At 59.9% G+C, this 54,736-nt stretch carries 62 protein-coding genes, 2 tRNA genes and 1 pseudogene (2 of these 65 running past the window's edge); 42 read left to right on the top strand and 23 right to left on the bottom strand.

What is annotated here, in order from left to right; genetic code table 11:
• The 4 genes from ACZ5PA_RS02595 to mcm form a co-directional block, all read left to right on the top strand.
• Positions 1-310, top strand: the 3' portion of a protein-coding gene (locus ACZ5PA_RS02595; protein ID WP_464930733.1) for a diphthamide synthesis protein. It extends 617 nt beyond the left edge of the window; only the last 310 of its 927 coding nucleotides appear in the window; the start codon falls outside the window, past its left edge; it ends in the stop codon at positions 308-310.
• A 38-nt stretch (positions 311-348) separates the two neighbouring features.
• On the top strand, positions 349-1,920 hold the full coding sequence (locus tag ACZ5PA_RS02590) for a helicase HerA domain-containing protein (protein WP_464930732.1): 1,572 nt from the start codon (positions 349-351) through the stop codon (positions 1,918-1,920).
• A gap of 34 nt (positions 1,921-1,954) precedes the next feature.
• On the top strand, positions 1,955-2,860 hold the full coding sequence (locus tag ACZ5PA_RS02585) for a 2-hydroxyacid dehydrogenase (RefSeq protein WP_464930731.1): 906 nt from the start codon (positions 1,955-1,957) through the stop codon (positions 2,858-2,860).
• Positions 2,861-2,947: 87 nt separating this feature from the next.
• Positions 2,948-4,990, top strand: coding sequence for a minichromosome maintenance protein MCM (mcm, locus tag ACZ5PA_RS02580; RefSeq protein WP_464930730.1), 2,043 nt, complete (start codon positions 2,948-2,950; stop codon positions 4,988-4,990).
• Here mcm and ACZ5PA_RS02575 read toward each other — a convergent pair.
• A complete protein-coding gene (locus ACZ5PA_RS02575) occupies positions 4,987-5,493 on the bottom strand; it encodes a replication initiation protein (RefSeq protein ID WP_464930729.1) in 507 nt (168 codons plus the stop codon). The two genes, mcm and ACZ5PA_RS02575, sit on opposite strands and share 4 nt — an antisense overlap.
• Before the next feature lie 71 nt (positions 5,494-5,564).
• Here ACZ5PA_RS02575 and ACZ5PA_RS02570 point away from each other — a divergent pair, with 71 nt between their 5' ends.
• From ACZ5PA_RS02570 to ACZ5PA_RS02560, 3 genes are read left to right on the top strand one after another with little or no spacing between them, the layout of a single operon-like run.
• Entirely contained in the window at positions 5,565-5,996 is a 432-nt protein-coding gene (locus ACZ5PA_RS02570; RefSeq protein WP_464930728.1) for a CBS domain-containing protein, read from the top strand.
• Positions 5,997-6,035: 39 nt separating this feature from the next.
• Entirely contained in the window at positions 6,036-6,260 is a 225-nt protein-coding gene (locus ACZ5PA_RS02565; RefSeq protein WP_464930727.1) for a TFIIB-type zinc ribbon-containing protein, read from the top strand.
• 19 nt (positions 6,261-6,279) lie between these two features.
• Positions 6,280-8,400: a DEAD/DEAH box helicase gene (locus tag ACZ5PA_RS02560; protein ID WP_464930726.1), complete on the top strand. Its 2,121-nt coding sequence runs from the start codon at positions 6,280-6,282 to the stop codon at positions 8,398-8,400.
• Here the strand turns inward: ACZ5PA_RS02560 and ACZ5PA_RS02555 are convergent.
• From ACZ5PA_RS02555 to ACZ5PA_RS02535, 5 genes are read right to left on the bottom strand one after another with little or no spacing between them, the layout of a single operon-like run.
• On the bottom strand, positions 8,395-8,652 hold the full coding sequence (locus ACZ5PA_RS02555; protein ID WP_464930725.1) for a winged helix-turn-helix domain-containing protein: 258 nt from the start codon (positions 8,650-8,652) through the stop codon (positions 8,395-8,397). The genes ACZ5PA_RS02560 and ACZ5PA_RS02555 overlap by 6 nt on opposite strands.
• Entirely contained in the window at positions 8,630-9,166 is a 537-nt protein-coding gene (locus ACZ5PA_RS02550; protein ID WP_464930724.1) for a hypothetical protein, read from the bottom strand. The genes ACZ5PA_RS02555 and ACZ5PA_RS02550 overlap by 23 nt, the downstream gene beginning before the upstream one ends.
• Positions 9,167-9,181: 15 nt before the next feature.
• Entirely contained in the window at positions 9,182-9,742 is a 561-nt protein-coding gene (locus ACZ5PA_RS02545; protein ID WP_464930723.1) for a hypothetical protein, read from the bottom strand.
• Between the two features lie 34 nt (positions 9,743-9,776).
• Complete coding sequence (locus tag ACZ5PA_RS02540; RefSeq protein ID WP_464930722.1) at positions 9,777-9,986, bottom strand: hypothetical protein; 210 nt, start codon at positions 9,984-9,986, stop codon at positions 9,777-9,779.
• A gap of 45 nt (positions 9,987-10,031) precedes the next feature.
• On the bottom strand, positions 10,032-10,886 hold the full coding sequence (locus ACZ5PA_RS02535) for a prephenate dehydratase (RefSeq protein ID WP_464930721.1): 855 nt from the start codon (positions 10,884-10,886) through the stop codon (positions 10,032-10,034).
• Positions 10,887-11,000: 114 nt separating this feature from the next.
• Between ACZ5PA_RS02535 and ACZ5PA_RS02530 the strand changes: the two genes are divergently transcribed.
• The 7 genes from ACZ5PA_RS02530 (at position 11,001) to ACZ5PA_RS02500 (ending at position 16,050) form a co-directional block, all read left to right on the top strand.
• Positions 11,001-11,537 (top strand): hypothetical protein, encoded by a 537-nt coding sequence (locus ACZ5PA_RS02530; protein ID WP_464930720.1) that lies wholly within the window; start codon positions 11,001-11,003, stop codon positions 11,535-11,537.
• 31 nt (positions 11,538-11,568) lie between these two features.
• Entirely contained in the window at positions 11,569-11,727 is a 159-nt protein-coding gene (locus ACZ5PA_RS02525) for a hypothetical protein (protein WP_464930719.1), read from the top strand.
• A 22-nt stretch (positions 11,728-11,749) separates the two neighbouring features.
• Positions 11,750-14,074: an STT3 domain-containing protein gene (locus tag ACZ5PA_RS02520; protein ID WP_464930718.1), complete on the top strand. Its 2,325-nt coding sequence runs from the start codon at positions 11,750-11,752 to the stop codon at positions 14,072-14,074.
• 29 nt (positions 14,075-14,103) lie between these two features.
• The gene (locus tag ACZ5PA_RS02515; protein WP_464930717.1) at positions 14,104-14,901 is read left to right on the top strand and encodes a translation initiation factor IF-2 subunit alpha; all 798 of its coding nucleotides are present in this window, start codon (positions 14,104-14,106) and stop codon (positions 14,899-14,901) included.
• Complete coding sequence (locus ACZ5PA_RS02510) at positions 14,898-15,107, top strand: RNA-protein complex protein Nop10 (protein ID WP_464930716.1); 210 nt, start codon at positions 14,898-14,900, stop codon at positions 15,105-15,107. Before ACZ5PA_RS02515 ends, ACZ5PA_RS02510 begins: the two co-directional genes overlap by 4 nt.
• 70 nt (positions 15,108-15,177) lie before the next feature.
• Entirely contained in the window at positions 15,178-15,393 is a 216-nt protein-coding gene (locus tag ACZ5PA_RS02505; protein ID WP_464930715.1) for an ATP-binding cassette domain-containing protein, read from the top strand.
• 72 nt (positions 15,394-15,465) lie between these two features.
• Complete coding sequence (locus ACZ5PA_RS02500; protein WP_464930714.1) at positions 15,466-16,050, top strand: GH116 family glycosyl hydrolase; 585 nt, start codon at positions 15,466-15,468, stop codon at positions 16,048-16,050.
• Positions 16,051-16,412: 362 nt separating this feature from the next.
• Here the strand turns inward: ACZ5PA_RS02500 and nagA are convergent, their stop codons facing one another.
• The 3 genes from nagA to ACZ5PA_RS02485 form a co-directional block, all read right to left on the bottom strand.
• Positions 16,413-17,522 carry an N-acetylglucosamine-6-phosphate deacetylase gene (nagA, locus tag ACZ5PA_RS02495; protein ID WP_464930713.1) on the bottom strand — a complete coding sequence of 370 codons (1,110 nt, stop codon included), beginning with the start codon at positions 17,520-17,522 and terminating at the stop codon, positions 16,413-16,415.
• Positions 17,523-17,607: 85 nt separating this feature from the next.
• Positions 17,608-20,472: an alpha-mannosidase gene (locus ACZ5PA_RS02490; RefSeq protein WP_464930712.1), complete on the bottom strand. Its 2,865-nt coding sequence runs from the start codon at positions 20,470-20,472 to the stop codon at positions 17,608-17,610.
• A gap of 42 nt (positions 20,473-20,514) precedes the next feature.
• A complete protein-coding gene (locus tag ACZ5PA_RS02485; protein ID WP_464931266.1) occupies positions 20,515-21,369 on the bottom strand; it encodes an NAD(P)-dependent oxidoreductase in 855 nt (284 codons plus the stop codon).
• 42 nt (positions 21,370-21,411) lie between these two features.
• Here ACZ5PA_RS02485 and ACZ5PA_RS02480 point away from each other — a divergent pair, with 42 nt between their 5' ends.
• Positions 21,412-22,122, top strand: coding sequence for an HAD family hydrolase (locus ACZ5PA_RS02480; RefSeq protein ID WP_464930711.1), 711 nt, complete (start codon positions 21,412-21,414; stop codon positions 22,120-22,122).
• Here the strand turns inward: ACZ5PA_RS02480 and ACZ5PA_RS02475 are convergent.
• The 6 genes and pseudogenes from ACZ5PA_RS02475 to ACZ5PA_RS02450 all read right to left on the bottom strand — a co-directional run.
• On the bottom strand, positions 22,119-22,940 hold the full coding sequence (locus ACZ5PA_RS02475) for an SPL family radical SAM protein (protein ID WP_464930710.1): 822 nt from the start codon (positions 22,938-22,940) through the stop codon (positions 22,119-22,121). The genes ACZ5PA_RS02480 and ACZ5PA_RS02475 overlap by 4 nt on opposite strands.
• Entirely contained in the window at positions 22,937-24,085 is a 1,149-nt protein-coding gene (locus tag ACZ5PA_RS02470) for an ATPase domain-containing protein (protein WP_464930709.1), read from the bottom strand. The genes ACZ5PA_RS02475 and ACZ5PA_RS02470 overlap by 4 nt, the downstream gene beginning before the upstream one ends.
• 21 nt (positions 24,086-24,106) lie before the next feature.
• Entirely contained in the window at positions 24,107-25,315 is a 1,209-nt protein-coding gene (locus ACZ5PA_RS02465) for an Nre family DNA repair protein (RefSeq protein WP_464930708.1), read from the bottom strand.
• A gap of 17 nt (positions 25,316-25,332) precedes the next feature.
• On the bottom strand, positions 25,333-25,683 hold the full coding sequence (locus tag ACZ5PA_RS02460) for a nucleotidyltransferase domain-containing protein (RefSeq protein WP_464930707.1): 351 nt from the start codon (positions 25,681-25,683) through the stop codon (positions 25,333-25,335).
• Positions 25,684-25,880: 197 nt separating this feature from the next.
• The gene (locus ACZ5PA_RS02455; RefSeq protein WP_464930706.1) at positions 25,881-27,086 is read right to left on the bottom strand and encodes an RAD55 family ATPase; all 1,206 of its coding nucleotides are present in this window, start codon (positions 27,084-27,086) and stop codon (positions 25,881-25,883) included.
• A 9-nt stretch (positions 27,087-27,095) separates the two neighbouring features.
• Positions 27,096-27,390: pseudogene (locus tag ACZ5PA_RS02450) on the bottom strand (hypothetical protein); the annotation flags it as partial.
• A gap of 26 nt (positions 27,391-27,416) precedes the next feature.
• On the opposite strand from ACZ5PA_RS02450, the gene ACZ5PA_RS02445 reads away from it, so the two are divergent.
• The 8 genes from ACZ5PA_RS02445 (at position 27,417) to ACZ5PA_RS02410 (ending at position 33,687) form a co-directional block, all read left to right on the top strand.
• Positions 27,417-27,563 carry a hypothetical protein gene (locus ACZ5PA_RS02445; protein ID WP_464930705.1) on the top strand — a complete coding sequence of 49 codons (147 nt, stop codon included), beginning with the start codon at positions 27,417-27,419 and terminating at the stop codon, positions 27,561-27,563.
• Between the two features lie 19 nt (positions 27,564-27,582).
• Positions 27,583-27,729, top strand: a complete 147-nt coding sequence (locus tag ACZ5PA_RS02440) for a hypothetical protein (protein WP_464930704.1) — start codon at positions 27,583-27,585, stop codon at positions 27,727-27,729.
• A gap of 102 nt (positions 27,730-27,831) precedes the next feature.
• The gene (locus ACZ5PA_RS02435; protein ID WP_464930703.1) at positions 27,832-27,984 is read left to right on the top strand and encodes a hypothetical protein; all 153 of its coding nucleotides are present in this window, start codon (positions 27,832-27,834) and stop codon (positions 27,982-27,984) included.
• A gap of 106 nt (positions 27,985-28,090) precedes the next feature.
• Positions 28,091-29,083, top strand: a complete 993-nt coding sequence (locus tag ACZ5PA_RS02430) for a Fis family transcriptional regulator (protein WP_464930702.1) — start codon at positions 28,091-28,093, stop codon at positions 29,081-29,083.
• A gap of 268 nt (positions 29,084-29,351) precedes the next feature.
• Positions 29,352-32,030 carry an alanine--tRNA ligase gene (gene alaS / locus ACZ5PA_RS02425; RefSeq protein ID WP_464930701.1) on the top strand — a complete coding sequence of 893 codons (2,679 nt, stop codon included), beginning with the start codon at positions 29,352-29,354 and terminating at the stop codon, positions 32,028-32,030.
• Positions 32,030-32,410, top strand: a complete 381-nt coding sequence (locus ACZ5PA_RS02420; protein WP_464930700.1) for a nascent polypeptide-associated complex protein — start codon at positions 32,030-32,032, stop codon at positions 32,408-32,410. The genes alaS and ACZ5PA_RS02420 overlap by 1 nt, the downstream gene beginning before the upstream one ends.
• 22 nt (positions 32,411-32,432) lie before the next feature.
• Positions 32,433-32,972: a 50S ribosomal protein L16 gene (locus ACZ5PA_RS02415; protein WP_464930699.1), complete on the top strand. Its 540-nt coding sequence runs from the start codon at positions 32,433-32,435 to the stop codon at positions 32,970-32,972.
• Complete coding sequence (locus ACZ5PA_RS02410) at positions 32,947-33,687, top strand: DUF2192 domain-containing protein (protein WP_464930698.1); 741 nt, start codon at positions 32,947-32,949, stop codon at positions 33,685-33,687. The genes ACZ5PA_RS02415 and ACZ5PA_RS02410 overlap by 26 nt, the downstream gene beginning before the upstream one ends.
• Here ACZ5PA_RS02410 and ACZ5PA_RS02405 read toward each other — a convergent pair.
• Positions 33,653-34,270 (bottom strand): alpha/beta hydrolase family protein, encoded by a 618-nt coding sequence (locus tag ACZ5PA_RS02405; protein WP_464930697.1) that lies wholly within the window; start codon positions 34,268-34,270, stop codon positions 33,653-33,655. The genes ACZ5PA_RS02410 and ACZ5PA_RS02405 overlap by 35 nt on opposite strands.
• A 431-nt stretch (positions 34,271-34,701) precedes the next feature.
• Here ACZ5PA_RS02405 and ACZ5PA_RS02400 point away from each other — a divergent pair, with 431 nt between their 5' ends.
• Positions 34,702-35,505, top strand: coding sequence for a proteasome assembly chaperone family protein (locus ACZ5PA_RS02400; RefSeq protein WP_464930696.1), 804 nt, complete (start codon positions 34,702-34,704; stop codon positions 35,503-35,505).
• Positions 35,506-35,663: 158 nt separating this feature from the next.
• Here ACZ5PA_RS02400 and ACZ5PA_RS02395 read toward each other — a convergent pair whose 3' ends face one another.
• Positions 35,664-35,855, bottom strand: a complete 192-nt coding sequence (locus tag ACZ5PA_RS02395; RefSeq protein WP_464931281.1) for a hypothetical protein — start codon at positions 35,853-35,855, stop codon at positions 35,664-35,666.
• Between ACZ5PA_RS02395 and ACZ5PA_RS02390 the strand changes: the two genes are divergently transcribed.
• The 5 genes from ACZ5PA_RS02390 to ACZ5PA_RS02370 are packed head-to-tail and all read left to right on the top strand — an operon-like array spanning position 35,854 to position 40,325.
• The gene (locus ACZ5PA_RS02390) at positions 35,854-37,065 is read left to right on the top strand and encodes an amino acid ABC transporter substrate-binding protein (protein ID WP_464931265.1); all 1,212 of its coding nucleotides are present in this window, start codon (positions 35,854-35,856) and stop codon (positions 37,063-37,065) included. The two genes, ACZ5PA_RS02395 and ACZ5PA_RS02390, sit on opposite strands and share 2 nt — an antisense overlap.
• Positions 37,065-37,943, top strand: coding sequence for a branched-chain amino acid ABC transporter permease (locus ACZ5PA_RS02385; RefSeq protein WP_464930695.1), 879 nt, complete (start codon positions 37,065-37,067; stop codon positions 37,941-37,943). The genes ACZ5PA_RS02390 and ACZ5PA_RS02385 overlap by 1 nt, the downstream gene beginning before the upstream one ends.
• Positions 37,940-38,905, top strand: coding sequence for a branched-chain amino acid ABC transporter permease (locus tag ACZ5PA_RS02380; protein ID WP_464930694.1), 966 nt, complete (start codon positions 37,940-37,942; stop codon positions 38,903-38,905). The genes ACZ5PA_RS02385 and ACZ5PA_RS02380 overlap by 4 nt, the downstream gene beginning before the upstream one ends.
• Positions 38,902-39,630, top strand: coding sequence for an ABC transporter ATP-binding protein (locus ACZ5PA_RS02375; RefSeq protein WP_464930693.1), 729 nt, complete (start codon positions 38,902-38,904; stop codon positions 39,628-39,630). Before ACZ5PA_RS02380 ends, ACZ5PA_RS02375 begins: the two co-directional genes overlap by 4 nt.
• Complete coding sequence (locus ACZ5PA_RS02370; protein WP_464930692.1) at positions 39,621-40,325, top strand: ABC transporter ATP-binding protein; 705 nt, start codon at positions 39,621-39,623, stop codon at positions 40,323-40,325. Before ACZ5PA_RS02375 ends, ACZ5PA_RS02370 begins: the two co-directional genes overlap by 10 nt.
• A 4-nt stretch (positions 40,326-40,329) precedes the next feature.
• On the opposite strand, the gene ACZ5PA_RS02365 is transcribed toward ACZ5PA_RS02370, so the two are convergent.
• Positions 40,330-40,827, bottom strand: coding sequence for a 50S ribosomal protein L5 (locus ACZ5PA_RS02365; protein WP_464931264.1), 498 nt, complete (start codon positions 40,825-40,827; stop codon positions 40,330-40,332).
• 156 nt (positions 40,828-40,983) lie between these two features.
• Between ACZ5PA_RS02365 and ACZ5PA_RS02360 the strand changes: the two genes are divergently transcribed.
• Genes ACZ5PA_RS02360 through ACZ5PA_RS02345 form a run of 4 tightly spaced genes read left to right on the top strand, consistent with a single transcriptional unit; the run spans position 40,984 to position 42,449 of the window.
• A complete protein-coding gene (locus ACZ5PA_RS02360) occupies positions 40,984-41,232 on the top strand; it encodes a hypothetical protein (protein WP_464930691.1) in 249 nt (82 codons plus the stop codon).
• The gene (locus ACZ5PA_RS02355; RefSeq protein WP_464930690.1) at positions 41,199-41,357 is read left to right on the top strand and encodes a hypothetical protein; all 159 of its coding nucleotides are present in this window, start codon (positions 41,199-41,201) and stop codon (positions 41,355-41,357) included. Before ACZ5PA_RS02360 ends, ACZ5PA_RS02355 begins: the two co-directional genes overlap by 34 nt.
• Entirely contained in the window at positions 41,344-41,565 is a 222-nt protein-coding gene (locus ACZ5PA_RS02350) for a hypothetical protein (RefSeq protein ID WP_464930689.1), read from the top strand. The genes ACZ5PA_RS02355 and ACZ5PA_RS02350 overlap by 14 nt, the downstream gene beginning before the upstream one ends.
• Entirely contained in the window at positions 41,562-42,449 is an 888-nt protein-coding gene (locus ACZ5PA_RS02345; RefSeq protein WP_464930688.1) for an asparagine synthase-related protein, read from the top strand. Before ACZ5PA_RS02350 ends, ACZ5PA_RS02345 begins: the two co-directional genes overlap by 4 nt.
• On the opposite strand, the gene ACZ5PA_RS02340 is transcribed toward ACZ5PA_RS02345, so the two are convergent.
• Positions 42,431-43,324 carry an ArsR family transcriptional regulator gene (locus ACZ5PA_RS02340; protein WP_464930687.1) on the bottom strand — a complete coding sequence of 298 codons (894 nt, stop codon included), beginning with the start codon at positions 43,322-43,324 and terminating at the stop codon, positions 42,431-42,433. The two genes, ACZ5PA_RS02345 and ACZ5PA_RS02340, sit on opposite strands and share 19 nt — an antisense overlap.
• 103 nt (positions 43,325-43,427) lie before the next feature.
• On the opposite strand from ACZ5PA_RS02340, the gene purB reads away from it, so the two are divergent.
• Complete coding sequence (gene purB, locus ACZ5PA_RS02335; RefSeq protein WP_464930686.1) at positions 43,428-44,645, top strand: adenylosuccinate lyase; 1,218 nt, start codon at positions 43,428-43,430, stop codon at positions 44,643-44,645.
• Positions 44,646-44,655: 10 nt separating this feature from the next.
• On the opposite strand, the gene ACZ5PA_RS02330 is transcribed toward purB, so the two are convergent.
• The gene (locus ACZ5PA_RS02330; protein WP_464930685.1) at positions 44,656-45,657 is read right to left on the bottom strand and encodes an adenylosuccinate synthetase; all 1,002 of its coding nucleotides are present in this window, start codon (positions 45,655-45,657) and stop codon (positions 44,656-44,658) included.
• Positions 45,658-45,709: 52 nt separating this feature from the next.
• On the opposite strand from ACZ5PA_RS02330, the gene ACZ5PA_RS02325 reads away from it, so the two are divergent.
• From ACZ5PA_RS02325 to ACZ5PA_RS02310, 4 genes are all read left to right on the top strand, one after another.
• Complete coding sequence (locus tag ACZ5PA_RS02325) at positions 45,710-46,489, top strand: XdhC family protein (RefSeq protein WP_464930684.1); 780 nt, start codon at positions 45,710-45,712, stop codon at positions 46,487-46,489.
• A 122-nt stretch (positions 46,490-46,611) separates the two neighbouring features.
• A tRNA-Arg gene (locus ACZ5PA_RS02320) sits at positions 46,612-46,709 on the top strand.
• Between the two features lie 282 nt (positions 46,710-46,991).
• Positions 46,992-47,846 carry a ketopantoate reductase family protein gene (locus ACZ5PA_RS02315; protein WP_464930683.1) on the top strand — a complete coding sequence of 285 codons (855 nt, stop codon included), beginning with the start codon at positions 46,992-46,994 and terminating at the stop codon, positions 47,844-47,846.
• A 45-nt stretch (positions 47,847-47,891) separates the two neighbouring features.
• Positions 47,892-49,685 (top strand): APC family permease, encoded by a 1,794-nt coding sequence (locus ACZ5PA_RS02310; protein ID WP_464930682.1) that lies wholly within the window; start codon positions 47,892-47,894, stop codon positions 49,683-49,685.
• On the opposite strand, the gene ACZ5PA_RS02305 is transcribed toward ACZ5PA_RS02310, so the two are convergent.
• Entirely contained in the window at positions 49,663-50,565 is a 903-nt protein-coding gene (locus ACZ5PA_RS02305; RefSeq protein ID WP_464930681.1) for an MBL fold metallo-hydrolase, read from the bottom strand. The two genes, ACZ5PA_RS02310 and ACZ5PA_RS02305, sit on opposite strands and share 23 nt — an antisense overlap.
• A gap of 145 nt (positions 50,566-50,710) precedes the next feature.
• Between ACZ5PA_RS02305 and ACZ5PA_RS02300 the strand changes: the two genes are divergently transcribed.
• Together ACZ5PA_RS02300 and ACZ5PA_RS02295 are read left to right on the top strand one after the other, a co-directional pair.
• Positions 50,711-50,815: transfer RNA gene (locus ACZ5PA_RS02300), tRNA-Ser, on the top strand.
• A gap of 486 nt (positions 50,816-51,301) precedes the next feature.
• The gene (locus ACZ5PA_RS02295; protein ID WP_464930680.1) at positions 51,302-51,685 is read left to right on the top strand and encodes a PaRep2b protein; all 384 of its coding nucleotides are present in this window, start codon (positions 51,302-51,304) and stop codon (positions 51,683-51,685) included.
• A 163-nt stretch (positions 51,686-51,848) separates the two neighbouring features.
• Here ACZ5PA_RS02295 and ACZ5PA_RS02290 read toward each other — a convergent pair whose 3' ends face one another.
• Entirely contained in the window at positions 51,849-52,283 is a 435-nt protein-coding gene (locus ACZ5PA_RS02290; protein ID WP_464930679.1) for a CoA-binding protein, read from the bottom strand.
• Positions 52,284-52,322: 39 nt separating this feature from the next.
• Positions 52,323-52,697: a DsrE family protein gene (locus tag ACZ5PA_RS02285; protein ID WP_464930678.1), complete on the bottom strand. Its 375-nt coding sequence runs from the start codon at positions 52,695-52,697 to the stop codon at positions 52,323-52,325.
• A gap of 393 nt (positions 52,698-53,090) precedes the next feature.
• On the opposite strand from ACZ5PA_RS02285, the gene ACZ5PA_RS02280 reads away from it, so the two are divergent.
• Both ACZ5PA_RS02280 and ACZ5PA_RS02275 read left to right on the top strand, forming a co-directional pair.
• Positions 53,091-53,924, top strand: a complete 834-nt coding sequence (locus tag ACZ5PA_RS02280; protein WP_464930677.1) for a DMT family transporter — start codon at positions 53,091-53,093, stop codon at positions 53,922-53,924.
• Between the two features lie 62 nt (positions 53,925-53,986).
• Positions 53,987-54,736, top strand: the 5' portion of a protein-coding gene (locus tag ACZ5PA_RS02275) for a CofH family radical SAM protein (protein ID WP_464930676.1). Its footprint extends 330 nt past the window's final position; only the first 750 of its 1,080 coding nucleotides appear in the window; it begins with the start codon at positions 53,987-53,989; its stop codon lies off the right edge, out of view.

The following is a 54,736-nucleotide window of genomic DNA, read 5'->3' as shown; positions in this document are numbered from 1 at the left end:
CAGAAGGCTCATGGGGCTGAAGGCCAGGGCCTATATGTCCAAGAGGGAGAAGGTGGCCGTCGTGGTGTCGAGGAAGCCGGGGCAGATGCAGAAGGAGGAGGCCGCGAGGGCGGCCGCCCAGATGAACGGGGTGTTGGTCGTGGTCGACGAGGCGTCGCCCGAGCTCTTGGACGACCTAGGCGTCGACCTCATAATCAACACGGCGTGTCCGCGCATAGGCCTCGACGATCAGGACAGGATCAAGACGCCCATAATGAACCTCCACGAGCTGGAGGGGTTCACCCCCCAAAACGTCATCCGGCTCCTATAATATCCGACGCGGTAAAATAAGGCGAGGCCGCCAGTAGCGTGGACCCAGTGGGAGTAGTCGTGAAGGTGCCCTCCACGAGCTATTTCGTATTCCGGACCTTCATGGGGGTTGAGGTCGAGAGCGGCTCCCTCTTGATAGCGGGCTCGGACGAGAGGGTCCTCGCAAAGGCCGTCGCCATCAGGAGGAAAAACGCCGTGATGGACCCCCGGCTCATAGCCCAGCTCGACGACGCCGAGTCTGTAAAGTACATAAAGGAGAACCTCGGCGCGGAGTCTATCCTCTACTACACGGAGGCCAAGGCCGTGGTCATGGGCGCGTTGAAGGGCGAGAGGTTGGGCAGGCCCTCGAGGCCTCTTAAGCCGTTGGACTACGTCTACAAGGCGCCGCCCGAGCTCGTGTCGAGGCTCTTGGCGCCGCGGGGCGAGGGCCCCCACATAGAGCTGGGGACCGTCTGGGGGTACGACATACCGGCCCTCGTCGACGCGACCCGCCTCGTGACGCAACACTGTGCAGTGCTCGCCAGCACGGGCGCGGGGAAATCTTGGCTGGCTGGCGTCGTCATAGAGCGGCTGGTCTCGGCCGCGGACGTGGCCGTGGTAGTACTCGACCCGCACGGGGAGTACTCGGCCATGCAGGTGCCCAGATCCGAGGAGGGGAAGGCGATCTCGGAGCTGGTCGACGTATACGTGGTGGGCAAAGTCGACGTCTCGTCCCAAGACAAGGCCTTCGAGGCGAAGTTCGGGACGCCCAGGCGGTACGAGAGGGTGGCCCTCAACCCGCGCTCCTTGCCCTTGCGCGTGTTAGAGCGGCTTCTGGAGAGCACATATGGCCTCACGGACGCCCAGAGGAGGATATTAGAGGAGGGGTGGCAACGCGCGACCGCCTACGGCGATAGGCAACCTCTCACGGAGCTCGAGGAGCTCATAGAGGAGGTAGTGGAGGGGGGCAAGGCGGCGGCTCCCGGCGGCTACGCCGGGGAGATGGCCGTGGGAGGCCTCGTGGGAAGGTTGAGGGCCTTGTTCAAGGGAAGCCCCGTCTTTCTGGAACGCTACGGCGAGACCTTCAACGGAGAGCCGGTCAAGCTCTTCGACCCAGCCAAGTTGCTCACGACGAGGGGCGTCAAGGTGTTGGACCTCTCGGGCCTAGACCTCTTCGACCAGAGGATATTCGTAGCGGCGGCTCTGGACGGCATGTACAAAATCGCGTTGAGGCGGTTGAATATCCCCACGCTTATAGTCGTCGAGGAGGCCCACAACTTCGTCCCGGCTAGGGAATCGCCCGTGAGCAAGCCGTACTTGGTGAAGATAGCGAGGGAGGGCCGGAAGTTCGGGCTAGGGCTGTGCCTGATATCGCAGAGGCCCACAAAACTGGACCCGGACGCCCTCTCGCAGTGCATGACCCAGATATTCAAGCGCATCATCAACCCGGTCGACTTGAAATACGTGGCCGCCGTGGCGGAGCACTTGGACGACCCCTATCAGCTCAGAGGCCTCGACGAAGAGGCGGCCTTGATCACCGGCGTCTCCGTCTCGTTGCCGTTGTTGGTGAAAGTCGGCGATCGTTGGACCCAACACGGAGGCGTCAGCGCGAGGCTCAACGCCAAGTCTTAGCGCGTTGTTTTAAATTATGGACAAGTAGTGGACTATGAAGGTCTACGTGTCGGTGGATCTGCCCCAAGACCTAATTGAAAGGCTCTCTCGCGCCGCGGAGATAGTGGGCAAGGACCGCATGGCTGAGGCGGAGGCTGCTCTTTGTTTCAGGATAACTACAGATGAGATAAGATCTATGCCGAATTTGAAATTCATACAAGTAATTACCGCAGGCTTGGACCATCTGCCTTGGGAGGCCATACCTCCCCACGTAGTCGTTGCCGGCAACGCCGGCTCTAACGCCGATGCGGTCGCCGAATTCGCCGTGGCCATGGCCTTGGCCGCCTACAAGAGGGTCTTACACTACAACGAGCGGATGAAGAGGGGGGACTACTCGAGGGATATCGGAATCCCCATGGTGGCGGGCTCCAAGGCCGCCGTGTTGGGCCTCGGGGAGATCGGGACGCGGGCCGCCAAGATCCTCGCAGCCATGGGGGCCGAGGTCTACGGCTTCTCGCGCCGGGAGAGGGAGGGCCCGTGGAGGTTCACCAAGGATCTCGGCGAAGCCCTATCGGGCGCCAAGATAGCCATTTCGGCGTTGCCGTTGAACAAACACACTAAGGGTTTGATTAAATACGAGCACCTCGCCGCCATGGACCCCGAGGGGGTTTTCGTCAACGTGGGGAGGGCCGAGGTCGTCGATAAGGCCGCCGTGGCCAGAATACTCAAGGAGAGGCCCCGCTTCGTCTTCGCCTCGGACGTCTGGTGGGGCAGAAATGACTTCGCCAAGGACTCCGACATAATAGCGTTGCCTAACGTCGTCGCTACGCCTTGGGTGGCGGGCGGGTACGGCAACGAGGCCGTGTGGCGCAAAATGCTCGAGGAGGCCGTCGAGAACCTCTTGAGGTGGCTCCGGGGAGAAAGGCCGAGGAACATAGCCGATAGGAGCGACTACGTCTAAGCCCCTCGCCGCTTAATACTTGGGGATTACTCTCCCCCCTCCGCCCGCGTCTACGGATCTCTTAAATTGACGACGAGGCCTACTTACGTGGCCATCGAGCTAGCGCAGGATACTGTGAAGAACAAGGTGAGGGACTTGGTGCTCTCCAACGAGAAGATCTTGGACGAAGTGGTCAACATCATAGTACAACACAAGAGGAGCCTCGAGGTGGATTTCAGCGACGTGTTGGTCCACGACAAGGAGCTCGCCGACCTCCTAGTCGAGAGGCCCAAGCAAGTGTTGCCGCTTGCCGATGCGGTTATTGCCGAGATAGTGGAGGAGAAAGACCCCGAGACCGCCAAGCGCCTCAGGCGCTTCTATTTCCGCGTGAGGGGCTCCCCCTATGCCATCCCTCTGAGGAAGCTGAGGTCCGAATACGTGGGCAGGCTCATCAAGGTGGAGGGCATAGTCACGAGGCAGACTCCTCCCAAACACTTCCTCCACAAGGCGTTATACCGCTGTACTCAATGCGGCTACGAGCTGGAGCTAGCGCAAGAGCTGGAGCGACGCGTGGAGCCGCCGCCTAGGTGTCCGCGTTGTGGCGCCGCGAAGTCCTTCGTCTTGGTCACGGAGCTCTCCCAGTACATAGACTGGCAGAAGCTGGTAGTCCAAGAGAGGCCTGAGGAGTTGCCGCCCGGCCAACTCCCCCGCTCGGTGGAGGTGATACTCCTCGACGACTTGGTGGACTCCGTGAAGCCCGGCGATATAGTCTCGATAACGGGCGTGTTGGATCTGGCTCTGAGCGAGTTGAAAAAGGGCAAGCCGCCGGTCCTCAGCTCCTTCCTCTCTGCTGTCCACGTGGAGTCCACGAACAAGGAGCTGGTCGAGGACATCACTAAGGAGGACGAGAAGAGGATACTCGAGATCTCGAGAAGGCCGGACGTGCGCGAGCTCATCGTGAGGTCCATAGCGCCATCCATATACGGCCATGAGGAGATAAAAGAGGCCGTCGCGTGCCTCCTATTCGGCGGGAACGAGATAGTGTACCCAGACGGCGTGAGGGTGAGGGGGGATATCCACGTGTTGTTGATAGGCGATCCGGGCACCGCCAAGTCCCAACTACTCAAATTCGTCGCCAAGGTGGCCCCCAGGGCGGTCTACACCACCGGCAAGGGCTCCTCCGCGGCGGGCCTCACGGCGGCCGTGGTCAGGGACAAGCTAACCGGCGATTTCTACTTAGAGGCCGGAGCGCTGGTGTTGGCCGACAAGGGCGTGGCCGTGATAGACGAAATAGATAAAATGGACGTCAAGGACAGAGTCGCCATACACGAGGCCATGGAGCAACAGACCGTGTCTATAAGCAAGGCGGGCATAGTGGCCACGCTGAACGCAAGGGCGGCGGTCTTAGCCGCGGCCAATCCCGCCTTCGGCAGATATCTTCCCAACCGCACCGTCGCCGAGAACATAGACTTGCCCGTCTCGTTACTCAGCCGTTTCGACTTGATATTCGTGATAAGGGATGAGCCGCAAGAGGACTTCGACAAGGCCGTGGCCACTCACATATTGGACCTCCAGACTGGCGCGTTCCCCGAGTCCTTCAAGGACGTGATAAAGCCGGACCTCTTGAGGAAATACATAATCTACGCTAGGAGGCATGTGAGGCCCCAACTCGGCGAGGAGGCTAAGGAGAGGATTAGGCAGTTCTATCTAGAGATGAGGCGCCACTATCAAGGGCCAGGTAGCGCCATAGCCATAACCGCCAGGCAACTCGAGGCCTTGATCCGCCTCACCATAGCAGAGGCCAAGATGAGGCTATCGCCCATAGCTACCGCCGAGGACGCAGAGAGGGCCATAAGGCTGTACCTAGCCTTTTTGAAATCCGTGGGCATAGACATAGAGTCCGGCGCTATAGACATAGATGCTGTGGTGACGGGCGTGCCCGCCTCCAGGAGGGAGGCCTATATAAAAGTCGTGGAGCTCCTCAAGAAGCTCGAGGAGGCCGAGAAAGGGCCTGTCAAGATAGACTACTTGAAGGCGGAGGCGGAGAAGATGGGCGTGCCGCCGGCGGAGGTCCAGAGGATAATCGACCTATTGATAAGAAACGGGGAGGCCTACACGCCGAGGCCCGGCTACATAAAACACATATCTTAAGGGGCGAGTATCTCGTTCAGAAGCGCCTTTATCTCGCTCTGGAGCGCTTGGGCTATGGCTCTCTCCTCCGGCGTCAGCCTACCCAAGAAGTCCTCGTCGTCTATCAGCTCGGGCGAGGCGGCCAAGGCGCGCGCGATCTTCTCGATCCTCTTAATCAAGAAATCCCTCGCGTTGTGTATAAGGGCGCCCAACGTCTTGGAATCGCCATCTCTCTTAAGTTGGGCCACCGTGACTCTGAGCCTCGCGTAGAAATCCTCGGGGAGCTTCGCCGGCAATTGCTCTCGCTCCTCGATGAACTTGAGGCTGGCCACGTCCTGCGGCTTGAGGAGCGACTGCTCGTCCAACGCGGCCGCGCCCATCTCCACCAGCCTCAACGCGGTGTAGACCGGCAACGCGGCGGTCGACCCAGCCTTGTAGGGGCCCAGGCCGAGGAACTGCGGCAAGTCCTTGGTTATAGTCACCCTTATTTGGCGCGACTCCGCCACTCCGGCCACCGCGGGCATGCGCCCATCATGTAGCTCGGTTTTAACGTTAATTTCAAAAAAGTTTATATTGTGCCTCCAAAGGCGTCTACATGAACGCCGAGACTCTGGCCAGGAAACCGCCGATTACGGTGAACACGAAGACGACGCTGAAGGAAGTGGCCAAGACTTTAGCCGAGAAGAAGATAGGCATAGTGGTGGTCGTAGACGAGAGGAGCCCCGACGTGCCCCTCGGCGTTATATCCGAGAGGGATATAGTTAGAGCAATCGCCACGGGCGTAGACCTCAACATCCCGGCGGAGAAGTACATGACCACGCCGGTGATAACCGTCGAGGCCTCGGAGCCCTTGTGGAAAGTGGCAGAGGTCATGAGGACCCACAACATAAGACACGTGGTAGTGACCAAGAACGGGAAGCTCTACGGGGTAATATCTATAAGGGACCTCATAGGCGAAGAGGGCGTCCTCAGAGGCTTAATGGAATACGGGGAGAAGATAGAAGAGAGGGGCCCCGCCGCCGATTAAGTTAACTCAAGCCCTTTTTAGGCGGGATGCGTTGGGTCTTTGTGGTTCGAAACCACCTATAGATGTCCGCGTTGCAGCACTAGGCTGATATATAGCGAGGACGAGGCCTCCGTGGCACTCCGTTGTCGGTATTGTGGGTTGCGCGTCTGGGCCGAGATCTCGACCGCCCGGAGGCTCGTCGAGGATCGCGCCTTCAATTGGCGAGCCCTCATGGACGCGTTGTTCTTGGCGTACGCCTCCAGGCTCGCCATGGTCGAAAATTAATTAGTAGCCCGGGTCCCCAGTGGACGTCTCGTCGCTGCCCATACCTCCTGAGCTTAAAGAAGCCTTGAGGAGACGCGGCGTCGAGAAGCTCTACCCGCCGCAAGAGGCCGCCGTGAGGGCCGGCATACTGGACGGCGAAAACGTGCTCATGACCACGGCGACTGCCTCTGGCAAGACCCTCCTCGCCGAGGTGGCCGCAGTGAAGACGGCCTTGGAGGGCAAAATGGCGGTCTTCACAGTACCGCTCAAGGCGCTCGCCTACGAGAAACAGCTCCACTTCTCGTACTACAGCGATCTAGTCGACGTGGCGGTGTCGACCGGCGAGTACGACTCAGACGACGCGTGGCTCCATAAATACGACGTGGTGATAACCACTTACGAGAAGCTGGACAGCCTCCTCAGACATAGGCCGAGTTGGCTCAACAGAGTGGGACTCATAGTCCTGGACGAGGTGCACTACGTGGGGGACCCCAAGAGGGGGCCTGTGCTCGAGTCCATCGTCGCCAAGGCTAAGTACTTGGGCCTCAAGGCGCAGACCATAGCCTTGAGCGCCACGATCGGCAACCCTGAGGCGTTGGCCAAATGGCTGGGCGCGAGGCTGGTCAAGTCGGACTGGCGCCCTGTGCCGTTGGTCGAGGGGGTCTACCACGACGGCGAGATAACATACGCCGACGGCTCCCGTAAGTCCGTGAAGCATAAAGCCGATCCCGAAGTGGCGTTGGCCCTCGACACGTTGGAGGGCGGAGGACAAGCGCTGGTCTTCGTGAACAGCAGATCGGCGACTGTGTCGACCGCCAAGAAGATAGCCGAGGCTGTGGCGGCAGGCGGGCGGAGGCTGATAGACGCGTCGGCGGCCTCGGAGCTAGCCAGGAGGATAGAGGAGGAGGCGGCCAGCAAGACTATAGGCAGAGAGCTCGCCGAGGTCGTGGCCAGAGGCGTCGCGTTCCACAACGCGGGGCTGGAGCTAGAGCTCAGGAGGATCGTCGAGGAGGGCTTCAGGAAAGGCGTCATAAAGGCCGTGGTCTCCACGACCACGCTCGCGGCCGGCGTCAATCTGCCGGCTCGTAGGGTAGTCATAGCCGATGTGCGCAGATACGACTCGCTTTTCGGAGTCGAGGAGATACCCGTGATGGAGTACAGACAAATGGCCGGCAGAGCCGGAAGGCCCGGCCTCGACCCATACGGCGAGGCGATAGCCGTGGCCTCCAGCAAGAGGGAGGCCGAGTACATAATGGAGAGGTACATAAAAGGGTCTGTGGAGCCCGTAAAGTCCCAGCTCTTCTCCGAGGCGAACTTACGCTCCCATTTATTAGGCGTAGTGGGGAGCGGCTACGCCAACACCGACGACGAGATAGTGGACTACTTGTCCACGACCTTGGCCTACGTGCAACTGGGCCCCGCGGCTATGTCCATAGCGAGGGGCAAAGCCGAGAGGGCCTTGGACCAGCTCGTGGCTTGGGGCTTCTTGGAAAAATACGACAACGTCTACTACGCGACCGAGCTGGGGAGGCTCGTGTCCAAGCTATACGTCGATCCGGAGACCGCCGCGACCTATATAGATCTAATAAAGTCCATGAGGAAGGAGTCGCCGCTGGCTTATATCTACGTCATCGCGTCGTCGCCGGAGGTGCCCAAGATCTGGAGGGGCCGCCTCGACAAGAAGACAGTAGCGGCGATACTCGAGGCCTTTCCCCATTTACCCCTCGACGAGGACGAGCCCAGACAGACTATGAAGACGGCGCAGATGTTGTGGGAGTGGGCCAATGAGGCGCCCGAGGACGTGTTGTACGACAAGTACGGAGTGGGGCCGGGGGATCTCAGAGTGTACGCGGACCTCTTCGAGTGGCTGGGCACCGCGGCCGCGAGGTTGGCAGCCGCCGTGGGGCTGCCCGATAGGGCCCAGAACGCCCTCAAGGCCGCGTACAGGGTAGTGTACGGGGTGAAGGAGGAGCTCCTGGAGCTCGTGATGAACCTCAAGGGGGTGGGGCGCGTGAGGGCCAGGGTGTTGTACCAAGCAGGTTTTAGGACTTTGGCCGACGTGGCCAAGGCGAGGCCTTCGGATATAGCCAAGCTCCAAGGCTTCGGCGAGAGGCTCGCGGCGAGCATCGTGGAACAAGCGAGGGCGGCCTTGAGGTCATAGGCCGAAGGCCTCCAAGAAGCTCCTCCAACGCTTGTACTCCTCGAGGAACCGCAACCCCTCCTTAGTTATGCAGACCTCCCCGAGCTCCCTCTTCACGAGCCCCCGCTTCTCCATATCGTCTAGTAGTTTGGCCAACCTATCGTAGGCCAAGTTGGCCTCAGTGGCGAGCCTCGTGGGGTTCAAGCACTTGAGCTCAAGCGCCGAGAGCACGTCGGCCAAGATCTCTATCCTACTTCTTCTCGGCCTCGGCATAGGTCACGCCGACGGCCAAGAACAAGGCCGCCAGAGCCCTCAGCGAGATGGCGATCCAGTACATGTGGACCAAGACCAAGCTTCCGGCCAGTAGGAAATAGGCCGTGGACACGAGAGGACTCCCCTTTCTGTATATCAACACGGCGCCTATGTAGGCCGCCAACGCCGCGTCGACGGTTATGAGCACGTCGAGCCCATAAGCGCCTCCTGGCCCCCTAGGCGTTGCGATGAACGCGGCGAAGGCCGCCGTGGGCGTGACCGAGATGGCGACGAGCAGAAGCCCGACGCCCATTATCTGGTACGAGAAGAGGAACAAGGACGCGAAGAATTTGAGAAAGCCCGGGGGCGTGGCCGCGCCCGCGAGGCCCTCTATTAGCAGAGAGGCCGCGAAGAGGATTTGGCCCGCCGCGAAGAGGCCTAGCCTGGCCTCCTTGAAGGCCTTATAGGCTTGGACCCCTCTGGCGATTATGTAGATCGATACGGCGATTAGTATTAAGTTGGGGATTAGGAACACGGTAGAGGAAAAAATTTAGGTTATTTGGGCTGTGGCGTTGCCGTAATATATCGTAGTCTGGGCGACGCCTAGCGGCTGGACCACTGCTCTATACACGCCGTTGTAGTAGACCACGGCGATTAGGGCGTTCCCTGTGTAGAGCCTCAAGGCGAAGAACCCGTTCCCGACTACGCCGTAGGCGCTCACGACGTTATAGGATTGGTCGCCCGCCTTCACCGTGCCGCTCCCCGCAACTATCTGCGCGACGCCGCTGGGGCCTCTCGTGATGCCCGTGAGCTGTAGCTGTAAGGATACTTGGCTAGAGCTCATCGAGATGGTTAAGCTCTTAGCGGTGGGGGGATACGCGGTCGCGTTCCAGGGAACCCCCCAAACTCCGCGGGGGTGCGCAACCCGCCACGCCTTCGCGCCGCCCCACGCCGGGCACGGCGTTTGGGACGTCGCGTTGCTCCAATAGGGCGTTCGGCCAGTCCACTGCGTCGTGGCGGAGGCGCTAGACGTGTTCTGAGCCAGCGCGATATACGCAGCCACGACAGCCGCTATTGCCGCTATTCCGGCCGCTATCCAAGCCCTCTTCATGCTCTCCGCGAACGGGCGAATAAAAAAGCTGAACTCACTTGTTGTGAGCGAAGTACTTCAAAAGTTCTTCTAGCTCCTTGGCCAACAACTCCTTGTCCCGGGCGTCCAGCTTGTCTGCGTTCTCCTTCAAGAACTGGGCCAGCCACTTCATCTCCCACACGGCCTCCTCGACGTAGAGCCGTTCGCTGGGCCGACACCAGGGACCCATCCAACCGCCCCAAGCGCGCCATTTCCTCCACCACATGTATCGAAATAGATATCGGATATATTTAAATTTTTCGATATCGAATTAAAGCCTCACTACGTCATAGGCGCCCACGACCTTTAACATAGTGGTCCTCGACCTCAAGGCCTCGACGAGCTTGTCCAGACTATCGCCGGCTTCTAGCTCGGCCAAGAAGAAGTAATCCCACGGCGAGAGGCGAGTGGGCCTAGAATATATCAAGGTCATGTTTATGCCCAGCTCGGCTATGGGGGCGAGGGCCTTATGGAGCGATCCCGGGGTGTTGGGGACCGCAAATATGAGAGCCGCGTAGCGCCCCTTGCTAGGCCCCCTCCGCGACACCACCGCGAATCTGGTGTAACTCTCGGCGTCCTCCACGCCGCATATGGCGTCCAAGCCTTGTAGAGCTCGAGGAGACGCTATGACCCCGCAGTCTTGGCAGCTCTCGAAGGCCTTGACCGCCTCGGCGGTGCTGTTGGTGTAGACAACTTGCGCCCCCAACGAGGACAAGAACCGCCTCGCTTGGGCTATGGCGTGCGGGTGCGAGTAGACCACTCTCGGGGCGCCCTTCTTGGCAAAACAGAGGACTATTCTCATTTCCAACACGGCCGTTATGTAGGCGGCGCGGGTGGCCAAGGAGTCCACGGTCTCCCCCACGGGGCCTTCCAACGAGTTCATGAAGGGCACCACGCCGAGGTCGACGGCGCCGTCCTCGACCATCTGGAAGACCTCAGATATAGTCCTCGCCGCCACGAGCCTCGCGCCAGGCATATACGCCGATGCCGCCTCCCACGTGAAGGACTTCTCGGGGCCTAGATACGCGACGAGGGGGTTCCACCTCCTCGATATGAGGGAGGCCAAGAACGCGCCGATCTCGCCGCCCAGAGAGGGCGGTTGAGGACAAGCCGCTCTCTTCTCCAAGAGCTCTGCGATCTCCCGCTCTATCTCATGAACCCCGCGCAGTCCATAGCCCTCGGTTGGGGCTTGCTTATATAGCTTACTGAAGAGCTTTTATAGGACAAGTCCTATACGGCGTTGGAGCTGGGCTTCGTCGGGCGTCGGCGTTGTTTCGAGGAGGTGAGGAGATACGTCTTCTCCTTAGCGTACGGCCCCAGCGCTATCACCTTGGCCGACGCCGCGTTGGGGGCGAAGGGAATCCCCATAGATTGCGGGGATCTACCGCTGGAGCTCTTCGCCAAGCTCAGCTCGGCGCTCCCGGGCGCCAACATAGGCGTGGATCTGGGCGCGGCCAAAAACGGCGTTGTGATGGTCTGGCGCGACCGCCCATTGCTACACGCAGTGGTCTCCGCGGACGCGTTGAGGAGGATATTGGCGTCGACGAGCGGGATCTCGGAAGTGGCCGTCGGCTCGTCGCCCTACGTCGATCCCTCGCCCGTCTTCGAGGAGTTGTCGAGGCGTTGCGTTAAGGTAAAGCTTGTGGACGAGAGGAGGGCCTCGTTGGGCAGATTCTGGCTCAGGCGGAAGTACCCAGAGCTCTCCGAGGACGAGGTGGACGCCTTGAGCTTCGTGCTCTCGCCAGGTATAGCACTGGACATATGTCGCCAACCTTAATAACCGGGACGCCTTATAGGGTGTGTATATTGTGAAATGCCTAAGCTGCGGCTTCGAGCTCTACAAAGGCCCCGAGCCCAAGACCGTCGAGGCCGTCGCCAAGATGTGGGGCGGCGTCTGCCCCAAATGCCTATCGCCTCTGGAGCGCAGGCCTGTTAAAATCGCCTTTAAATTGCTCGCAAAACGATAAATAGGCCTAAGTCCCGCCCCTCATGGCCGAGGAGAGGGGCCGTCTGTGGACAGGCGTATTGGTCAGCGGGCTCGTCGCTGCGTTCTCCATGGCGCTTTACTTCCGCATGTACAGAGTCTTCTACTGGGGCTGGTGGATCGACGAGTTTGACCCCTACGTTAGGTATTACCTAGCCCTCTACACGCTCCAGCACGGCGTATCTTGGTGGTTCAAGGGGGCCTACTTCCCCGACTTCTGGTACCCATGGGGGGTGGACTGGGCCAAGGTCTTGATCCCGGGAGTGTCCCTCTACGGCCTCTCCGTCTATTTCTTGTTCAAGCCCTTCGGCTTTGACCTCTGGCACGCAGTGGTGGTGGCGCCTGCGTTGTACAACTCGCTCGCCGTCTTTACTATGTACTATTTCGTATCACGTTTCTCGGACAAGAAGGCCGCCCTCTTGGCGGCCCTCCTCGCCGCCGTGGCACCCACCTATTTGCAGAGAGGCTTCGGCGGCTGGTTCGACGACGAGGCCCTCACCTTGTTCCTCGCACCGCTGGGGCTGGGCCTCTTAGTGGAGGCGCTCAAGAAGAGGCCGATCCTCTACGGCGTTTTGGGCACCGCCACTATAGGGTTCGTGGCGTGGACGTGGGGCGCCCAGTTCTACATATGGAATCTCGTGGGCCTTTCCGCCATGGTGTTAATCGCCTACGCCGTGTTGAGGCACGCCCAGGGCAGATCGCCGGGCTTCTCCACGAGGAATTTGGCCATCTCCTACGCCATCTTCTACTTCCTATTCGCGGCGTTCGAGTCGGCCGTCTTGAGGTACGGTCCCCACATGCTAGCCTCAATCTACAACTTCATACCCACGTTGGCCTTGGCCTTGGTGTTGGGCTACTACGCGCTGGAGGCGAAGGTGGGCCTCGCGAGGTCTTACAGATTCCTCAAGAGATTCGCTTGGGTCATCGCAGCCGTCGTGGTCCTCGTGACGGCCTCGATACCGATCTTGGCCTACTTCCACATAATATCCGGCAAGTTCCTCGCGACTATATTGCCGTTCGGCAGATCGGCGATAGTGCAGAGCGTCGCCGAGCACAGCTATTCCACGTTCCAGCTCGAGCTGGGCTCCTACGGGCCGGTCATACCGTTCATCATAGCGTCCGTCCCGTTCTTGACAGAGCCATACGCGTTGCCCTTGTTGGCCTACCTGGTCACGGGCAGCTACACGGCCGCGACCCAAGTGCGTCTGCTCATACTCGTGGCCCCGGCAGCCGTGGCCGCGACGGCCGTGGGCATAGCCCAGCTCCTCAAGGTCAAGCGTTTCGGATGGGCCGTTGCGCTGATGGCGGTAGCGGCAACGGCGATGTTCGTCGCGCTGGGTTGGGGCACCGCGACGGCGCCGCAACAGATAGTGGTCTCGGCTACCGCCGGCCCCTCGGTCCCCAGCTCCGATTGGCTCGACGCGTTGATGTGGATGGCGACTAGGCTACCGCCGAACGCGTCGGTCGCCGAGTGGTGGGACTACGGATATTGGGTGACCATATTAGGCGATCGCCCGAGCCTCGCCGACAACTCCACGATAAACTCGACGCAGATAGGCACTATAGGGCTGGCCTTCATGTCGCCCGCGCAACTCGGCGTTAAGATCTTCTCGGAGGACCTCAAGACCAACTACATCGTCGCGTTCATGCCGTGGAGCGCGCTTTGCGCCAACCCGAGCTATAGCCAATACGGCCTCTGGAGCAACAACTTTATCGCAATCGGCAACAACACGGGCTGGTTCGCCCTCCCGTTCTGCACGCTGGTGCCCGAGGTGCCCGCGGGCGGCGATTTCTTGAAGAGCTACTGGATGGCCCAGATCGCCTATCAAGTATACGGCAACGACGTCGCCAAGTTCGGCCTACCGGCGGATTACGCCCAGCACTTGGCCAACCCCTTCGGGTACTTCTTCACGGGGGCCTCGCAGAGCGGCCCCTATTTTGCCGTGGGCGCCCAGTTCTTGATAGTCCCGTTGAACCTCACGACGTTGTTATACGCTATGTTGTTCAATCTACAAAGAGTGTACTGGATGTGGACGACCTACAGCCCCTACGGCTATCCCACTTGGATCTTCGCGGGGGTCCCCGCCGTGAACATAATCACGGGCAACGAGACCTTCTTGCCTTGGGACGTGTACTACAACTACGCCAAGATAGCGCCGCAGTACCAAGTCATAACGGGCTCGCTCTGCACGACGTCCTCTGCCGGCTTCTGTTACCCCATCGCCGGCCTAAACGCCAAGGGCTTCTCGGCCGTCTCCCTCCCGCCCAATTTAAGGCTGGTCTACGTCTCTAGGCAATACGGCTGGGTCGTGATATACCAGATAACTTAAAGTTTATAACCAAGCGAGGCGGAGCCGGCATGAGGTTGGCCCGGAGGGATCTCCCCGAAGTTGGCGAGCTCGTCATAGGCACCGTCAAGAAGATAGCGGAGCACGGCGCTTACATATATCTAGACGAATACGAGGTGGAGGCCTTTGCTCCCACGCAGGAGATAGTCCAGTCCTGGTTCCACGGCATAAAGGAGTACATCAAGGAGGGCCAAAAGGCCGTCTTCAAGGTGACGTCGGTCAACCCTAAGATGAAGGTGGTGGAGGTCTCCCTCAGGCGGGTCAGAGAGCAAGAGAAGGAGAAGAAGCTCCTCCAATGGCGGAGGGAGATGAGGGCGTACAAGCTCCTAGAGCTCGTCGTGTCCAAGGCAGGCTTGCCCCAACAAGAGGCGCTCAAGATGTTGTGGGCGCTCGAGGACGCCTTCGGCGACCCCCTCAAGGCCTTCGAGGAGGTCGTGAAGACGGGGCCCGAGGTCCTCAAGCCCCTTAAACTGCCGCCGCGCGTCGAGGAGGCGTTGGTGGAAGTGGCGAGACAACACGTGGAGCTCCCCGACGTGAAGATATCCGGCATAATAAAGGCTGTGAGCATAGAGGGTGACGGCGTGGAGAAAGTGCGCGAGGTCCTAAAAGCCGTGGAGGACGTCGTGAAGAGGAGGCACCCCAACGTGGCCGTAAAGCTCTACGTAGTGGGCCCACCGAGATATAGGATAGACCTAGTCGGCAAATTCCCCAAACAGCTCGAGGCCGCGTTCAACGAGGCCGCCCAGGCGCTTCAAGAAGCCGCTAAGAAGTACAAGGTCGTGGCGTCGATACAGCGCATAGAGCAATGAGGTCGCTACTGCGGCGTTGTGCGCGATGCGGCGCCTACACGCTCAAGAAGGACGTCTGCCCCAAATGCGGCGGCCCCCTCGAGGTCCCCCACCCGCCCAAGTACAGCCCCGAGGATAAATACCAACTATACAGAATCAAGATGAAGGTGATGGCGGGAAAGCTACTGGTCCGCGAGGACACTAAAAAAGCGATACTAGCAAGTTGATCGTATACAAATTTATTCTTCTCCATATCTTCTCCTTCGAAGATATTAAATATAGTTTTACTAAAGGCATATGGCCCTTTTGGAGATCAGAGATCTCAGGGTCGTGTACAAGCTGCCCGATCTAGGGCTCGAAATAGCGGCGTTGTGGGGCGTCGACTTGGACATCGAGAGGGGCGAGGTGCTCGGCTTGGTGGGGGAGAGCGGATCGGGCAAGAGCACGTTGGCGCATGCCATCATGAGATTGCTCAAGCCCTTGCCTATTTGGAGTCGGGCCGTATATACCTAGACGGCGTTGATATACTCTCGTTGAAGGACTCCGTCTTCGACAAGGAGTACTAACTCGTACGACGCCGCGTTCATGTATGGCAGATCGTCCTATATCGCTTCCCTATTCCTTTGCGCGTTAACCGCCTTTATCAAATCACTGGAGGCGCTCGGGTTGCCCGTCGATGAGAAATATAGGAGATGCCTCGAGAAGGGCAAGAGGTCTTTCGAGGAGTTATGGAACGGGCGCTACTTCGTCGCGTGGAAGCGCGGAGATACGACGAAGGACACTTGCATGAGCTCCCAACTCCTCGGGCAGTTCTGGTGCGATATGTTAGACTTGCCCCCGATCGTCGACGAGCAGAAGATAAGGACGGCGCTCACGAGCATATACGAGCTGGGCTATAGGGCTTCCAAGTACTGCATACCCAACCCGATCACGCCAGACGGCAAACCCGACGAGGAGACCCCCCAGCTACGCTCTTGTTGGACCAAGATCAACTTCGCCGTGGCGGCCCACATGATCTTAAGAGACCTCGAGAAGGAGGGCCTCGCGGTGGCCGAAAGGGAGTGGAGGACCATAAGCGATTTCAACCCGTGGAACATAAATTCCCGGGTGGACCCCGTAACAGGCGATGGGCTATTCCTGCAATACTACATAAGTAGCCCTACGGTTTAGCTCGTCTATCTGGCTAAGAGGAAAAAACAAGGCCTCTGGCCGCCTAAGAGAGCCTAGATGGCCTTCGCCTTAGACGCGCCCCCAGGAAAGCAGCAAGCTCCATAGAGTCCTCGCCGCTTTTTCCCTACACTTCGCCCTCTCCCGGGCGTCCGGTATCCCCTCACAGATGTCCTCGAACATCATGTGAGCGCTTTGAGATATGGTTATAAAAACCTTTTGCTTAAGCCAGAACCTATTGAATATAGATACAAGTATTCATATTTTTGATTATAGAGACTATTCATTTTGTATATAGGAAATTAGATATAGACATATATATTAACTTTTTTAATCTACACAAGTCTGCTTTAACTTCATTATACTCATGTTATACTCCAGAGGAGCTCGCCGTCCACGAGAACGGCCACCGGCTTAAACGATTTATCCATAACCACCACGTCGGCGCGGCACCCGGGCCTTAAACACCCCATGTCGAGCGCGCCCAAGGACTCGGCGGGCGTGCGCGAGGCGACCGCCAAGGCCAGCTCGGGCCTTACGCCCTCGTTTATTAAGTTTCTCACTATCTGGTCCAAGGTGGCGGCCCCGCCGGCTATAGTGCCGTCGGGGAGGACCGCCTTGCCTCGCGACACGTAGACCTCTTGGTCTCCAAGCTTGTAGACGCCGTCGCCGAGGCCTGCGGCAGCGGTCGAGTCCGTCACGGCCACGGCCCTCCTCGGGCCGGCCAACGACAAGACGAGCCTAACGGCCTCGGGCGATAGGTGCACCATATCGGCTATGAACTCGACGTACACGTGTTGCGATTCCAGGAGCGCTAACGCCGCGCCCGGCTCTCTGTGGTGGAACCCCCTCATGGCGTTGAATATATGGGCGGCCCGCGAGGCGCCCAGGGCTATGGCCCGCTTGGCGGTAGCGTAATCGGCGTCTGTGTGGCCCACGCTTGGTATCGCCCCGGCCAAGGAAAGGCGTCGTATTAGGTCCGCGCCGCCCTCGACTTCCGGGGCCAACGTCATCACCTTCAAGGCCCCGGAGTTTAAGTAGGCCTCCACTTCGTCGAGATCGGGCCTTCTTATATGGGCGGGGTTCTGAGCTCCCCTCCTCGCCGGATTTATATAGGGCCCCTCCATGTGGAGGCCCAAGACCTTAGCGCCTCCGCCTGCGTAGTTCCTCACGGCGTCCAGGGCCCTCTCCAGGACAGCCCTCGGCGCCGAGACCGTCGTGGGCAAAAACGCCGTTACGCCGTGTTTCAAATAGGCGAAAGCTAACTCCCTCAGCCTATGCGGCGAGCTGGTGAAGTCCACGCCGCAACAGCCGTGGGTGTGCGTGTCGATAAGCCCGGGGGCCGCGACATAGTCTCTGAAATCCACGTCATAAGGGCCCGAGGTTATGTCGTCCACGCGGCCTCCCTCTATCGCCAACACCGCATCGTGGATCGCCTCGTACGGAGTATAAACCACGTCGAGCTTAATCCTCATGATGCGCCGCTGCGAGGGAGCTCCCGCTCACCGCGGCCGCTCCGGGCCTCTCGCGGGGCGAGGGCCGTCATGTAACCCCCCACTCCTATATATCTATTTTCAGCGTTATGATCTCGTAGTTGCGGTAGGAGAAGACCACGCCGCGCTCCTCCACTCGCATATCTCGCGGGACCTCGCCGAGCTCTAGTATATCCGTCGAGGAGACGCGTTTGGGGCGCTTCGGGAGTCTGAACACGCCGATACCCCTCTTGTTGTGCGCCTCGTATATCCTCACCACGATCCCGTCGCCGTCCTCGGCTCTCTTGATGGACTCCAACAACAGATTATCGCCCAACAATTCGCCGAAGGAGGAGGATCCGCCCTTGCCTTTGATCACCAAGGGCCTCATTATGGCCGAGTAGGCCTCCCGCGGCACTGAGGCCGCGCGCCAATCGCCTCTGTGCGGGTAGACCACTATTAAGGCCTCGTTATCCTCGGCGTCTGTGGAGGGGTCGGGGAATATGGGCGACATGGCCAACGAGATCCCGGCCCTTGAACCCCTAATAGAGACCCCGTGTTTTGAGTCCGAGAACACGGCGACGCCGTAGTCCCCTTCCGATATGTCGAACCAGTGGAGGAACGGGACCTCGAACTTGGCCCGATCCCAGCTGGTGTTGGCCGTCGTCGACCTCTCGACGTTGCCGAACGGGATCTCGAAAACCGCCTTGTCGGCATTTACGTCGAAGTCGAACCAGAGCTTCAACAACCTCTCCCTATCCCTAAGCGCCGTCCTCACGACTATCTCCACTCTCTTGATCCCGGCGTATAGCCTCACCTCCTCCTCGACTCTGGAGTTCAAGAACTCGAATATCAACCTCAACGACGCCCGGAGGGGCCCGCCCTCGGCCAACTCGATAGATCTCAGAGATGCCCGAACGCCGGATTTCTCGAAGAAGGGCTCTACGTCCCAAGCGTCCCAGACCGGGATGTTCTCGTGCGCGATGAGCACGTTGCTCTCGCCCCTCAACACCTCCCGCCCGGCCTCCTTGTCGTAGATGGACTTGAACGCGCCCGAGTTCTTGTCGACTACTACCCTCAAGGCCTTGTTCTCGAGGACGTAGCGGTCCCCCTCGTCGCGGGCTATCGCCTTGTCGTCCACGGAAACGTTGCCCACTTCGGCGAATCCTAACGGGGGCAACTCGACGGGGGCCACGCGGCCTTCGACCTCCACGTACTCCAGCCGCCCCCACGGAAGCAAGTTGAAAGCCAAGAGCCTATCGCCCTCGCCGGCCAAGGCCGCGGCTGCCCTCTCGGCTTGGGCCTTGGCCTCCCTTATCACGGCCTCGAGCTCGCCGTACACGGTCCTGTACACCGCGTTGATGGCGCTTCCGGGCAACACGTCATGGAATTGGCTCTTCAAGACGATCTTCCACAACCGCTTGAAGTCGAAGTCTAGGCCGGCTACGGCGCTCCAGAGCTCGGCCTCCCGTAGCCACCTCTCGGCCTCTGCGTGTAGTCTCTTCATCTTCCCGTGCGACGTGTAGACGCCTCTGTGAACCTCTACGTACAACTCCCCTCTCCAGCGGGCCTTGGGCTTAGGCTCGTAGGGGCCGACGATCTGCACTGAGGGGAGTAAGGGCATCTCGTCGATGGCCTCGGCCCGATAGAGCATCTCCTCGGTGGGCCCTCCCCCTCCATCGCCCCAGCCGAAGGAGTAGAGCACGGGGCCCTCGCCGTTCCAAGCCCTCGTTTGCTCGAGCACCGACTTGGCCGTGAAGTCGGCGTTGTAGCCGCCCGCGCCGAAGCCGAAGGCCACGGCCGGCACGGCCGTCCCGTCGAGGGCTTCCCACAAGAACTCGTTGTAGGGGAACTTGTTGGCGTCGTTCCAAGCCACTTTGTGCGTAGCGAAGATCTTGAACCCGGAGAGCTTCGCTATCTGGGGCAGTTGTGCCGAGAAGCCGAACGAGTCGGGGAGCCAGAGGATGTCCGCAGTGCGGCCGAACTTCTCTAAGAAATACCTTTGCGAGTACAACATCTGGCGCACGAGGGATTCGCCAGAGACGAGGTTCGTGTCGGGCTCCACGTAGCCGCCGGCCAGAATCCAAGCGCCCTCCTCGACGGCCGCCTTGATGCGCTCCAGCAACCCGGCCTCCTCGGCCCATTCGTAGTATAAGGCGCTGCTCTGTACGAAGCGGAACCTCCTTCTGGACATGAGGGTCAACACGGTCGAGAACGTCCTCTCCACCTTGCGCTTCGTCTCGTCGAAGTTCCAGAGCCATGCCGCGTCGATATGGGCGTGGCCGAAAGACGCCAGGACTCCGCTTTTCCCGTACCTCCTCCTCAACTCGGCGAGGCCCTCCCTGAGCGCCCTCAAGGCTTGTCCGAAATCCGGCGCCGCCTCCCTTAGCCCGACCGCCTCCGCGTCGAGGCCCTCCGGCACGTAGTCGAGGAGGTGGGAATACCTCTTGTCAAACATCAAAGCTATTTCTATTTGGGCTAACGAGACGCCCTTGAAGAGGCCTCTCAACGATTCGTCGAGCACCTCGAGCAAGTCATCCGCCGGCTTGCCCGGGCCCAACGCCTCGGCCAATTCCAGAGCGGTCTTGGCGTACGTCCACAACTTGAACCCGTCTTCGTCCCTCTCTGCGTATATCGGGATTCCGGTATCGGCGCCAACCCATTGCCCGAAGTCGGCCAACGGGCTCAGCCGCAGCTCCACCTTGTGCCTCCCTGGCGGCAACGGCACGTAGAAATGCGCGGAGTCGAGGCCGAAATAGGGCCTCCCGTCCAGCAAGACTAACGCCGACCCCTTCATGCCCTTGAAGAACAAACACGAGCTCTCCCGCGCCTCCACGTCCAAAGAGCCGTCGGGATTCCACCGAAGCCTTTTGATGTTCCTAAAAGACGCCGCCAAGACGAAGAACGCGCGCCTCCTCAAGACCTCGAGCCTCGCCTCCCAGCTCTGCGCCATGCCGTTATGTAGAGGGCCTTTTTAAAAAGAGGCGTGTATACGCTACCTCTTGAAGAGCTCCAACACAGCCGAGAAGTCCTGCTCGGAAAGGCCCATGGCCTCGGCGAATCTGTAGAGCTGAAGCGACAGAGCCGAGAGCGGGACGGCGGCCTTGAGCCTCTTGGCCTCTTGTTGCACCAGCTCTAGGTCCTTCCTCATGTGCTTCATGGCGAACTGCATCGAGTAGTCGCCCGAGGCCATCTTAGGCGCCTTCAACTCGCTCGTGGGCGATCTGGCCGAGCTGTACTTGGTCAAGAGCTCTGCCAAGAACTTGGTGTCCAGCCCTGCCCTAAGGCCGAAGTTGAACGCCTCGGCCATCGCGGCCACGTATGCTCCCAACAATAAGTTGTTGACCAGCTTGGCGTATAGGCCGTAGCCGTTGGGCCCCACGTAGACCACCGCGTTGGCGGTGTGCCTCAGGACCGACTCCACCACGTCGTACTTCTCTCTGGGCCCTCCCACGAGGACTGTTATCTGCCTCCTCTCGACCGCGACGGAAGTCCCTATTATGGGCGCGTCGAACATGACGCCTCCCGCCTCGGCCACCTCGGAGGCGAGGCGTTGGGACGTGGAGGGGGATATGGTCGACATATCGACCACTATTTTGCCGGCCACCGCCGACAACAAAGACGAGATCGCATGCGAGACGGCCTCGTCGTCGGACAACACGGTCAACACCACGTCGACGCCCTTGGCCAAATCCGCCGGGCTCTCGGCCGCCTCGACTCCGTATTTCCGCGAGAACTCCAACGCCTTCTCCCTAGTCCTGTTGTACACGAAGGCCAAGAGGCCGTCGGCGGCTAGGTTGGCCGCTATGCGCCAGCCCATCACCCCGAGCCCTATTAGGCCGACCTTCACGCCCATGGCGAGTCCTTTTATTTTCCATGCTATATTTTTATCGTGATAAGGGCGGTCTTCTTCGACTTCGACGGCACGTTGGTCGACGACTCGGAGGCCAAGAGGAGGGCCCATTTCGCCGTCGCCAAGTTCATGACGAATCGATACGGAGTAAGGCTCTACAAAGTGGCCGACTTAGTGGCGCAAGTGGACGAGGAGATGGACGAGAGACACGAGTACTCCCGGGAGGCCAGGTGGAGGGAGCTCTTCAAACGGCTTGGCTTGTTGTACGACGATGAGATAGGATCTACGCTGACCGATATATATTTTTCAGAATACTCCAGCGCGATGAGGCCCTACAAGGACGCCTTGGTCTTGCTCCACTTCCTCAAGGGCAGGGTGAAGCTGGGGCTAATAACCGATACCGACGGCGTGCCGGGCATGAAGAGGGATAGGCTGAGGAGGAGCGGGATACCGCTGGAGCTCTTCGACGTAATTGTCGTGGCGGGCGAGGACACGGGCTCCACCAAGCCCAGCGCGACGCCTTTCAGCTTCGCCATGGCCAAGGCCGGAGTGGGCCCCTGGCAAGCGGTCTACATCGGGGACAAGGCCTACGCCGACGTGCCCGGGGCCAGGGAGGCGGGGATGTACACGGTCTTGGTCTACAGGGGCAAGAGGAGCGAGCCCAGATCGCCGGAACAGAGGCCTGACCTAATGCTCGGCAATTTGGCCCAGCTCCAGTTCGCGTTGAGGTGGCCGGAGAGAAGGTATTAGAAGAACTCCCTCAAATCCCTCGACCTCCTTGCCGATCTCCACTCCTCCTCAGCCGTCTTGCACAAGACCCCGAGCTCTGCGCATCTGGCCTTGATCTCGGCGACTTTGGCCCTCCACCACGACTCGTCGCGCCTCGGCTTGATCCCGACCGCGAGGAGCATGGAGTCGGCGCCCGGCCGTCCTCGATATTTATCCACGATCACCTCGCTCTTGGCCCTCCTCGCGACCTCCAAGATCGGCGCGTAGTCCTCAACGCAGTCGTTGACCCCCGGTATTATGGGGCCTAGGAATATCCACGTCTTGACGCCCAGCTCGGACAACGCGGACAAGGCATAGGCCCTCGCCCTGGGCGGAGGGGCGTTGGGCTCCAATAACTTGGCCGTCTCTGCCTTGAACGTGGTAATAGTAAAGCCCACGTCCACCTTGTCCCTATGCGTGAAGAATAGGTCCATGTCCTTGAGGACGTACGTGGACTTCGTCTGCACCGATGCCTTGAAGCCCGAGGCGAGCAGTATCTCGAGGGACCTCCTCGTGAGTCTGTACTTGGCCTCAACGGGCTGATACGGATCCGTTATAGTGGACACGCCGACGATTCCCGGTTTGAACGTCTTGACCTCCCGCGATAGGACCTCCGGCAAGTTCACCTTGACGTAGACCACTTCGCCCCACGCATCCCCAGGCTCGCCCCTCGTGAAATCCCTCGCGTAGCAGTAGCGACAGCCGTGCCGACATCCCAGATAGGGGTTCAAGGCGTAGTCGTACTCGGGCAGGCCCGACTTGACGAGCCCTCTCGACGTCTTGATTTCAACTACCTTCACAACTCCACCTTGCATCTCTCCGCAGCGCCCTCGAGGCTCGAGGACTTGACGAGGCGCGCGTACATATCGCCGCCCTCCTCGGCGAACATCACGACGTTGTCGGAGAGGGCGAAGAGCCCTCGCTCCTCCATTACGGCGGCCACGAACGCTATGCCTGCCTCCTTTAGGAGAGACGAATTGCGGTAGTAGGCCTCGAGGGCCAAGTCGCGGCCCAACAAGGCGAACTCGACATCTAGCCAATCTGCAACCACGACGTCCGGCTGGACCTCCTCGACAGCCTTGTAGAGGTCGTAGACCAACCGCCAAAACGCCTCGGGCTTCGCGTCGATCCGCCTCGCCGCTACCTCGCCGCCCAGCCTTTCCACATAGGCCTGGAACTTTAGGGGATCTATCGCGCTTGCTAGGAAGAGCGCCTTGGCCCCGTTTTGGGACAAGTTGGCGGTCAGCTTGGCCAAGAACCTCAAGAAGAGGTTTGTGGCCGGCGCCACTAAGAGGGTGTTGGTCGGCTCTAGGCCTCCCAACAGCCGATCTAGGCAAGTGTCGGTGCGTAGGACTCTCGCGGCGCCCCGCCTAGGCGGTTTGAGCTCGTCGAGGAACACTATGCCGACGCTCTCCACGATCTCGAAGGGCTTCACGAAGCCCGCGGCCCTGCCCCGCATCTTCTCGAAATCGGCGTACCTCGCGGCTATCCCCCTCTCGGAGATCTTCCTGACCAAGTGTATCACATTATCTGTTATATAGCTCAGCGGAACCGCGCCCTCCTCCTCCGCTATGAGCACTACGTCCACGCCGGAAGATCTCAGAGCTTTGTACAACACGTTGGTGGCGTGCGACCTCAAGTCGAGCCCTTGTAGTTGGCTCATGGAGTCCACGACCAACATAGAGGGCCCCTCGTCGGCGGCCAAGGCCACTATGTAGTTGAAGACGTCTTGGGGGTTGGCCAACACGGCGTTCCATATATGCGCTTGTCCTAAGTCGTACCCGAGCGCCTTCGCGTTCTTAAGCAAGGTCTCCTCGTCCTCGTAGAAGGAGACCCAGAGGACCTTATCGCCGCGTCTCAACCTCTCCGAGGCCAAGTGCATCGCCAAGGTGGTCTTCCCCGTGCCAGGCTTGCCGTATATGAGAGTGACGCCGCGTATTTCCACGTACCCCATCGCGTCCAAGTTTTAAAGACTGGTCTTGAGCGCCTTCACCACGTGCGATTTGGAGTACCAAACGTCCAAGGGGAGCCTTAGATGGGACGCCATATAGGACAAAGCCTCGCCGAGCTCGTCGAACTTCTCGGGCTTGCCCTTGAAGAGCGCCCTCACGTTCTCCCTGACGTACCAAACTCCCACGGGCAAGTCGAAGCCCGGGTAGATCTCGCGCCACAACACCACGGCCGCTTGTCTGCCCATGGAGTCCAACGCCTCGGCCGCGGCCAGCCTGGCCGCGTAGTAGCAACCGCCGATTGGGGGATACGTCGACCTCCCGCGAGGGCCTTCCCAGTCCACCTCGACCTCGGGCGCGGGGCCGAACGGGTTCCAAGTCGTCGAGGGCCACCATGCCTCCCCCCACTCGTACATGAACCCCCTAGGCGCCAAGAGCCCCACGAAGGTGTTCCCCTTAGTCTTCCTCGCGTAGACCAAATAACGGTCCAACACCGGCATCCTCTTGACTCTCTCGAGTAGCCTATCTGATATCTGTTTATCGACCGCCGTTATGCTCCAACGCGTCGGGACGAGCCGCCTCTTGACGCCCAACGCGCCGACGCTCAAAAACCTCGATATCCTGTGCACGTCTATGCCCGACTTGTAGAGATCCCATATGGCCTCCCGGGCCGAATGATCGGCGTCGGAGTAAGCCCTCTCCACGGCCCTTTCAGGCGGGGGCAACGAGCCCAGGCGGAGGGACCTAAGCGGCGAGGCCGGGCCGAAGGGAGGGGAGTGCTCGTCGAGGGACGGCTCGGGCCTAAGGGGCTTTTTGAGCTCCAGCTCCACCTCGGCGGGTCGAGGCGAGAGCGCCAGCGCTTGCACGTCCTCGAGAAGCCGGGGCGGATCCCTGGCCGAGTCCACGTCCACCTCGAAGGATCCCCTGGCCAAGATCAAGCGGTAGGACAAGAACTCCTCGAGGTCCATCTGGAGCCAAGTCTTGGGGTCCTCGAGCCTCGACGTGTCCCCCTCCAGAGGCGGGGCAGACGGGTAGACTCTGATCTTGGGCCACCCGATGCGCCCCACGAAGATGCTGGGGGGCGACGAGCCGAACACAGAGGTCCTCCCCGCTAACGCCTCGGCGTACTTCTTGACCTTGGTCTTGACCAATACGGGACAATAGGCGAGGCCGCAGAGCATCTTGGCGCCTCTGCAGCGGATGCAGAGCGCGGGATTTATCCTCACGACAAGGCGCGCGTCACCTATATAAATATGCGACCGTCCAAGCCGCCGGAAGCCCCCTTTCTGCGGTTAGACCGCCGGGCCGAGCTCCGGCAAGCGGGGCGGAGCCCTCTCAGCGCGGCGGAAACGGCTAGGGCCATATCCTTTTCCAATACCTCTTGGCGTCCTTCAACACGACAGATGTGGACGCCTCGGCCTCCTCGGGCGTATAGGGCATGCGTCGATAGACGCGGCGAGTCTAGGGAGGCCCCCACCTTGGCGAGTAGCTCCAGCCTCTTGAGCCGAGGCACTCCGCGGAAATCCGGCGAGATTATCACGAGGTCCACGTCGCTATCGACGAGCCAATCGCCCCTTGCCCACGAGCCGATCATAACCCCGAGGTCCCCGGTACGCGGCGTTGCTGGCCGAAAAATCTGGGCCCCACTACCACTCGCCTCTTGTATATTTTTGTTGACACGATCTTTTAGAGGAGATTAGAAAAGGATTTGGGTGGAGATAATTTTTACCACTATTCCCTTATCTATCATAGATTTCCTCTTGTCGCTGATGCCCAAGTCGTGGAGTTGTCTTATTGTTTCTTCCATATTACCCTCCTGTTTGCCGCGTCTATTTGGTAGGTGAATTCAAGGGGTGTGCTGAGCTCGGGGGCGTAGACTTTGACTGAGCCGTGTTTAAAGTATAATAAGTAGTCGATTATAGATCCTATTTTCCGTGCCGCATCCCTCCAAATGTGGTATGAATTGAAGATTTGTATTGTCACAGTTGGCCGCTGTAGTTGGAATTGGTAGACTCTGGCGGCTTCTACTAGGAGCTCTGCTCCCGCGGTTGTTGCCACAAGTTCGTACTGGTCTGCGATGTGTACGTCGTAGTTGCCGTTGTTTACTATCTGCGCCGCTTTGTAACACCATTCTAGGCTTTTGTGGTCCGAGACGGGGTGGTAGTACCAAGTTATGTCATCTCTTTGCCACCTCACGCCGAGGGCCTCGGCAAATTTTACAAAGGTGGGATACGGCTTGTGGTGGTGGTAGAGGACTTTGGCCCCTCCTCTTGCAAGTTCGACTGCAGTGAGCACTAGCATTTTGCTGGCTAAGCCGTCTATGGGCCCAACCACCGCCACGAGGGATCCTCTCAAAATGCCGCCTCCCAGCGCCTCGTCTATTTCACGGAAGCCGGTAGTTAGCCTCTCGTCTAGTAGCCTTCTGGCCTCTCTCTGGGGGGTAAACACTAGCGGCCCCACTTCTGTTATGATATAAGTGGGTGAGTGGTCTTCCACGGCCCTCCCCCTGGCTTTTGTAATTTTTACATAGCGGTGGGAAGCCCCGCCTTCTAGTATGCTGTGGTGTACTTCTATTATGTTATCTGCGACGTAATCTACCGGCGACACGTCGAGCCCCTCTTTTATTAATACTACGGGCACATCTCTTGAAACGCCCTTGTAAAACAAGGCGTGTGCCAGCTCTCTCTCGCCTTCTCTTGCCAGTGCGGACACGCCGTCTACTACTACCGCCTCTGGCTTAACCTCTAAAATCTTGTCTACTATAAACTGGGTTAGGGCCTCGACTTCTTTTACCGAGGCTAGGTCGTATATATAGCTAGGCGGCGTGACGCCCACAGTGCTGAGAAAACGCCGAAGTCTTTCCTCAGTCTCGTAGAAAGTAAACCAAGTGACGCGTCTGTACTGCGACACCGCCTTTGCCACTAGTATAGTCTTCCCCGCGCCGGGGAGGCCCCTTACTAAAGTCAAGCCATATGTGAAGAGCTCCCAGAAAGACATAACCACGGTTTATTTCTTAACTATATATAAATTGCGATGCGATTTTCTCGACTTGTCATACTGTGGTTGTAGGAGCGTGGGCAAAAATAGGCTCAGCACGCCGTTTTATCCATATGAGGAATGCCAAGGCCGCGGCGCCGAGCCAGCCGACGCCTTGTATTTTGCGGAGTGCGTAGAGCCGTACAATCAGCGCCAACAATCCGCTTATGAAGGGTATAAACGCGGCGTGGAAAAACCAATATATCAAGGCGCCGATTAGCGTTGCGAGGGCGGCCCCTGCGAAGCTCTCTCTCTGCCGTTTGCCAAGTAGGAGAAAGTGAGGGGAGGAGGGTGGTTATAGATCTCGACGCCGTGATTATATCCACCGACTTAGCCGCCGAGAGGCTATATCGCGATGCAGCCGCGGCGGGGATTAAGCTCGAGCGGCGGAGAGTAAAATCTGTGAGCGACGGCGTAGTGGAGGCGGAGGGGGCTTGAGAATAGAGGCAGAGGGGTGGTGGCCGCGGGGTGGTGGGCAAGGCAACTTGACATCCCCATAGCCCCTATGAAGGGGTACGGCTTTAGGGTAAGGCCGAGGAAGACGGTGGAGAAAACTGTGGCCGACTTCGTAGGCGGGGTCTTCATAATGCCTTATAGCAAGTGAATCAAGGTTACGTTGGTCCTAACCGCGCGTAGCAGGCTGGGGGATTCGAAGCCTAGACATGACAGTGGGGGTTATAGGCCGTGTGGCCCAGACGGTCTTCCAGTGGTAGAGAAGCTAGGCACGAGGCTAGCGGTGACCGCGGGCGGTTGTAGGCTGGGGTGGACGCTGGGCCCGGGCATTGCCAAAACTGCGGCAGACCTCCCACTGGGAAGGCCGGGGATTCCTCCGCCGACCTCAGCTGGGTTTAGGCTCTAAAGTTTTTAAGTTCCAATGAGGGGGCAAGACGACGCCCTCTTCCCGCACAATAGATGGCGCAATAAAGTGATGCACAATAGTTTTTAAAACGGACTTCGCCCCGGCCGTGAGGCTGTTGGACGCCCTCTACGCGAAGCTCGCCGGGAGGCCGCTAGCGCTTTGCGATGCCAACGACGTGGACGGCATAGCCTCAGCCGCCTTGTTTTTGAGGAGGTACCCGAAAGGCGTCGTGGTCTTGGCGTATCCGACGGACGTGCAGAGGAGGAGGTGGATCAGATGGCTCCGTTGGGACTTCGTGGCCGACCTCCCTTGTCCCGGCAAGGCCGAGCTCAGAGCCGATCACCACAAGACCAACAAGCCCTGCGCCGCCAAGGAGTTCTACGACCCAGAGGCCCCCGCGTCCGCCGTGTTGGCCCTCAAGGCCTTGGGCTTCTCCGGCGATCCCATAGCGGAGGAGATCGCCGAGGCGGCGAGGCAGACGGACACAGCCGACATAAAGGACGCCGCCGTGAGGGATTTGGACATCGCCGTGAGGTACGCCGCATATGGCGAAAAGTTGATGGTCGCAAAGGCGTTGGCCCGCGTCGGGCTCAAGGCGTTGCAAGAGCCGGCGATAGCGCAATTGGTGGAGCGCGGCAACAAGCTAGCCGCCTTGGTCGAGAAAATAGCGAGCGCCGTGCCGCCCGAGAGGGTCCTCGCGATTTACAGCCCCGTCAAGCTCCCGATATCCTATAGGTCCTTGGCCATCGCGCTCCAGAAAAAAGGCGCCGAGTACGTCAATATATTCGTGAAGCTGGACAGGAGGTCCTATAGGCTCTACTGCGGCGCAGATAGGAACAGCAAATACGACTGCACCGAGATAGCCGTCGCGTTGGGCGGCGGCGGCCACAAATACGCGGCCGGCGCCGTCGTCAAGGCCCCGCTCCTCGATCCGGAACAGCCGTTGAGGAAGTTCTTGGAGCTGACGGCCCCCGAGAAGCTCTACGTCTTGGGCCAATGCCCCAAAGTTAATATCACGTGTATAGAAGTGCGTTATGATGAGAAGGGGGTTCAGACGAGCGGTGAAGCGACTTCAGCGGAGCTGAAATCCCAGTTGTAGCCGTCTGGACCGAGGCCGCGATAGCCTCTCCGGCCTCGTCTAAGTCTCAAGACGTCGAGGAGGAGCTTGTACAGAGGGCGGAAATAGATGTCGAGAGCGCTTACGTTGGCCCTAAGCCGGCGACCGCCCCATGGGCTCTCGCCGCGTACGTACGCAAAGACGAGGGGGGTCCTCGACTCCGCGCTCGGGCCCTCGTCCTCCTGCGTAGCCCCGAGCAAGCTCTGGCGAAGTCGGCGCCAAATATTAATATTCCAGTTGATGCTGGGCCGTGCTTTCAGCCAAGCTCTTCGAGGTCAGCCGCTTCTATAGGAAGCAGTGCCCCTCGTGTAAGTCCTACTTTTGGACCAAGAGGGCCGACCAAGTCTACTGCGGCGACCAGCCTTGCGTCCCCTACGGCTTCATAGGCAACTCGCCCGTGAGGGTCTCCGTAGAGAGCATAAGGGATTTGAGGGAGAGGTTCTTGTCGTTCTTCGAGAAGCGCGGCCATGCCAGGATCAAGCGATATCCCGTGGTGGCCAGATGGCGCGACGACGTGTTCCTAGTGGGCGCCTCGATATACGACTTCCAGCCTTGGGTCACCAGCGGCGCGGTCCCGCCCCCCGCCAATCCGTTGACTATATCGCAGCCGTCCATAAGGCTCACCGACGTGGACAAAGTGGGCAGGAGCGGCCGCCACTTGACGGGCTTCGAGATGATGGCCCACCACGCCTTCAACTACCCCGATAAATACGTCTACTGGATAAGCGAGACCACGGAATACGCCTACGAGTTCTTCACGAAGGAGCTCGGCATATCTGAGGACGAGGTGACCTTCAAGGAGTCCATGTGGGAGGGCGGCGGCAACGCGGGCGAGTGCTTCGAGGTGTTGGTCAGAGGGCTCGAAGTGGCCACGCTCGTGTTCATGCACTACGAAGTCAAGGACGGGAAACACGTGGAGCTCCCCCTCAAGATCGTCGACACTGGGTACGGCCTCGAGCGGATCTACTGGATGGCCAAGGGCACTCCGACCATCTACGACGCGGTGTTCGGGCCGTTCTTGTCGGCGGCTAGGCAGAAGCTCGGGGTGTCCGAGCCCCCGGCGGACGTCCTGGGGAGGGCGTCCGTCTTCTTCGGCCAGATGGACCCCGAGGTCTTGGGCCTCGAGAGGGCCTACAATGAGGTCGCCAAGAAGATCGGCGTATCGCCGCAGGAATTCCGCGAGATCATGAAGCCCCAAGAGGCGTTGTACGTCTTGGCGGACCACAGCAGAACGGTCTCTTGGATGATCGCGGACGGGGTCATACCGTCGAACTCCGGGGCCGGCTATTTGGCCCGCCTCCTCATACGCAGAGCCCTCCGCGGGCTCTGGCTAGCCGGGATAGAGGCCTCGTTGGTGGATCTATTCGACCTACATCTAAAATATTTGAGAGACGACTACCCCGAGGTCTGGGAGAGCCGCGACGTGATACTGGAGTTAATAGACCTAGAGGAGAAGAAGTACAAAGAAGTGCTCAAGTCCGCGCCTTCTCTAGTCAAGAAGGCCTTAGAGAGGGCCGGGGACAAGACGCTCAAGGCCGAGGACTTAGTGGAGCTCTACGACAGCTTCGGCGTTCCGCCGGAGGTCGCCCGCGAGGCGGCCAAGAAGCTGGGCGCCGAGGCCGAGGTCCCGGACGATTTCTATTCCCGCCTGGCGGCTCGCCATCAAGCAAGGAAGTCGGGCGAGGAGGCCGCTAAGTTGCCCGTGGCGCTCGCCAAAGTGGCCGATCTGCCGAAGACGAGGGAGTTGTTCTACGAGGATCCCTATAGGAGATCCGCTAAATCCAAGGCGTTGAGGGTCATAGACGGGAAGTACGTGGTGTTGGACGCCACGGTGTTCTATCCAGAAGGCGGAGGCCAACCGGCCGATAAGGGCGTGTTGAAGCACAGCGGAGGGGAGGCCAAGGTGGTCGACGTGCAGAGGCTCGGCGGCGTTATAGTCCACGTGATAGAGGGGCCTCCGCCTAAGGAGGGCGAGGAGGTCTACGGCGAAATCGACTGGAACCGCCGTCTATCCTTGATGAGGATGCACACGGGCACCCACGTGTTGATACAGAGCATAAGGAGGGTCTTGGGCAAACACATATGGCAAGCGGGAGCCCAGAAGGACATACCCTTCAGCCGCCTCGACGTGACCCACTACAAGATGCCCACCGAGAAAGAGATAGCCGAGATAGAGAAGCTCGCCAACAAGATCGTCATGTCCAACTTGCCTGTGAGGGCCTTGATAATGCCCAGGAACGAGGCGGAGGCCAAGTTCGGCTTCATAATCTATCAAGGCGGAGTGGTGCCGGCCAAGGATATAAGGATACTCAGAATAGGGCCCGAGGACGACCCCTTCGACGTGCAGGCGTGCGGAGGCACTCATCTCCACAACACAGGCGAAATAGGCCTCATCAAGATAGTCCGCGTCGAGCGTATAGCGGACGGCGTAGTCCGCTTCGTCTTCACCACGGGCGAACACGCCGTGGATTACGTCCAGAAGATGGAGGCGGACCTATCGGCCGTGGCCAAGGCCCTGGGCGCCGGCAAGGAGGACGCGCCGGCCCAGCTGGCCAAGTACATGGAGAAATTCGACGACCTGGAGAGGCGTTATAAGAAGCTCGCCTCGTCCTACGCCGAGTTGTTGGCCGGGGCGCTCCGCGTCGAGCCCCTCCCCAAGGCGGATTTGGCATACTTGGAGCTCGACGACGAGGAGTTGGCCAAGGCGGTGGCGACGGCGGCGACGGGCAAGAACCCGCGTTTGTTGTTGGTGGTGAGGTCGGGCAAGAGGCTGGAGCTCTACAGCGGGCGTCAAATAGACGTCGGCCCCATAGCTACCGAGTTGAGGAAACGTGGGTTCAAGGGAGGCGGCTCCAAGACCTACGCCGGCGGTTTCTACGAGGGAGACGTGGAGGAGATCCTTAAAACGATCCACAGCCTATTGGGCTGATGTTCAACCCGCGCGAGCTAGAGCGTTATTTGAAGAGGATGGGTATAAAGATGGAAGAGGTGGACGCCGCGTACGTGGAGATAGGGCTTAAGAACGGCGATGTGCTCAGAATCGAGTCGCCCTCGGTGGCCTTGCTCAAGCTCCCCAACAAGGTCCTAGTATACCAGATACAGGCACAAGAGGGCTCGGTGAAGGTCCAGAAGAGGCAAGAGGCGGCCGCCGGCGGCTACGCGCCCACCGACGAGGACATCAGCTTAGTCGTGGAGCAGACAGGGGCCACCAGAGAGGAGGCGGAGCAAGCGTTGAGGGAGGCCAAGGGCGATTTGGTCCAAGCGGTCATGTCCTTGATGCAGAAGAAAAAATCGGCCGATAAGAGTTAAATAGAGGGACTTCCTACCGCTTATGCCGGTGCGCCCTGCTAGATGTTACAGGAGGATAAAAGGCCCGCCCTACACGAGGCTGGAGTACATACACGGCGCTCCCTACGTCCAGATACCCAAGTTCGACATGGGCAACACCTCCCCGTCGGCTAGGGAGGGGTTCACGATGATGGCTATCCTTATATCCCAGAGCAGAGGCCAAATAAGGGCACAAGCCCTCGAGGCAGCGCGCCAAATGGCCTACAAGTATTTGTCCGTCAAGGTCGGCGATGCCAACTACTACTTCAGAGTGGAGGTCTACCCCCATCACGTCCTCAGAGAGAACAAGATGTTGGCCATGGCAGGCGCCGACCGTCTACAAGAGGGCATGAGGCTGAACTTCGGCTCTCCGGCCGGCAGAGCGGCGCGTGTCGAGAGGGGACAAGTGCTCATGTACTTGGAGTTCAAACCGGAGCACTTGCCTCACATAAAGGAGGCCTTGAGGAGGGCGGCCTCGAAATTGCCGATTCCCACAAGAATAGTCGTTGCGCCTAAAAATGGGGATAAAAAGGCTGCATCGTGATAGGGTAGAGGCTGCATTGGAGGTACTCGAAAAGGCGTTGAGGGGGGACATAACCACACGCCTAGGCCTAGTGGAGGCGTTGAAGGAGTCCTACAAGAGGAGGGGAGTTGAGCCATTGAGGGGGTTCTCAACCGAGTCCATATACGACAAGGAGCTGGCGACGGTCCACGTGGTCGGCATATACGGCGCAGGGGCCATCGCGCCTGGCGAGCTCGATAACTTGTTCTACGTGGAGAACGCGGCGCATAGCGCACTGGAGATCGTGAAGGGCATCACCGAGGTCTTGACCGATGAGGTCAAGGAGAAGATAAAGGGCATAATCGTGGAGATAAAGGGCAAGGACCTCGAGGACAAGGTGTTCCGCTTCTTGAGGTATGCATTCACCGGGACGGTCCTCGGCGTCTTCGCGGAGCCCTTGTTCGTCAAGACCATCAGGACGGCCGAGGCGATCTACCCCGACATGGAGGAGAAGTTTGTGAGGTACATGGCGTTCTACACTGCCTACAAAATCGCCGAGCTCATAGCCGAGGACTCCATAAGGAGCCCGAACGACTTGAAGATATACAAGTACACCTATTGCCTACAGCTGGGCTTCCAGAAGTGTAAGCCGTCCGATAAGCTGATCAAGGAAGTGGCCGTGAACGTCTACAAGGTGGATAAATCCAAGGTCAACAGGCTCCTCACGGGGAAGGGGGTGATCCCCAAGGTCTCCTAGGGCATTTTTCGACGAAGTTGGCTATGACCTTAGCTATCTTGTCCCTCTCCTCGTCGTTTTTAGGCGTATGGCCCATCCCGGCTATTTCGACCACGTCCACGGGGAACCCGAACTTCTCGGCGAGGCCGACCAGTATATCCACGTGCGCTCTGGGGACCACGTCGTCTCTCTCCCCTCTGAGGTAAAGGACCGGCGGCATGCCCCGCCCTATGTAGCGGGACGGGGAGGTCTCGTCCAGCAGAGGCCCGAGGGCGGCGAGCTCGTTGGCGAGCCTTTTGGAGAACTTGTCGCCCTTGTTCTCGAGCCACTGAAGCTGTAGCCTTCTGTCCACGGGCCCCGCTATCGATATCACGCAGCCCACCATGCCCGGGTTCCTGGCCGCGAGCAGCAACGCGGCGGTGCCGCCCATGGAGTGGCCCGCCGCCACGTCGACGGGCAATGCCGAGAGGCCGACCTCATAGGCGTCTGAGACGTCCCGTATCGAGGGCGCCACCACCTCGTAGCCCAGATCCTTCAAGGGCTTGATCAACCAGTCCACCCTATCGGGGGAGCTCCCCCTCCCGTGATAGACTATCGCCTTCATGTCCGAACACACGCATTATAAATAAAAATCGTGGATGCACCACGATCAGAACAGCCCCTCGCCGGATCCTTGGCGGCGCGCCCAGCTCGCCGACCGCCGCGATGAAGTCGGCGTACAGCTCCTTCCGTACTGGCCTCCACGCTTATCCCTCAGCTAGATTGAGGCTAAGGCCTCTCAGAGCCGCTGAAATAGGCGTTTGGCGCATCTCCATATCGTGGAATACAATTAGTCCCCTTCCTGAACCTTATCGCTGAGTAGCTCCATATCCTCGCGTCGGCGAGCCCCTCCACGCGCCTGCTTCTTGAAGCCGTGGCCTATTCCACGCACATATCCGGAGCCCGCGCAATGGGTCCTCGGGCGGCCGGGGCAAGACCCACGTCGGCTGAGGCACGGCCGCAGACATGTTTTTAAACAGACGGCGTCTCATCGCCATGAAACTGGAGTTCAAGATAAGCGCTTTGCCGAGGGACAAGAGGAACAGCTTGCTCTTGGCGTGTCCCGAGCCCTCCCTAGCTGGCGTCGTGGCCGTGGAGTACGTCATAGATACGCTCAAGATGGAGGAGATAGGCGCAATAAGGATACCCGAGCTGCCGCCCGTCGTGGCCGTGGTCAACGGCGCGGCGAAGCTGCCGCATAGAATATTCTACAGCAAGGACTTTGGCCTCCTCGCCATAAGGCAGCACATGCCCGTGCCCCCGCAGATATACGCCGAGTTCGTGGGCAAGGTCCTCGACTGGGCCGAGGAGAACAAGGTGAGGGACGTGATCTGCCTCTCGGCCACCGCCGCCATCGGCGAGGGGGATGCCGTGTATTTCGTCACGGAGGAGCACTTAGTCGATAAATTCAAGTCCTACGGCCTAATCCCCTTGAAGGAGGCCACGGTCGCGGGCCTCGAGGGCGCCTTCCTAGACGCCGTGTTGGGGCGGTCCATCGACGGCGTGTTGATCCTCGCCGAGTCCAAGCTCTTGACGGCAGTCAAGAGGCTAATAGAGGGGGGCAAGGTGGCGAGCCACAGAGACGTCGTCATGATAATAAACGACTTGGTGGGCCGCGTTGGCCCCGACGTCACCGCCGCGTTGAAGTTGATAGAGGCCGTGGGGAAGATAACGGGGATCCAGCTGGACACCTCCAAGTTGCAAGAGCACGCGCAGAAGTATGCCTTCTTGGTAGAGAAAAACATCGAGGCGTTGATGCACCCGGCGCAACAACGCAGGGAGATCCCCTTGATGATCTAAAAATCTAGATGATAAATATCATTTTTACGAAAAGCGTAATTGAAGAGTATAAATACTTATAAACCCTATCTACGCGACAGTAACATGAAACAATCAGCAATAATCGGAATAGTCATAGCGGTCTTGGTAATAGCCTTGGTCGTGGGGATTCTGGCAACTCAGAAACAGTCGACTCCTCCCAGCTCCACGACCTCGGCGACGACCAGCGCTACCTCCACCACAGCCCCACCAACGACTAGCTCCACGACCTCGGCGACGACCAGCGCTACCTCCACCACAGCCCCACCAACGACTAGCTCCACGACCTCGGCGACGACCAGCGTTGCCGGCGCCCAATGTCCCGACGTCATAGTCATAGGGACGCCGGCCGCTATAAGCGGCAAGTACGCAACCGAGGGCCAGTATATACTGTGGGGTGCCTTAGCCGCCGTGAATTGGATAAACGACCACGGCGGAATAAACTGCGGCGGCAAGATGGTGAAGGTCAATCTGATCTACCAAGATTCTCAATCCAACGCGCAGCTGGCCTCCAGCATCGCCGAGAGTTTGATCACGCAACAACACGTAAACTTCTTGCTCAGCCCCTACGGCTCCGACTTGGCCCTGGCGGTGTCGCCCGTGGCCGAGAAATACGGCGTTTTGATGGCGGTAGTCGGCGCGTCCTCCGACCGCATATTCCAACAAGGGTTCAAGTACGTCATCGGGGTGGCCTCGCCCGCCAGCCACTACTTCTGGTCCGTCCTCGACATGGTCAAGGCCGTAGACCCTAACGCCAAGACCGTCGCCATACTCTACAGCGATGATGAGTTCGATAGATACGTGGCCTCGGGCGCTAAGGCGTACGCCCAGCAGTTGGGATTCCAAGTTGTGGTCTACGACTCGTATCCGCCCACCACGCAAGACGTAACCACACAAGTCCTCGACGTCAAGAACGCTAAGCCCGATATAATACTCGTGGCCGCCCACTACGCGGACGGCCAGTTGGTGACGCAGACGTTGTATCAACAGAACGTCAACGCCAAGCTGATCGCCTTGACGGTGGCCCCCCTCGTGCCCGATTACTACAACGCCCTCCGCGTCGGCAACGGCTCCTTGGCCGAGTGTATAGTCGGCCCATCGCATTGGGAGCCCGGCGTCAACTACACCCCCGATTTGGCTAAACAAAAGGGGATCGATTGGTTCGGGCCGACCCGCGACGAGTTCGTATCGTATTTCAGACAAGTGGCCAAACAGATGTCTGGCAAGGAGGTGGACCCCGGCTATGAGGCCGGCTGGGCCGCCGAGGGCGTGCTAGTGTTGTTATACGGAGTCCAGAAAGCCGGCAGCGTTGATCCTAACTTGGTAAGACAAGCGCTCGCCAACTCCGACTTCATGACGTTCTTCGGCGAGTTCAAGATGAACGCGACCAACGGCCTCAACATAGCGCACTCCATGGTGGTGACCCAGTGGCAGGCCGGCCAGAGGGTGGTCGTATGGCCCTCTGTGGCCGCGCAGAGCAAGTTGTTCTATCCGTCTCTGACTTGGAGCCAAAGAGCCTCGGGCCAGCTCTGTAAACCGTAATGATAGACCCAGTCCCCTATTTTTTAAACGGCCTCATAGTCGGTTCGATTTACGGCCTAATCGCCATAGGGCTGAGCTTCATATTCGGCATACTCAAGGTGATAAACGTAGCTCACGGCTCCTTCGTTATGTTGGGCGCATACGTGGCCTATTTCTTCTTCTTGTTCTGGGCCTATCCTCCGCTGATCTCCGTATTCGCCGGCCTAGCCATCGGCGCGTTGGCGGGCCTCGCGCTGTACTACGCGGTGATAAGGCCATTGCGCAAGGCCGGTGATATGCACGTGTTGGTGGCCCTCTTCGCCTTGGGATCCCTCATGGCCGAGCTGGCCCGTATAGCGTGGGGGCCCAACGTGGTGGGGTTCACGTGGAACATAGGCTCTATATCTTTGTCGGGCTATGTAATTCAACTATCTCGACTCCTCGGCGCCGTCGCCGCCTTGATCATAGCGTTGGCCTTACAAATCTTGCTCTACAAGACTAGCTTCGGCAGGGCGATAAGGGCGGTGGTACAAGACCCGATAGGAGCCCAGATAGTCGGCATTAACGTCGAGCGCGTCTTCGCCTCAAGTACGGCGATAGGGATAGCGTTAACCACCGCCGGCGGCGTGTTGCTCACCCTCTTCATCCCAGTGGGCATAAACCCGTACATGGGCGATCCCTACACGTTGATGGCCTTCGTCATATCGGTGATGGGCGGACTGGAGTCCACAATGGGCGCCTACGTGGCCGGCTTGATATTCGGCGAGATACTCTCGCTGGGATACCCGCTGTTCACATCGTTGGGCTTCGCCGCGCCTTACCAGATGGCGTTGTTCGTGGGTTTCGTCATACTGGTGTTGTTCTTGCTCTTCAGGCCGACCGGGCTCTTTAAGACATGAAGCCCCACGTGCCTCTCGCCATATACATATCGCTCATCGCCCTTAGCATAATTAGGCCCGACATGTCGCAGACGATCGCCGCCATAGCCTTCTACATGGCCCTGGGCCAGGCGGTGAACATCTTCGTAGGACTCACCGGATACGTGAACTTCGGATACGCCGCGTTCATAGCAATGGGAGCCTACGGCCTCGGCATCGCTATAGCGTATTTGCCGCAACTCGGCATATGGACTCTGCCGGTGGGGTTGTTGTTCGGAATAGCGTTAGCCGGAGGCCTCGCCCTAGCCATAGGCGCAGTGGCGCTCAGGTTGAGGAGCGCCTATTTCGCTATCGCCACTATCGGCATAAACGAGGCCCTAAAGGACTTGATAATAGGGGCCGGCATATGGGGCGGGAGCTCCGGCTTGGTGTTGGGCTATAACATGTTTCAGGAATACGGACGCGAGTTGGCCTTGTCCCTCTCCACAGAGGGCTCTACGATATTGATACTTACGACGGGGTTCATGGCCGTGGTGGCCACTTATTTGCTCCAAAGCGGCGAGATCGGGTACGCGCTCGCGGCGATAAGACAAGATGAAGACGCGGCCAAGGTCATGGGCGTCAACCCCACGAAGTATAAGCTGATAGCCTTCACCTTGAGCTCGGTCTTCTCGGCTCTGCTGGGATCTGCAGCGTTTCCCCTAGCGGCGACGCAAATCTTCCCCGACACTGCGTTCAAGGTGGACTACATACTCGACGGCTTGGCCGTCATGTTCCTCGGCGGTGCGGGCACGGTCACGGGCGCCGTCGTTGGAGGTCTCTTGTACGTCCCCTTGAGGCTCCTCCTAGGCCAGATCTTGCCGGCGTATCAATCATTAGTTACTCCGTTGCTCGTGTTGGCCGTGATCCTCGTGGCGCCTAGGGGCATAATAGGCGAGCTGAGGGCCCGTGTACCCCCAAAAGTGAGGGAGTGGATTCCATGAGGCTCCTCGAAGTGCTCGACGTCGTTAAACGTTTCGGAGGGCTGACGGCTCTCCAGGGCGTCAGCTTAAAGATAGATAAGGGCGAATTCGTGGCCGTGGTGGGGCCCAACGGATCCGGCAAGACGACCCTCCTCAACGTGATCAACGGAGTATATAAACCGGACTCCGGCAAAGTCCTCTTCGAGGGACGCGACATAACGAAGTTGCCGGCCTACGCCAGGGCTAAGATGGGCATCTCCAGAGCCTTCCAAGTCCCCAAGCCGTTCCCCGAGTTGACAGTGCTCGACAACGTGGTCGTCGGGGCCGTGTTCAACGGCGGGCTCGACCTACACAAGGCCAGAGAGGCGGCGAAGGAGGCCGTGGAGTACGTCGGCCTTGGCAAAAAGGCCGAGGAGCTGGCCGGGAGGTTGACCTTCAATGAGCTGAGGCTTTTAGAACTTGCGAGGGCTCTGGCGGGGAGGCCCAAGTTGTTACTGCTCGACGAGGTCATGGCTGGGCTTAACCCCGGCGAGATAGACAACATGACGAGGTTGATCAAGAGAATAGTCGAGGAGAAGGGCATCTCGGCGCTTTCGCTCGTGGAGCACAGAATGAAGGCGGTGGTCCAGCTCGCGGACAGAGTCGTGGTGATGCATCAAGGCAAGGTGATCGCCGAGGGGCCGCCCGACGTGGCCCTCAACAATCCCGTAGTAGTGGAGATATACTTGGGGAAGCCATGGCGTTGAACGTAAAGGAGCTAGATGCGGGCTACGGCAAGGTGCAAGTGTTGTTCAAGATCTCTTTAGAGGTCCAGAAAGGCACCATAACGACGTTGATAGGCCCCAACGGCGCGGGGAAGACCACCACCCTCTTCTCCATCATGGGCATAGTCAAGCCGTGGGGCGGAGGCGTATACCTCAACGGCGTGGACGTTACGAGGACGCCGCCCCACAAAAAAGTGGAATTGGGCATAGTCTTGGTCCCGGAGGGCAGACGCCTCTTCCCTAACATGACCGTCGAGGAGAACCTATTGATGGGAGCCTATGTAAAGAGGGCGCACCGCCATATCGACGACTCGTTGGAGTACGTCTACTCGTTGTTCCCTAGGCTCAAGGAGCGCAGGAGACAGAAGGCGGGGACTCTAAGCGGAGGCGAACAACAGATGTTGGCGATCGGCAGAGCCCTCATGTCCAGGCCCGAGGTCCTCTTGGTGGACGAGCCCTCGGCGGGCCTTGCGCCGAAGGTGGTGGCCGAGATGCTCGAGGCATTTAAGAGGATCAAGGAGACGTCGACTATACTGTTGGTAGAGCAGAACGTCTCGGCAGCGCTTGCGGTGGCCGACTACGGCTACGTCTTGGAAAACGGCAGAGTGGTCCTCTCGGGCCCTTCGGGCGATCTAATGGAGAACTCCCACGTCAAGAAGGCGTATCTGGGCGTTTAGGGCCTCAATCCACTTGGACCCCGAGGACCTTCTGGAAGAACTCGATGGCCTCCTCCTTGGTCACTAGTTGGCCCCTCCCGACCTTGCTCCTCCTCCGCCTCCTCAGCTGCACTCTAAGGCCCGGCTTGGCTAGGCGCACGCAGACGTCCATGCCCCACACGCCGACCGCTGGGTCGTATTTGACGCCGGGGAGCATTATGTGTTCCTTTATCCCGAAACACACGTTCCCCCTATCGTCGAAGTTGGACGCCTTAACTCTGTTGTTCAATGCGACGAGCGCTCTGGCCAAGAACTGGATCGCCTTATCCCTTCTGAGCGTGACCGCCACGGCTATGGGCTCGCCCCTTCTGACGTTCCACTCCTTTATGCTTTTCTTGGCCTTCCTCACTGAGGGCTTCTGCCCAGTCAATTCCTCGAGGAGGGCCCTCGCCTTCTCGAGCCTCTCCCCGCCTTCCCCCACTCCGATGTTCACGACCACTTTTTCTATGTATATCCTCCGCATCGGGCTGTCCTTCACGAGGACGAGCTCCTTCCAGCTCCTCTGGGCAAGAGGCGCCGACACGGCTCACGGAGCGGCGTTGTTTTTAAACGTTTCCCCGCGCAGGCTTTTAAAAACGGGATAGAAGTACGACTTAAAAAATGGGGTCGATCTCCGCACATGCTGAAGGCGGCCTTGTTCTCGGCCGGCAAGGACAGCGTCTACGCGGCGTTGCTGGAATGGCCCGTGGACCTCTTCGTGGTTTTCGTGTACCAGTTCCCGCGCCCTTCGCCGCATCTGCTCAACCTACACAAGGCGATAGAGCTCGCCAACGCGTTGGGGGTGCCCGTGGCGGTGCTCAAAGTGGACAAGGGGAAGGAGCTCCGCCAACATTGGTGGCCGGCGATCAAGCCGTCGAGGAGCACTTGAAGTACATGGAGAGGCTAGCCGACGAGGCCGGCGCGAAGTTGAGGGAGCCTCTATGGGGGCTGGACCCAGCTGAGGCCTTGGCCAAGGAGGCCGAGGAGCTGGACTTCGTGGTTGATAGGGGCTAAGTACGTCGATCTGGTGTGCGACTACGTGGACGAACAAAGGGCTGGGCGGTTCTTGGAGAGGGCCAAATCCTTCGGAGTCGACCCCATCGGCGAAAAGGGGGAGTACCACACCTTGGTGGTGAAGGCCAAGAGGCTAGGCGCGTCTATACCTTTTAGGTGCCTCGACGTCAAGAAATACGTCGACTACTACATCGCCTCGTTGGCATGAGCCTCCCCCAATTGTTGATACGCGCGGCGTCCCGCGCCGGATGCGACGGCGTTTTGTTGTCGGGAGGGCTGGACTCCGCCACAGTCGCCTGGGCGCTGGTCGAGGGGGGCTTTAGGCCCAAGGCCTTCAATGCGCAGTACGCCCCCGCCCCGGGGACCGACTTGCCTTACGCGCTGGAGGCCGCGAGGGCCTTGAGGTTGAGGCTCACGGTGATCTGGGCCGACGACGAGGAGGCGGTGAAAGCCGCCGAGGAGGTGGTGGGGATATTGAAAGTCTTCAACCCCATGGAGGCGGTGAACTGCGCGGCGGCCTATATATCCATGAGGGCCGCGGCCGAGCTGGGCGTCAGGAGGATATGTACCGGCGACGGCGGCGACGAGCTCTTCGCGGGCTATAGCTATATGCACAAGCTCCCCCCGAGGGAGCTCGACGAGTACATACGTCGGTTGACGAAGAACTGGTATTTCTGCTCCTTCGACATAGGCCGCGCCTTGGGCGTCGAAGTCGCGGCGCCCTACCTCGACCCTGAAGTGGTCCAATACGCCCTCTCCGTGCCCGCCGAGGAGAAGGTGAAGGACGGCGTCGGCAAATACATCGTCAGGGAGGAGTTCAAGGGCCTAATCCCCGACTCGATATTGTGGAGGAGGAAGGACCCCCTAGAGGTCGGCAGCGGCTTCGCCGCGTTGTACGAAGTCTTGGCGAAGAGGGCCGAGGGGTATAAAGCCGATATACCGATCGCGGGGGCCGCGAAGTATCTGTACAAGGCGTTCAAGGAGAGGGGATTGAGGTACGAGAAAGACTCCGAGGCGCCTTGCCCCGTCTGCGGGCATAGGCTCAAGGACGGCTATTGCCCCATGTGCGGCTACTACGGCCGGACCGAGTAGATGCGCACGCCGTTCACTATCTTCGCCTCCACTAGCCCGGCCCTCCTCAAGGTGCTCAAGGCGTGTTCCACGGTCCTCATGGGCAAGCCCGTCAACTCGGCGATGGAGCGCGACGTCAAGGGCCCCTTCTCCTCCAAGACCTTGAACACGTACCGCATGGAGGGCGACATCTTCACGTTGCTCTCGGCGACGGTCCTCGCGGCCATCGGCTTCAACAACCTGGCCGTGGAGCCTGCCCAGATCCTCGCGACGCCCTCGGCCAACGGGATCCTGACGCGGCCATCGGCTATGAGCTCCGGCAAATACCTAGATCTCACGCCCGATATCTCCACTATTCTGCCCAGCTTGACGATATAGGGAGGCCTCCGCGCGGTGGAGTTGACCGGCACTATCTCGAGGACCTCGGCCTCCGGGTCTATGACGGAGCCGCCGGCCGATCTAGCGTAGGCCGAGGACCCCAACGGCGTGGACACCAACACGCCGTCGGCCACATCGCTGAAGAGCACTCTGCCGTCGACGCCCACGTTATACGACATCAAGGCGGCCGACCTCCTGGGAAAGACCGCCACCTCGTTCACGGCCCTCGCCAAGGAGCCCCCAGACTCGGCGTGAAGTCTAGGTATTTTGAGGACCGCGCATTCCGACTTGGCCGCAACGAGGCTGTATAAGTCCTCCGACGCGAAGGCCAGCTCCGCGTCGACTCCTCTAGGCGATATGCCCACCACCACCTCGTCCCTCGTCCTCAAGGCCTCCAATATGTCCCTATCGGCGCCGTACACCAACACGAAATCGGCGTCGTCCTTGACCGGTATGCCGAGCTTCTGAGCGGCCTTGGCCGCCTCGGGCGAGTAGGGCTTGACGGCTTCTATACACATAGAAGCGAGCTCGACCGACGTTTTAGGCATTACCGCCGTGTATTTTAACCAACAGCTTAAAGATATCGGGGATGGCTTATTTTTAATACGCCCATTGTTTTACGTGGAGCCCATATCGCCCTTCGACTGGCGTTACGGCACAGAGGAGGTGAGGCGCCTTTTCTCGAGGCAGTCGGTCATGGACGCTTACCTGGAAGTAGAACGGGCTCTGGCTTGCGCCTTGGAGGAGCTAGGCGTGGCCGAGAAGGGGTGTTGCGAGTCGTTGGGACGAGCCGAGGTGAAAGCAGATGAGGTGTATCAGTTGGAGAGGGAGATCGGACACGACGTGCTTGCGCTTGTGCAGTTGTTGGAGGAGAGGAGCGGGTGTCGTTTCGTCCACTACGGCGCTACGTCGAATGACGTGATCGACACGGCGTGGGCCCTCCTCATAAGGCGGGCCTTGTCGATACTGAAGGAGAGGGCGAGGGCGGTGGGCGAGGAGCTGGCCCAGCTGGCGAGGAGGTACAAGGCGTTGGAGATGGTGGGGAGGACCCACGGGCAGTGGGCCGAGCCCATAACGTTGGGCTTCAAATTCGCCAACTACTACTATGAACTCTACATAGCTTGTAGACAGCTCTCCTTGGCCGAGGACTTGATCAAGGCGAAGATAGGCGGCGCCGTCGGGACCATGGCGTCTTGGGGCGGGCTGGGGCCCGAGGTCAGGAGGCGCGTTGCCGAGAGGCTGGGGCTGCCGTATCATCCCATCTCCACGCAGGTGGCGCCCCGGGAGACGTTCGCGGTCCTCGCCTCGGCGCTCGCGTTGACGGCCGCCGTCTTCGAGCGGTTGGCCGTCGAGATAAGAGAGCTATCGAGGCCCGAGATAGGGGAAGTCGTGGAGAGAGGCGGCGGCTCGTCGGCGATGCCCCACAAGGCCAACCCCACAGCGTCGGAGCGGATAGTGAGCCTCGCGAGGTACGTGCGGGCGTTAGCCCACGTGGCCTACGAGAACATAGCGCTTTGGCACGAGCGCGACCTCACCAACTCGGCCAACGAGAGGGCGTGGATCCCCGAGGCTATCCTCGCCGTGGACGAGATATTAAATAGCGCCTTGAAGGTGTTGAAAAGCGTCCACGTAGACGAGGAGAAGATCCAGGAGAACTTACAGAGGGCGCTCCCCCTCGTGCTCTCGGAGTTCCACATGCTCAAGATGATAAGGGAGGGGGCGAGCCGCGCCGAGGCCTACAGAAGGGCGCGCGACGCTAGGACTGTCCTATACGACTACAAGCGGTGGCCTGTGGAGAAGCTCATAGAGGAGGCCTTGTCGTTGAGGCTGTGCGGTTAGCCCCGTCTCTTTATACTCCCTTCTCGCGCCTCAGATCGACCATGTGTTGGGGCTCCGGGCCTGTGCCTATGAGAGTTATCGGCGTCCTCAACTGCGATTCCAGCTCCTCGATCCATCTCCTCGCCTCCAGCGGGAGGTCTTGCCAACGCGTCTTCCCGGCGGCCTCCTTGAAGAGGGCGTCCACCTTCGTCACAGCGATCTGCGTCGGCGTGTTGAGGAGCACGGCGCGTTTGGCGAGCTCTAAGTTGAAGGGCGCGGCCCTCCTGGGCCTCCCCGTCACGGCGCCCCGTTCCGCCCAGCCCCTCCTCTCCGCCTCCTCCGGCGGGAGCTCCCCCGGAAGCGGTCCGTTGCCCACCCTGGTCACATAGGCCTTGAACACCAACACCACGTGATCGACGGCCTTGGGCCCAACGCCAGCCTCGCTGAGCACCCCGCTGGCGGTGACGTCCCTGCTCGTGACGTAGGGGTAAGTGCCGTGGTACAGGGAGAGGAAAGTCCCTTGAGTCCCCTCGATCACGACCCCCTCGTCCTTGAGCTCGCGTATCATGGTCGGGACGTCGGCCAGATAGGGCTTCAGGACGTCGAAGTCCTTCGCCAGCCTCAACCTCCTCAACACTCTGTCCACCATGGCGGCGCCGACTCCTTGCCCCGTGGAGCCCACCGTCTTCATGAGGAACTCATCTCTCCTCTCGGCCTCCACGTGGACGTCCTCTATCACGCCCGTGTTGAAGTCCACGTAGCTGCGCCCCTTGCCGAGCCTCTCCGCCTCCGAGAGGAAGACGTCTATCCTTATTAACGCGCCGGGGGCCACCGCCAACTTCGCCCCCTCGTGGACAAAACACGAGGGCAAGGAGCGCAGCACGACGACGTCGCCCCGCCACGCCACCGTGTGGCCAGCGTTGGGGGCGCCCGTCCTGACGCACAACGCGGGCTTGTCCGCGGTTGCTAGATACGCTACGACTTTGCCCTTGCCGGTATCGCCGAAGAAGCCGTCCACCACTACGTAGAGCATGAATCCTCCGGGACCGCTATTAAAGCTTTTCAACAGAAAACCAGTAGTCCACGTGTCCGTCTGCGAGCTGTTCAAGGCGTTGGACCTAGCCGCCAGGAGGGGCGACGTCGCGGTGTTGGTCAAGGTCTTCGACGGGCAGAAGTCCTACGTGGACGTGGTGGTCGACGGGAGGCCCATGTTGGACCTCTTGACGTCTGACGTGCTCGAGGCGGTGCGGGGCTTGGGCAAGTTGGGCGAGAGGGCCCGGCTGAGGGCTGGGGGCGCGGAGATATACGCCGAGGTCGTCTTGTTGAGGCCCTCTGTGATAGTGGCCGGCTCCGGCGAAGTGGCGAGGCGCGTTTCCGAGATCGCAGTCGCTATGGGGTACAACGTAGCGGCCTTGGGGCATAAGGCGGCCGGGGCCGCCTACTCCGGCGAGTTTTCCGACTTGGAGAGGCTCGTGTCCGAGGGCTCCGTCGTAATCGTGGCCAACGAGGGAGGGAGCCCCCGCGACGTGGACGCGGCCGAGATAGCGTTGAGAAGGGGCGCGGGCTACGTGGCCGTCTTGGCCAGCAAGAAGAGGGCCGCCTTGATAATCAAGGAGCTCATGCAGCGCGGCATACCCAAGGAGGAGCTGGAGAGGAGGCTGAGGTCCCCCGCGGGGCTGGATATAGGCGCCAAGACTGCGGGGGAGATAGCCCTCAGCATAATGGCCGAGGTAGTGGCATATTTAAGGGGCGGCACCGGGAGGCCCTTGTCGGAGATCAAGAACCCATATGACGCGTTGGCCGAGGTCGAGGGCGAGGACCTCTCCGGTTATAAGTGCGAGTGGAGGCCGCCGCGGTTGGCCTGACGCGCCGTCGCCCCATCCTCGAGCTCGGTCTAAGTTTTGTCTAAGAACAAATCCAATCCGCTTTCTCCTTGCCAAGGGGCTGGATCACGCAAAGCTTAAATAGATTTGGAAACGTATGTAAAGGGCCCGTAGCTCAGCATGGAAGAGCGGCGGCCTTCGGAGCCGTAGGTCGCGGGAGGGTTGAAAGTCCCCGCGAGTTCAAATCCCGCCGGGCCCGCCACCTCTGTGTATATTCTGAGAGGAAGAGAAGCGTCCCACAGCCCCGCCGTCGGCGCCGATTCGGCGGACGACCCCGGGCGGGTTGCCCCGTCCAGGACCGCCCGCCTATCCCCCGTCGCCCCCGCGGGAGGCCGCGGAGGCTTAGGCCAAGGGCGGCGAGGGCTGTGGGACGACATATTGATCTCCTATATTTAAAAAGATGGTGTTGTAATATTTAAGTAATATTGAGTTAGTATGAGAAGGACTTACGGCGAAAAAATTAAGGATAAAAGAGCATTCCTACGTGTTCGGCATAATCGGGCTCGGAGCCGTCGGGACCTTGTTGGCCTATTTCCTCGACAAGGCGGGCCATGTGCCGTACGCGGTGACGAGGACGCGCCGGGATAAATACGCGATGAGGATAGAGGGGGCGGAGGAGCCGATCGAGGTAGTGCTCGTGGACAAGCTCCCCGGTTCGGTCCGCTACTCGCTCGTGGCGGTCAAGGCCTACGACACAGAGTCGACGTTGGGGGCGATCGCGGGGACGCCGGTGATCTTCCAGAACGGCGTAGGCGGCTTGGAGCTGATCAGGGAGAGGCTAGGCGTAGGCCTAGGCGCCGTCTTGACGTACGGCGTATCGCGAATCGGCGGCGTTGTGGAGTTGAGGGGCCACGGCGAGGTGGTGTTGCCGGAGGAGGCGGGCGAGCTGGCCGACGCCTTGCGCGCGGGCGGTGCATCGGTGAGGATTGTGCGGGATGTAGAGCCCTACAGATGGCTGAAGACGGCGGTCAACGCGGCCATAAACCCCATCACGGCTTTGTTGAGGGCCAAGAACGGCGTTGTTCTGGAAAGCCCGCACGCGAGGGCCCTCGCCGAGGCGGCGGCGAGGGAGGCAGGCCTCGTGGCGGAGAGGCTGGGCGTGAAGCTCCCGGCGGACCCTGTGGAGGAGCTCCTCAGAGTGGCTGCCGCCACCCGCGAGAACTACTCCTCGATGCTCCAAGACGTCTTGGCCGGGAGGAGGACCGAGGTGGACTACATAAACGGCGCAGTGGTCTCCTACGGCAGGCGGGCGGGCGTCGAGACGCCCGTGAACTACGCGTTGTGGCTAGCGGTGAGGGCCCTCAGCGACGTGCAATTTCGTCAACCCTCGGCGACCTGAGCCTCATCATCAATATTTATAAACAACAGTGAGATTTTTAGCCTTATGTCGAACCAAGTAAAGCTACGTAAATCGTTGACGATGTTGGACTATTTCATGTTGTCGCTCACCGGCATGGTCGGATCCGGCTGGCTATTCGCGGCGTTGGGCGCAGCGGGCTACATGGGCCCCGCGGCCGTGTTGTCCTGGATCATCGCCGGCGTCCTCTTCATGGCTATGGTCTTCTCATTTGCCGAGTTGGGCGGGCTTTTCCCCTTCAGCGGCGCCTTGGCTAGGTACAACCACTACAGCCACGGCGTGCTCAGCAACTACCTCCTCGCTTGGTCCTACACGCTGGGCGCCGTGACGACGCTCTCGGTGGAGGCCGTGGCGATAGTCGAATACGCGAGCTACTACGCGCCCCAGCTCTGGAACTCGCAATTGGGCGTCTTGACCCCCCTAGGCGTGGCCGCCGCCGTGGCCCTCTTGCTCCTCTTCTTCTTCATACAAGTAATCGGCGTCAACGTGTACGGCTGGTTCAACCGCTTCATAACGGCCTGGAAATTAATAGTGCCCTTGACTACGGTCATTTTGTTGATCGCCCTCTACTTCCACCCGGACTATGTCTCGGGCAACCTCCCAGGCGGCTTCGCGCCGTACGGATACGAGGCCGTCTTCTCCGGCATGATACTCTCGGGGATAGTCTGGGCATATCAAGGCTTTAGGCAAGGGCTCGAGTACGCGGGCGAGGGCAAGAACCCGCAGAGGGACGTCCCGCTCGGCGTTCTGTTGGCCATAACGGTCACCATGGCGCTCTACGTGCTCCTCCAGATAGCCTTCATCGGCGCCGTGAACTGGGACGCGGCGGGCGTGAAGCCTGGCGATTGGCAAGGGCTGGCTAGCAGCGACTGGCAAGCGCATCCGTTCGTCAGCGAGGCCATGGCCACGGGAATACCTATCTTGGTGGGCTTGGCCTATGTGCTGCTCAGCGACGCCGTCATATCGCCGGCGGGGACCTTGGCGGTCTACGTAGGCACGGCGGGCAGGAACCTATACGGCATGGGGAGGATGGGCTATATCCCGTCCGTCTTCTCGCGGCTCCACAAGAGCTTCCAGACGCCGTGGATAGCGCTCTTGACCGTTACTATAATAGCCATGTTGTTCCTCGTCCCGCACCCCGAGTGGTATACGATAATGTCCTACTCCGTTATCGTGACCCTTTACGGGTATTTGATGGGCGGTTTGACCAACCACGCGTTGCGCCGCCTAGCGTCCGACCTCAGAAGGCCCTTCAATCCGCCGGCGTGGAGGATAGTCTACCCGTTGAGCTTCGTCGTGGCGTCTATGTTGATATATTGGTCCTCTTGGTCCTACGTAAACGCCGCCGTGATCAGCGGCTTGATAGGCCTACCGCTCTTGTTGTTGGGGCCGTATAGAGAAGTCGTGAAGATGTCGAGGAGGGCCGCCGCAGTTTTCTCCATCGTATACTGGGCACTCCTGGCACTCGCCGCGGCTGCTTGGTATTTAGGCTGGCTCTCGGCGCTTGGGCCGATCAGCTCCTTCGCGATCTACTGGGCCGCCGTGTCGGCGCTCCAGATAGGCGCCTTCGCCTATTTGTGGGCCAAGTCCAGACATCCCGACGTGAAGGCCGCCTCTTGGTTGCCCGTCTTCAATATAGCTCTGGGGGCTTTGTCCTATTTAGGCTCCTTGGGCGGCTTGAACAACCCCGTCGTGCCCTACCCATGGGATTACTTGGTCTGGGCCGTCGTGACGCTCATCGTCTACTACTACGGCGTTTCCGTGGCCTACGAAACGCCTGACCTCAAGGAGATAAAAATTAAGGGCCTCCCCGAAGAATAGTTTTTTCGTATTTCAAAATACCCTCCACGGCCATCTGGAATAAGTGGTAATGCGCCCTCCTCTCCTTAAGCGCGTCGTACACTCTCTTGAGGCCTTGGTCCCTCTCGACTAGGATCTCCTCGAGGTCCCTCGCCGATAGGCCCTCCCTGGCCGCCTCCTCCGCGCTTCTGCTCCAGACCTCCAGCTGCGCCAAATGCGCCTCCAGCGCGGCGACTGCGTTTGGGATTAAGTCGTGATGCGTGTACGCTATGTACGTAGGCCTTGAGGCTATCAACTTCTTGACGCTCTCGACGTACATGTCGAGCTTGAGGGGCTCCATGGTGGTCGGCACCACGTACCCTAAGTCCTCGACGTAGATCCCCGCCGCGTCGCCCACGAAGAGCACGCCTCCGGGCTCCAGGAGGAAGGACTGGTGGTGGCTCGCGTGGCCAGGCGTGTGGATAACCCTCACAGAGAGGTCGCCCACGGCTATCTCGTCCCCGTCCTTTGTCTCGACGACCTTGTCGGCGGGCACCTCGAGGGGCCTTCCGTAGAGCTCGCCGAGCCAGCCCATGGCCTCCCTGGCCGGGATCCAGACCACGTCGGGGTTCGGCAAGGCCTTGGCCCCCCTGGGGTGGACGTAGACTCTCCCGCCCAGCCCGGCGATCGTCCCAGCCCCTCCGTAGTGGTCTATGTGGACGTGGGTGAGGAGGACGGCCTCCACGGGCTTTCCGAAAGACCTCAAGGCCAAGGCTAGCTCGGCGCTAGTGACGGCGGGGCCTCCTTCAAACACGGCGAGCGACCTGCCGCTGTCGGCCACGTAGACGGACACTAGGTTGGAGTATCCTCCGGGCTCCAGATCGATTTTGTACAACCCCTCCAACACCTTCTCCACTTTCATGACAATTCAAGAACTCATTATATTTTATATTATTTAGCATCGCGGCTAGTCCCGGCGCCTAGCAAGGCTTGAGCGCGGACGAGGCGCCTATACGCTTCAGGACTTGTTGCGGCAAAAGTTAAATACGCACGGCACGGCTGAAACGGCCGGGGTGGCCGAGCGGTCCAAGGCGCGGGACTTGAGATCCCGTCCCCGCAAGGGGGCGTGGGTTCACGGGGTAGCCGGCCCAGAAATCCCACCCCCGGCGCCACGGGCTTAATTATAGCGTGCGTAACGCCATCAGTTGGTTTAGCCCAAGGTCTTTAAAGCGCTTTAGGGGCTAAGGCTGCGACTTCCTCCATCGGCAAAGCCGTCGAGGCGCCGTGTCTGTTCGGCCGGCTCAGAATCGCCGTCGCGTACGGCATAATCGGCGTCTATGCATTCACCCCCTCGTCTGGCCTTACCAGCTCCGTCCCGTCGCTACGGGTAAACCGCGTCGGCCACGTCGTCGATTATTTGGATCGAAAGGCCGGTTTATTAATCGGAGAAAAAGAACCGGCGCCGATAGCCCCCGCCGCGCTAGCCGATATGCTTCATCGAATTAGGCCGCCTCGAGGGGGCGCCGGCTGTACGTTGCGCCTACATTCGTCGCGGGCCGAATCCGGAGTAAGGCCCATCCCCCTCCCCCGGCGAGTCGCGCGGTCTTTGGGCCCGAGCTGTCCCCGACGCCCGTTATGGAGTCGGCGTCTAGAGGGCCGTGTCGACGGCGCCTTTATCCTCTAGGCGCGGCGCCCTCCAGCTCGTCCACGACGTATTCGTCAAGGCGGCTGTACACCACGGGCGGCCCGTCGTGCACGTGGAGCTGGAGGTCAACGGCGAAAAGGACAAATTCAACACCGCTTGGGGAGTACATAAAGGCAGAGTGCGCGCCGGCGTGCGGCTAACCAACGACCCCGTCAAAGCCGCCGCTAGGGCCGTAGCGTTGGCCGTGCTGACTGGCGACGAGTTCTTGAGGGACGCGAGGACGGGCAAGACGGTAAACCTCACCGCCGACTCTTTGTTGAGGATGGCTAGGGTGGAGGGAATTGGGCAAAAGCTAGTGGATTGGTATATACAGCTCCGCGAGGAGCGAGAGCGCTGATCGCGAAAAAGCTTCAAGGGAGTTCTCCTATACGCCCGAGCCAGGTCAAAGGGCCCGACCACAGGGGCGGGGCTCAAGACCTTGTGGCGTAGGCCTGCGTGGGAGGGAGTAGAACCCCACGAATTCGAATCCCACCCCCCGGCGCTATTCTCCAGCAACGTAGCTACGACCTCTGTGGCTGAAGGGGCGTGTGCCCGAACAGTCTGGCATGGGTTTCCATCATGCACATATCCTCGAACAAGGCTATCCCCTCCCTCTCCAACGCCTCCCTTACGCCTTGAGGCGCCCTTATGCCCAGCTGAAGCCACACCACCCTCACGTCGCCCCTCTCCCTATGCCTTTTCAAGAGCTCCTCGATTATCCTCGGGACCTCCTCCGACGGCCTAAACACCTGGACCACGTCTATGGGGTCCGGCACCTCCAACAAAGACCTATACGCCTTCTCCCCGAGTATCTCGCCCGCTGAAGGGTTTATGGGGATGATCCTATATCCCATTTGTTTCAAGTATAAGGGGACTACGTGGGCCCACTTCGCGGGATCTCGGGACGCCCCCACGACTGCTATCGTCTTCAGCTTGAACACGTCCTCGACGTCCATGGACTACCCGAATAGACGATTTATATCTCGCCTGCCGTGTTAGAACACCACGACTTGCCCCTCCCCTGCCTCCTCCAGGAAGGAGTACATGGAGGACACGGCGTCAACGAGGCCCATTTTCTTGTACTCATCCTCGCCCACGGCAAATATCCTGCTTGCGGTCTCACAAGCGAACACCTTAACGCCCATGGACTTCGCCGTCGAGATGAGCTCGTCCCACATCACGCGGAGCTCCCTCATCCTCTTGACCTCGGGGGTCTCGGGGACTTGCGCCTTGCCCGCGAACGCCAAAGTGGCCCTCCCCGTCACGAAGACGACCACCTCGTTTCCCCTCGCCAGCTCGGTCGCTATATACGTCCCCGCCTCGTAGAGCTTCACTGGATCGTCCGAGGTGACTATCACGCCCACTTTCATAGCCCCCCGCCTTTGCCCCAACGAGCCGCGGGCCCCGACGCGAAGCCGACGCGAGGCCGGCTCTCCCTCGCCTTCCTGATATGCGTCATACGTCCCCGAGCGCGCCTATTTAAATAGATTATTAATCAGTGAAATAAAAACATATTAGCAAAATTTTTCAAATTATCTTATAAATAAAATATTTGTATAAGAACATGAAGGAATTAAAGCGATATCTTTTTACGATAAATGGCGTCCACGTGCTCGAGCGCCGCCTGTCGGCTTCGTCGAGGCGGCCACGCCTGGGCGAGGGCCGGGCAACCATGCGTGGGGGATCGTTATGCGTCGATGGCCAGGCTGGACATCGCCGAGGCCCTGCGGTCAGAGCTAAAAACACCTTTCCACAAGCCTCTAATGTCGGGCGTCTTGTTGGCCTTGTTCTCGGTGACGGCTTGGAGCACCAACTACGTGGCGGGCCGCTACTTGGCGCTCCACGGCGTCGACCCCATAGCGCTCTCCATAGCCCGTTTCGCCATAGCCACGCCCGTGACCTTCGCCGTTTTCCGTCTGCCGCGCTACGCGGGCGAGCTCAAGCGGCTGGCCGTCGCGGGGGCCTTGGGCGTGGCGGCCTTCAACTTATCCCTCTACGCGTCCCTGCAGTACATGTCCGCCTTCGCTGCGTCCCTCTTCGTGGTCTTGGCGGGCCCCTTAACGGCGTCGGCCTCCTACGCGGCCAGGGGAAGGGCCCCTCCGCCTCAAGTAATCCTCGGAGGCTCGGCGGCGCTAGTCGGGGCCTACTTGGCGTTGGCCCCCTATATATCCGTGAAGTCCCTCGCGGGCCCCCTCTTAGCCGCGATAGCCACGGCCTCGTGGTCGGCCTACACGATATACGTGAGGAGGATATACGGCGCGTATAGGCCGGGCGCCGCCAGCGCGTGGATAAATCTGCTCGGGCTGGCCGACATGGCGCCGGCGATGCCCTTCGCGCGTTTCGATACCTTGGCCCGTTGGGACGTCGCCTTGCCGTTGCTCTACGTGGCTACAGTGCCCGGGGCCCTCGCGTACGCGGCTTGGAACGCCGCAGTCGATAGGGCCGGCCCGGCCAAGACCGCCGCCGTGTTGCCGTTGATGCCGGTGATGACCTTGACGATATCGGCGTTGTTGGGCGAGGCGCCCTCCCCGGCCCAAGCCGTCGGCATGGCCTTGACCATCGCCGGCGTGTACCTCACCGCCAGATCCTCTAAGTGACGACGCGCTCGGCCGGAGAGGGCGCGTCGGCAACGTTTATATTAAAGAAAACGGAGGTCCTCATGCCGACAGTCGGCGAGGTCTTGGAGATGGCCGAGAGGGGCCTCGACCGGTCAGACGCCGTCTACCTCATGCGGGAGACCGACGTCTTCACGCTCGCGAAAGCCGCGGAGGAGCTCACCAAGAAGCACTTCGGCGACGTGGTGACCTTCGTCAACAACGTCGTGATCAACTACAGCAACGTCTGCGTGGCCAAATGCCCCATCTGCGCCTTCTATAGGCCCCCCGGCCACAAGGAGAGCTATCTCCGGAGCCCGGAGGAGGTCGCCTCGATGACCGAGCTCTTCTCGAGGCAATACGGCGTGACGGAGCTGCACATAAACGGCGGGTTCAACCCGACGTTGACGCCCGAGTACTTCGACGAGTTGTTCAAGGCCGTGAAGAGGAGAGCGCCGCGCGTGGCGATAAAAGGCCCCACGATGGCCGAGGTGGACTACTACGCGAGGCTCTGGCGGATGAGCTGGAGGGAGGTGTTGTCCAGATGGAAAGAGGCCGGGCTGGACGCCATATCGGGAGGCGGCGCGGAGATCTTCGCCGAGGATGTCAGGAGGGCGATCTCGCCGTATAAAATATCGGGGGAGGAGTGGGTGAAAATAGCCGCGGTGGCCCACGAGCTGGGCATCCCCAGCAACGCCACAATGCTCTACGGACACGTGGAGAGGGAGGAGCACGTGGTGGACCACATATTCCGCATCAAGGAGCTCCAGGAGAAGACGGGCGGGCTCATGTTGTTCATACCGGTGAAGTTCAAC

The organism is Thermoproteus thermophilus, assembly GCF_055392855.1.
Note: the sequence above shows the minus strand (reverse complement) of the source record. Positions and strands in the feature narration are given on the sequence as shown.

Bases quoted from the DNA above. Each gene is read 5' to 3' on its own strand.
- ACZ5PA_RS02585 (WP_464930731.1), top strand. From the start codon at position 1,955: ATGAAGGTCTACGTGTCGGTGGATCTGCCCCAAGACCTAATTGAAAGG.
- ACZ5PA_RS02575 (WP_464930729.1), bottom strand. From the start codon at position 5,493: ATGCCCGCGGTGGCCGGAGTGGCGGAGTCGCGCCAAATAAGGGTGACT.
- ACZ5PA_RS02570 (WP_464930728.1), top strand. From the start codon at position 5,565: ATGAACGCCGAGACTCTGGCCAGGAAACCGCCGATTACGGTGAACACG.
- ACZ5PA_RS02555 (WP_464930725.1), bottom strand. From the start codon at position 8,652: ATGCCGAGGCCGAGAAGAAGTAGGATAGAGATCTTGGCCGACGTGCTC.
- ACZ5PA_RS02545 (WP_464930723.1), bottom strand. From the start codon at position 9,742: ATGAAGAGGGCTTGGATAGCGGCCGGAATAGCGGCAATAGCGGCTGTC.
- ACZ5PA_RS02540 (WP_464930722.1), bottom strand. From the start codon at position 9,986: ATGTGGTGGAGGAAATGGCGCGCTTGGGGCGGTTGGATGGGTCCCTGG.
- ACZ5PA_RS02520 (WP_464930718.1), top strand. From the start codon at position 11,750: ATGGCCGAGGAGAGGGGCCGTCTGTGGACAGGCGTATTGGTCAGCGGG.
- ACZ5PA_RS02515 (WP_464930717.1), top strand. From the start codon at position 14,104: ATGAGGTTGGCCCGGAGGGATCTCCCCGAAGTTGGCGAGCTCGTCATA.
- ACZ5PA_RS02510 (WP_464930716.1), top strand. From the start codon at position 14,898: ATGAGGTCGCTACTGCGGCGTTGTGCGCGATGCGGCGCCTACACGCTC.
- ACZ5PA_RS02505 (WP_464930715.1), top strand. From the start codon at position 15,178: ATGGCCCTTTTGGAGATCAGAGATCTCAGGGTCGTGTACAAGCTGCCC.
- ACZ5PA_RS02500 (WP_464930714.1), top strand. From the start codon at position 15,466: ATGTATGGCAGATCGTCCTATATCGCTTCCCTATTCCTTTGCGCGTTA.
- nagA (WP_464930713.1), bottom strand. From the start codon at position 17,522: ATGAGGATTAAGCTCGACGTGGTTTATACTCCGTACGAGGCGATCCAC.
- ACZ5PA_RS02490 (WP_464930712.1), bottom strand. From the start codon at position 20,472: ATGGCGCAGAGCTGGGAGGCGAGGCTCGAGGTCTTGAGGAGGCGCGCG.
- ACZ5PA_RS02460 (WP_464930707.1), bottom strand. From the start codon at position 25,683: ATGATCGGCTCGTGGGCAAGGGGCGATTGGCTCGTCGATAGCGACGTG.
- ACZ5PA_RS02455 (WP_464930706.1), bottom strand. From the start codon at position 27,086: ATGTCTTTCTGGGAGCTCTTCACATATGGCTTGACTTTAGTAAGGGGC.
- ACZ5PA_RS02420 (WP_464930700.1), top strand. From the start codon at position 32,030: ATGTTCAACCCGCGCGAGCTAGAGCGTTATTTGAAGAGGATGGGTATA.
- ACZ5PA_RS02415 (WP_464930699.1), top strand. From the start codon at position 32,433: ATGCCGGTGCGCCCTGCTAGATGTTACAGGAGGATAAAAGGCCCGCCC.
- ACZ5PA_RS02410 (WP_464930698.1), top strand. From the start codon at position 32,947: ATGGGGATAAAAAGGCTGCATCGTGATAGGGTAGAGGCTGCATTGGAG.
- ACZ5PA_RS02405 (WP_464930697.1), bottom strand. From the start codon at position 34,270: ATGAAGGCGATAGTCTATCACGGGAGGGGGAGCTCCCCCGATAGGGTG.
- ACZ5PA_RS02400 (WP_464930696.1), top strand. From the start codon at position 34,702: ATGAAACTGGAGTTCAAGATAAGCGCTTTGCCGAGGGACAAGAGGAAC.
- ACZ5PA_RS02395 (WP_464931281.1), bottom strand. From the start codon at position 35,855: ATGACGTCGGGACATTGGGCGCCGGCAACGCTGGTCGTCGCCGAGGTC.
- ACZ5PA_RS02385 (WP_464930695.1), top strand. From the start codon at position 37,065: ATGATAGACCCAGTCCCCTATTTTTTAAACGGCCTCATAGTCGGTTCG.
- ACZ5PA_RS02380 (WP_464930694.1), top strand. From the start codon at position 37,940: ATGAAGCCCCACGTGCCTCTCGCCATATACATATCGCTCATCGCCCTT.
- ACZ5PA_RS02375 (WP_464930693.1), top strand. From the start codon at position 38,902: ATGAGGCTCCTCGAAGTGCTCGACGTCGTTAAACGTTTCGGAGGGCTG.
- ACZ5PA_RS02370 (WP_464930692.1), top strand. From the start codon at position 39,621: ATGGCGTTGAACGTAAAGGAGCTAGATGCGGGCTACGGCAAGGTGCAA.
- ACZ5PA_RS02365 (WP_464931264.1), bottom strand. From the start codon at position 40,827: ATGCGGAGGATATACATAGAAAAAGTGGTCGTGAACATCGGAGTGGGG.
- ACZ5PA_RS02360 (WP_464930691.1), top strand. From the start codon at position 40,984: ATGCTGAAGGCGGCCTTGTTCTCGGCCGGCAAGGACAGCGTCTACGCG.
- ACZ5PA_RS02345 (WP_464930688.1), top strand. From the start codon at position 41,562: ATGAGCCTCCCCCAATTGTTGATACGCGCGGCGTCCCGCGCCGGATGC.
- ACZ5PA_RS02340 (WP_464930687.1), bottom strand. From the start codon at position 43,324: ATGTGTATAGAAGCCGTCAAGCCCTACTCGCCCGAGGCGGCCAAGGCC.
- ACZ5PA_RS02330 (WP_464930685.1), bottom strand. From the start codon at position 45,657: ATGCTCTACGTAGTGGTGGACGGCTTCTTCGGCGATACCGGCAAGGGC.
- ACZ5PA_RS02310 (WP_464930682.1), top strand. From the start codon at position 47,892: ATGTCGAACCAAGTAAAGCTACGTAAATCGTTGACGATGTTGGACTAT.
- ACZ5PA_RS02305 (WP_464930681.1), bottom strand. From the start codon at position 50,565: ATGAAAGTGGAGAAGGTGTTGGAGGGGTTGTACAAAATCGATCTGGAG.
- ACZ5PA_RS02290 (WP_464930679.1), bottom strand. From the start codon at position 52,283: ATGGACGTCGAGGACGTGTTCAAGCTGAAGACGATAGCAGTCGTGGGG.
- ACZ5PA_RS02285 (WP_464930678.1), bottom strand. From the start codon at position 52,697: ATGAAAGTGGGCGTGATAGTCACCTCGGACGATCCAGTGAAGCTCTAC.
- ACZ5PA_RS02280 (WP_464930677.1), top strand. From the start codon at position 53,091: ATGTCGGGCGTCTTGTTGGCCTTGTTCTCGGTGACGGCTTGGAGCACC.